Genomic DNA, 57,671 nt, shown 5'->3' with positions numbered 1-57,671 from the left:
CGGAGGCAACCCCATTCCCATGGCCGGTATCCCGTTTCATTCGTCTGAGGGATACATTGCACGGCTGGTTCGGGCAGGTCAATCCATCGCCATATGCGAGCAAATTGGCGACCCGGCCACCAGCAAAGGACCGGTGGACCGCCAGGTCGTGCGGATCGTCACCCCCGGCACACTGAGCGACGACGCCTACCTTGAGGACCGTCGCGACAACCTGTTGGTGGCCATCTACAGCCACCGCGAGCAGTTCGGTTTTGCCTCGCTGGACATTTCCAGTGGTCGCTTTGCCGTCTCAGAGCTGGACGATCTTGAAGGCCTTCAGGGGGAACTCCAGCGCCTGCGACCGGCGGAGATACTGATCAGCGAGGATTTCCCGTACGAAGACGTACTGGAAGGCTTCACCGGTATTCGACGCCAGGGCCCCTGGTTGTTTGAATCCGACACCGCGCGCCGGGTCATTACCCACCAGCTGCAGGTCCGGGACCTGACCGGTTTTGGCTGCGAAGATCTCACCCTGGCCATCTGCGCCGCGGGCTGCCTGCTGCAGTATGCCAAGGAAACCCAGCGCACCGCCCTGCCCCATATCCGCAAGCTGACGCGGGAGCGCCGGGACGAGGCGGTGATCATGGATGCGGCCAGCCGCCGCAATCTGGAAATCGACACCAATCTGATGGGCGGTCACCTGCACACCCTGGCCTGGGTAATGGACCGCACCGCCACCTCGATGGGTGGCCGAGAGCTCCGGCGCTGGCTGAACCGGCCACTGCGGGATGTCGACACCGTATCCCAGCGCCAGCAGGCAGTTTCCGCTTTGCTGGACGGTTTCCATTACGAGCCGGTGCACGATTTACTGAAAGCCGTCGGTGACATTGAACGAGTACTGGCGCGGGTTGCCCTGCGCTCGGCCCGCCCCCGGGACCTGGCCCGCCTGCGTGATGCCTTCCAGGCACTGCCGAAGCTGCAGGAGACGCTGAAACCGGTCAATTCACACCACATTGTGAAATTGGCAACTGTAATCAGCGAGTATCCGGAACTGGCCGACCTGCTCGAACGCGCCATCATCGACAATCCACCGGTGGTCATCCGCGAAGGCGGGGTGATTCGTGAGCACTTCGATGAAGAACTGGATGAACTCCGGAACATCAGTGAAAACGCCGGCCAATACTTGCTGGACGTGGAAACCCGGGAGCGCGAGCGCACCGGCATCAGCACCCTGAAAGTGGGCTACAACCGCGTGCACGGCTATTACATCGAAATCAGCCGGGCCCAATCGGATCAGGCTCCGGTCGATTACATCCGGCGCCAGACGTTGAAAAACGCCGAGCGGTTCATCACCCCGGAACTGAAGGAATTCGAAGATAAAGCACTGAGCGCCAAGAGCCGTGCCCTGGCCCGTGAGAAAGCCCTGTACGACGAAGTGCTGGAAACCGTGGCGGCGGAACTGGCTCCGCTTCAGGACGCCGCCCAGGCCCTGGCGGAAATGGACGTGCTAAGCAACTTTGCCGAACGGGCGACCAGCCTGCGATTTGCGGCGCCCGAGTTCAGTGATCAACCCGGATTCGATATCGAGGAAGGCCGGCACCCGGTGGTCGAACAGTTACTGGACGAACCTTTTGTGCCCAACGACTTGTTGATGGACACCGAGCGACGCATGCTGGTGATCACCGGCCCGAACATGGGCGGTAAGTCCACCTATATGCGCCAGGCCGCGCTGATTGCCCTGCTGGCCTACACCGGCAGTTTTGTACCCGCGAACCGGGCGGTACTGGGTCCGGTGGACCGGATCTTTACCCGCATGGGCTCTTCAGACGACATTGCCGGTGGCCGTTCTACCTTCATGGTGGAGATGACTGAAACCGCCAACATTCTCCACAACGCCACCGAATTCAGCCTGGTGCTGATGGACGAAGTGGGCCGTGGCACCAGCACCTTTGACGGCTTATCGCTGGCCTGGGCAACCGCCGAGCACCTGGCCAAGAACATTCGCTGCTACACCCTGTTTGCCACGCACTATTTCGAGCTCACCCAGCTGGCTGACGATCTCCAGCACGCGGTGAATGTGCACCTGACCGCCACCGAGCACGATGACAGCATTGTGTTCCTGCACAACGTTCACGATGGCCCTGCCAGCCAGAGCTACGGTTTGCAGGTAGCCAAGTTGGCGGGTGTGCCCCAGGACGTGATTCGCAATGCCAAGGGTCAGCTGGCGCATTTGGAAGGCAGTGCGACACCGACGGCTACCCGCTCACCAGTCTCTGCCAGCAGTGACGCAGAGTGCCCGGCGCAACCTGTCGCTCAAGCCAATGACCCGGTCATGCAGGGCGATATGTTTGCCAGCCTGGAACCCAGCGCGGTTGAACTGGCGCTCAAGACACTCGATCTGGACGACCTGACACCGAGGGAAGCCATGAACCGGCTGTACGAACTGAAGGCTCTGATGGCCAAATAGCAGGAAATTTCGAAATATTGAGGCGAGTAATAAGGATATAGCGGCCTAACGCTTGCGGGTCTGCGGGGCGCTCCCTACAATATCGCGCATTAAAACATAACCATGGAGCCTGACCACAAGCTCCGGATGAGATTGACCACTGGACCAGGGATCTGATTATGGCGTTTATCGTTACTGATAACTGCATCAAGTGCAAATACACAGACTGCGTGGAAGTTTGCCCGGTAGACTGCTTCTACGAAGGCCCGAACTTTCTGGTAATTGATCCCGACGAGTGCATCGACTGCGCCCTGTGTGAGCCTGAATGCCCGGCGGAAGCGATTTTCTCCGAAGACGAGCTGCCGGCCGACCAGGTCGAGTTTGTTGAGCTGAACGCGGACCTTGCTGGTAAATGGCCGAACATTACCGAGAAGAAGGATCCACTGCCGGACGCCGAAGAGTGGGATGGCAAGCCCAACAAGCTCCAATACCTGGAGAAATAAGGTCCAGCCTTCCGGCAGAATGCGACCGTAAAAAAGGGAAGCCCTCGGGCTTCCCTTTTTTATGCCTGGCATTCAATCAGCTGCTGGCCAGCTTGGCACCCATGGCGACGAAGAAACCACCGGTGGTGGCGTTAAGCGCCTGCCGTACCCGCCGGCTGGCCCCCAGCCCCTTGAACCGGACCACCACAAACGCCAACCCGCACTGCCAAAGCATGGCCAGGAAGAAGTGCACACTAGCCAGGAGAATCGACTGCTGAAAGGCATTGCCAGCGGGATCAACAAACTGGGGCAGCAACGCCATATAGAACAAAGCGGTCTTGGGATTGAGCACATTGGACAATACCCCTTCCCGGAAAGAAACTACCGAAGACACCCGGCGCTTGCGCACGGCTGGCGCTTCGGCGGCAGGCTCATGCTCTCGCACCATGGCCTGGCGCAGAGACACCAGTCCCAGCCACACCAGGTAGCAGGCCCCTGCCCATTTCAGTGCGGAAAAGGCCCAGGCAGTCTCCACCAGCAGGATGGAAATACCCAGCGCCGACAGAATCGCGTGCAGGAACAGGCCACTGCAAATGCCCACACTGGTCACGCAGCCATCGCGCAGGCCACCGCGACCGGTGTTACGCATCACCAGCAAGGTGTCGACCCCGGGGGTCACGGTCAGCAGGGTGATGGCCACCAGATAGGCCCAGAACAACTCGGTAAACACTGAAAGTCTCCGCTAATGCTTCGAAAGCCCTGCCCTTCAGGCCTTCGGCTCAAGAATCCTGCGCGCGGCGGCTGAATGGTAAAACCCACTTAACCGGCGGCGCATCAGGGCCTCAACATAGCCTTCCTCACGCAATACGTCCATAACCGGAATAGCGTACGCGTCTACCTCGGCCATGATCACCTCGCGTGTAACACCGATATCACCCAACAGTTCGGCAATCGGCTGGTCTCCGTACTTGGCGAACAGGTGGTTAACCACCGCCCGGGCGCAGCCTTCGAAATAGGCGGTTTGCCGGAACTGCAGCCAGAAATCGTAGCCCAGCACCACAAACTCCTGCAGCTCGACATCGCCCAACCCCTCGCGCAAGTCGGCGATGGTGCGATTCTCAAGGGATACCCAGGCGGCCATCACACTGTCGCGCACTTCGTCATCGGACAGCGCCTGATTAAGAAACTGCTCACTGCGGGCAATCAGCCCGGGCAGGCTATCGGACAGCCAGCTCTTTATCCGTCGCTCAAAGGTTTCATCGAGCCCGGGCACGGCCCTGTTCGCCATCTTTTTGCCGAACTTCATCATCGACCCGACCCCGGGTACGGATTTGGTGAGGAGGTTGTCCTCGTACAGGTAATTGACCAGGCCGGTGTAGACCAGGTTGGATGCCAGTTCCTGATACACCGGGTGCGCCATGATCTCGCTGATCACCCGCTCGCGCTGTTGGCGCAGTTCCAGCACCTCTTCAACAAAACCGGTGGCCTGCTCCCGGGTGATGACTTCGCCCAGGGTGGTCTTGGCTTGTACCGGTGCGTTCATCACCTCGGTCGCCATCTCAGCGGCAAGTTCTGGAATACCGGCGTCCAGTTCCATATTCACCACCACCCGCTGGATAACGCCCATCACCTGGTCCACGGAGCTGAGCCGGTTCAGGGTGATCGACTCGGCGTGGTTCAACAGCTCAGACACTTCCCGCTCCAGGAACTTGCGCAGCTTCGCTCCCTTTAAAGCCGCCATTTCGTGTTTCACGTGCTGTTTCAATAGCTGGCTGGCGAGATCCGCGCTGCTGTCGCTCATGGCTTTGACCGTCCTGTTTGTGGAAACATTTAAAAGAAGAACTGCGAGGCTAACACGTTGGCACATCAGAAGGGTTTGCCGAAGTTACCGGGATACCGCTGCGGCGGAGCAAATACCCGCCGCAGCGAACGCCTAATGATCAGGGCTATTTGACAGAAACTGGAAAGCTACTGGAAATCGCTGAAGTTGTGCGGGTCGGCCGCCAGCGCAAGACACAGGCTACCCGGCCCTATGTAGATGCTGCTGGTGATGCCCATTTGCGACAACAACAACTCAACACCGTTGCGTTCACAGGCTTCCCGCAACAGGTTCAGACCAGGCAATTCTTCAATTTCATCCCAGTGCAGGCCACAGGACAAACTGACATAAGGCGTACGTAGGCCTTCCTCCACACGGGCTGCCGCGTAGTTCATGACTTTTTCGACCGCCGAGTCAAAACTCCAGGTCTTGGCCACGGGCTGAGCCTCCGCGCCCTCGCCGAACAACACGGGCGTAATATTGAGCGCCTTACCCATAAAGGCCACCATTGCCGATACGCTCTTGTCGCCGCGGCGACGCGCCCGCTCCCGGATGTAATGCAAGTCTCTCGGAATAACGCAGGTAAAAATGCTCTTCGAGAAGGTTTCAACCTCATGGCGGAGCGCGTTCTTGGAAAGCTTATTCTCGATCAGTTTCAGGGTATGAGCCGCCAGCAGCCCCTGACCGGCAAAGATCTGATTGGTATCAATGACCCGCATGGAGAATTTGCCAGCGCGGCCAGCGGCCGAGCGCGCTGCGTCGTAATTGGCCATCACGCTGTTCATCGCCAACGTAGCATTGTCGAAAATCAGACTCCGACTACGCGCGACGGTTTCACAGAAGGCCACATCGAACTGCGTGACAATCTTTTTCATGAACAGGTTGTGAATCTGCTCCGGGGAATAGGCGCGGGTTTCGGCGTAGTGGCCTTTCTCCAGCAAGCCACTCCGATAGAATTCCTGGGTCCGGACTGGATCGTGTTCGTCTATATAGATCTTGCCATTAATCACGGCGGTAACAGGGAGGATAAACAGGTCGTGTTTGCGGCTGAACTCATGAGGTAAGTCGCACGCGGAATCAACGATCAAACCAACTCGCATGGTAACGTCTCCGGCGTTGGGCCATTCCGTGCATGGGGAGGCCCGTTCTTGTCATTATTTTTTTAGGCAAGCAGCGTCACTCCCTGTGTTTGATTTTTCATCAACAACGTTTGCCGTTGGAACTACACGGATTCCAACTCCCTAAGGTTCCGTTCCAGAAGCCGCCGGTTGTCCTGCTGCCACGGATGGAAGCCTTTACGGAAATAGACAAGAAAGCCGGGCAGGCACTTGCGAATAACCCCGGGTTTGCCCCATAGGAAATTCAGTCCTCCAAGCCATGTCCTCAGGCTCCAGAGTTTGCCGTCGGTTTTCAGCAGGCTGCAGGTATTGAGGAAGGTGTACTTGAAGAAATTCCAGGTTACGAACAGGAATACGATACGGCGCAGGCGCTCGTTACCCACACACTCACGGTAGACATCAAACGCCACCGACTTGTGCTCGGTTTCCTCAATCGCATGCCAGCGCCACAGGCGAGCCATGGCCGGCGTCGCGCCTTCCATCCACTCCGGGTGTTCGAGAATGGCATTAGCCAGCACCGCAGTGTAATGCTCGGCACCACAGGTGCCCGCCAACTGGCGGCTCGGCGGCAAATTGCCAACCCATTGCATGTGACGGGCGAAACGCTGGTCGATGGCATCGATGTCATAGCCCCGCGCCTTCAGCGCTTCGTTGTAGCTTCTGTGCTCCCGGCTGTGGAGGGCTTCCTGACCGATAAATCCCCGAATTTCCGACTGCAGCTTGGGATCGTCAATGCGATCTCGGTACAGTCGAACCGCGTTAATAAACTGCTGCTCTCCATCAGGAAACTGGAGTGACAAGGCATTGAAAAAGGCGGTTTTGAACGCGTTATTGCCGTGCCAGAAGGATTTGAGATCCTCGCTGACATCGAACCGGATGTGCCTGGGCTGAACAGACACCCCTTCAGGTGTGGAACTGATGGTCATGGCTGCCTCCTGTTGTTATTGCACTGGGGCGTGTTGTTATTGGTTGCGAACAGCGGTCAAAAAATCACCATCAGATTCAGTTTAAACCCGAACTTTAAAGCAGAGAAAGGCGTTGCGAGGCCAGCAGGACAATTTGTCACCAAATGACATCCTGTCTTAACAGGCGACAGGAACAAAAAAAGGAGGCTTTCGCCTCCTTACGGAATCACTCAAGCAGCGGTCTCCAGCGCTAAACCAGAGATCGCCACCGCAAAGTCAATCCAGATTTTTCGCCTGATCCCTCAAAACAAACTTCTGGATCTTGCCAGTCGAGGTCTTTGGCAGCTCTGAAAAAACAATAGTTTTCGGCACCTTAAAGCCGGCGAGATGCTGGCGACAGAAGCTAATGATATCCGCCTCGCTGACCTCCCCCGCATCCGGCTTCAGGGTTATGAAGGCACAGGGCGTCTCGCCCCACTTCTCATCGGGGCGGGCCACTACAGCCGCTTCCATGACTCCGGGATGACGGTAAAGCGTGTCCTCGACCTCAATGGTGGAAATATTCTCGCCGCCGGAAATGATGATGTCCTTCAGGCGATCCTTGATTTCCATGTAGCCATCCTCGTGCCACACCGCCAGATCTCCGGTGTGAAACCAGCCGCCCCGGAAGGCCTCTTCGGTCGCCTTTGGATTCTTCAGGTAGCCCTTCATCACAGTGTTGCCGCGCAGGAAGATTTCACCAATGGTTTCGCCATCTTTCGGTACCGGTTCCATGGTGTTTGGGTCACCCACCATGGTTCCACCGAGGGTCTGATAACGAACGCCCTGACGGGCCTTCTTACGGGCGCGGTCGTGCAGGGGCAGCTGGTCCCATTCCGACTTCCAGGCACATACGGTGACCGGGCCATAGACCTCGGTCAGTCCGTACACATGAGTCACCTGAATACCCATTTCCTCGATCGCGCCGATCACCTGGGCCGGCGGCGCCGCACCGGCGGTCATGGACTTCACTTCGTGATCAATGGATGCCCGGGCGGACTCAGGCACATTAAGCAGACCATTGAGGACAATCGGTGCGCCGCACATGTGGGTCACCTGGTGCTCCTGGATCAACTGCAGGATCTTCTCCGGATCTACCCGGCGCAGACAGACATGGGTGCCTGCCATGGCGGTAATGGTCCAGGGAAAACACCAGCCGTTGCAGTGGAACATCGGCAGGGTCCAGAGGTAGATGGGGTGCATCCCCATGGACCACACTGCCTGGTTACCCAGCGCATTCAGGTAGGCACCGCGATGGTGGTAAACCACGCCCTTGGGGTTGCCGGTGGTACCCGAGGTGTAATTCAGGGAAATGGCGTCCCATTCATCCGACGGAAAACTCCACTTGAAGTCGGGATCGCCTTCCTGCAGCAACGCTTCGTAGTCGAAGTCACTGACCTGAACGCCTTCACCGTATTCCGGGTCATCAACATCAATCACCAGGGGTTTGTTCTTGAGCCGGCTGACTGCGTCGTTGATCACCGCACCAAACTCGCGATCGGCGATGATGACTTTGGCTTCGCCGTGTTCAAGCATGAAGGCAATGGCCTCGGCATCCAGCCGCACATTCAGAGTATTCAGAACCGCGCCGATCATGGGCACCCCGAAGTGGCTCTCCACCATGGCCGGAATGTTCGGCAACATAACTGCCACGGTGTCACCACGACCAATGCCACGCTTCTTCAGCGCCGAGCCGAGGCGCACACTGCGCTCGTAGGTCTGGGCCCAGGTGTATCGAAGCTTGCCGTGGATAACCGCCGGAAACTCCGGGTAAACGCTGGCGGTGCGTTCAATAAAATCGACGGGGGATTGGACGGCGTAATTGGCGTCAACGGGCGCAAGGCCCTGATCGAAGATTGAGGTCATAAGGGATTCCTCTCTGGGCACTATTGTTTTTATAGAAAGCGATCTTATGGAAAATGTTCTTTTGGCGGATTCGGGACGCTCCCAGCGCTTCCTTATCCTTGCTCTTCAAAGCATAGTATTTGAACTGAGACAGTGGATATATCACACCAAAGGCGCATGACCTCAGCGCCCGATGGCACCCTAAGTGCTGCTCTCCCACTCCGCATGGGCCAGTGCGCCCAGCCGCGCCACCGCTTGCTCAATACGCTCGGTCCAGGGATTGGCACTGTTCAGACGAAGGCAGTTGTCGTACTTGTTGGTGGTCGAGAACATCAGGCCGGGCGACACGTTGATATTCTCGGCCCGGGCTCTCTGGAACACCCCGGTACCGGAAATGTTATCGGGCAACTGCACCCACAGCACAAAGCCACCCTGGGGCCGACTGACTGCAGTGCCTTCCGGAAACGAGCGAGTGATAGCCGCCCGCATCCGCTCACAGGATTCGCGGTAATGCTGTCGGGCTGAGCGCAGGTAGCGGTCGTAACTGCCCTGCTCCAGAAAATGCGCCACCGCCAGCTGAGAAATCGACGAAGTCGCCAGATTCGCGAAATACTTATGCTGACGGGCCGCCGCCATGTACCGGCCGGGCAGCATCCAGCCGAGGCGCAGCCCCGCCGAGATGGTCTTGGAGAAGGAGCTGCAGTAAATAACGTTGTCAGTCCGGTCAAACGCCTTGGCCGGCTTTGGCCGATCGCCGGTGTGGCACAGATCGCCGTAGATGTCGTCCTCAATCAGTGGCACCCCGGCGGCCGCCAGCATGGATACCAGCTGCTGTTTGCGCTCGTCTGGCATTCTCGCGCCCATGGGGTTGCTGTGGTTGGTCACCACCACGCAGGCTTTCAAGGGCCACTGATCCAGGGCCAGCTGCAATCCCTCCAGGCTCAGACCGTCAGAAGGATGGGTCGGAATCTCGATAACCTGAAGCCCCACCACTTCCAGGGCCTGCAAAATGCCCGGAAACGACGGTGTCTCCACCGCAACAATATCCCCCGGCTGGGTCACCGCCCGGAGCGCCAGAATAATCGCCTCCTGGGCACCGTTAGTAGCCAGAACATCATCCGGAGAAACCGGCACCCCCAGGGTGGCCATGCGCTGGGCGATCTGGCGCCGGAACGACTCCTTGCCGGGAAACGCGTAATCCAGGGTTTCCAGGCCACGCCGGGCCGCCCAAAGGGTGCTTTGCTGAATCTGACGCAGCGGCAGGTAATCCGGGTGCGGAATGGCGGTGGCCAGGGGCACCATCTGCTTTTGTTCGTCAGCACATAGATCCAGCGCCATCTCCCGCGCCGTCACCGGCACCGGCTTGGCCCGATGTTTCTGCATGACCGGCTCCGGGGCATCCAGGGCCGGCAGACGCACGAAGTAGCCGCTGCGCTCCCGGGCGTCCAGGTAGCCGCGCCCTTCCAGGGTCTGGTGCGCCTGCAGGACAGTAGAAATGCTCACTCCGAATTGCCGGCTGAGCACCCGCACGCCGGGCAGGCGGTCGCCGTCCCGATAGACACCCTGTTGAATCAGGGCCTGCATTTGATCCGCCACCTGGTTGTATAAAACGCCCATCTCGTCGCCCTCGTACTTAACGTGCCCTAAATTCTGACCGCCAGACTGCCATTGCAACAGATTTCCGGGCTGACCCATGAGCACAGCTTGCTGAAAATTTGACCAGCACAGTTGCTTATCAAAACAATCTGTACCGGTTCAAAGAAATATTAACTGAATCTGTTACGCGTGTCCGTGACGCTTCACACTGGGTCCTGACCAATCGGCGCAATAGCCCTATGCTGACACTACGTTTGAAGGAGAACCGATTATGACCTACCCCATTTACCAGGTAGACGCTTTTACCGACAGAGTTTTCGGCGGAAACCCTGCCGCTGTTATGCCGTTGGATGAGTGGCTGCCGGATGCCAGCATGCAGGCCCTGGCCGCTGAAAATAACCTGTCCGAAACCGCGTTCTTAGTACCTCTGCCCGAGCAAGACGATGCCGACTTTCACATCCGCTGGTTTACTCCGGGTACCGAAGTGCCGCTGTGCGGCCACGCCACGCTGGCCAGCGCCTGGGTTATTTTCAACAAGCTGGGCTGGCACAAAGACAACATCCGCTTTGTCTCCAAGAGCGGGCCGCTGGGTGTTCACCAGGACAGCAACGGCTGGCTGGTGCTCGACTTCCCCAACCTCAAGTTTGATAAGCAGGAAACCCCGGCGATCATTCGCCAGGCTCTCGAAACCGTGCCGGACACGGCCTACTTCGTGCCCAACGACACCAATTACATGATTGTTCTGGACAGCGAAGCGGCCGTGCGCGCCGCCCAGCCTGACCTGCGTAAACTCAAGGAGCTGGGCAACCAGGGCCTGATCGTGACGGCCAAAGGCGACCACTGCGATTTTGTCAGCCGCTACTTTGCCCCGGGTGCTGGTATCGAGGAAGACCCGGTAACCGGATCGATCCACAGCGTGCTAGTGCCCTACTGGGCCAACCAGCTCGGTAAAACGCAACTGGATGCCCGGCAGGTCTCGAAGCGCGGTGGCGTGCTGCGCTGTGAACTGCAGGGCGACCGGGTGGCCATTGCCGGTCAGGCCGCGTTCTATATGGAAGGTTCGATTCAGCTCTAAGCGGCGCTGGCCAGACGTCAGTTACATAATGGCAATGCCAGAGGGTGATAGATTCGGCGCTATCCGGAGTATATCTCTGTTCATCCCCGGAAAAGGAGACCAGATCATGACAGCAACCAAGGCCTATGCGGCACAGTCTTCAACCTCTGGCATGGCGCCACACGACATCAACCGGCGTTCGTTGCGAAACGACGACGTTGCCATTGAGATCGACTACTGCGGTGTCTGTCATACCGACATCCACTTTGCCCAGAACGATTGGGGTGTGACCCAGTACCCGGTCGTCCCCGGCCACGAAATCGTTGGCCGAGTCACTGCGGTGGGACCGGGTGTGAAAACCTATCAGGAGGGTGACGTTGTTGGCGTTGGCTGCATGGTGGACTCTTGCCGCACCTGCTCGGCATGCGAAGCCGGCCTGGAGCAGTACTGCAGCGAAGGCATGACCGGCACCTATAATGGACAAGACCGCCACGACCACTCCATTACGTTCGGCGGCTATTCCGAGCGCATCGTGGTCAGTGAACGGTTTGTGGTGCGCATACCCGAAAAACTGGATATCAAGAAGGCCGCGCCGCTACTTTGCGCCGGTATCACTACCTATTCGCCGCTGCGCCACTACGGCGTGAAACCCGGCCATAAAGTCGGCGTGATTGGCATGGGCGGTCTCGGACACATGGGCGTTAAATTCGCCAAGGCACTGGGCGCGGAAGTCACCATTTTCACCCGGTCCGAAAGCAAGGTTGGCGAAGCCAAAAAACAGGGTGCCGACCATGTGGTGATCTCCACCGACGAAGACCAAATGGCGGCGGCAGCGGAAACCTTCGATTTCATGCTCGACACCGTGCCGGTACAGCACGACATCAACCCCTACCTGAACTGCCTGACCTACGACGGCACCCACATCATGGTGGGACTGCTTGAGCCCATGGAGCCAGCGCTGGAAACAGGTGCATTGGTGTTCAAGCGCCGGGTACTGGCAGGCTCACTGATCGGCGGTATGCCAGAAACCCAGGAAGTGCTGGATTTCTGTGCCGAGCACGACATCAGCTGTGACGTGGAAATGCTCGATATCCACAACATCAACGACGCTTACGAGCGGATGAAAAAAGGCGATGTGAAATACCGCTTCGTCATTGATATGGCGACACTGAAAAACAGCTGATGCTGAATGGCCCGGCGTTGATTCGGTCATCGCCGGGCTTGTGATCCTACTGATTTCTATCTGCTACTACCGCCACGTATAATGCCTCGCACATTTTCCTCGTTGCGATCATTCATGGCTTCGGACTACGACGTAATTATCATTGGTGCCGGTGCCGCCGGTCTCATGTGTGCTGCAACCGCGGGCTACCGTGGGCGCAAGGTGCTGGTCGTCGATCACGCCAACAAGGCGGGCAAGAAAATCCTCATGTCCGGTGGTGGACGCTGCAACTTCACTAACCTGAACAGCACGCAGGCCAACTTCCTGTCCGAAAACCCGCACTACTGCATTTCCGCCCTGAAGCGCTATACCCCACAGGACTTCCTGGAACTGGTGGAACGCCACGGCGTTGAACATGAAGAGAAAGCCGCCGGGCAACTGTTTTGCCGGGACAGCGCCAAAGACATCGTGAACCTGCTGCTAACCGAGTGCGAATGGGCCGGTGCCGAAGTCCGCCTGAAGACGTCGATTTCCGATGTCCGTGCAACCGAGACCGGTTACCGGGTGAATATCAGCGCCGGCGCTCTCACCAGCACTATCACCAGCACTCTCACCTGTGAATCCCTGGTGGTCGCCTGTGGCGGACTATCGATTCCCACCATGGGGGCCACTGGCTTTGGCTACGACCTGGCCAAGCAGTTCGGCCTCTCGGTGTTGCCAACCCGCGCGGGCCTGGTGCCGTTCACGCTGCATCCGGAACTGAAAGAGCAGCTGTCGCCGTTGTCAGGGGTCAGCTGTCCGGTAGACGTTACCTGCCAAAACCAGCACTTCCGCGAACCTATGCTGGTTACCCATCGCGGCCTCAGCGGCCCCTCGATGCTGCAGATTTCCAGCTACTGGCAACCCGGGGATACGCTGTCGGTGAACCTGCTTCCGACCCAACGCATTCACGAGGACCTGCTGGCCTTGCGCCAACAAAAACCCCAGTCCACCGTGGCCCATTACCTGGCCCAGCACCTGCCCAAGCGCTTTGCCCAAGCCTACAACGAACTCCATGGCTGGACCGGCCCACTGCAGGGCTACAAGAACAGCGACCTGGAACAGGTGGCTGAAACGCTCGGCCAGTGGCAAATCAAACCCGCAGGCACCGAAGGCTATCGCACCGCAGAAGTGACCCTCGGCGGCGTGGATACCCGGCAGCTGTCGTCAAAGAATATGTCGGTGTTGGAGCGCCCAAACCTCTACTTCATCGGTGAAGTGGTGGATGTGACCGGCCACCTAGGCGGGCATAATTTCCAGTGGGCCTGGGCTTCTGGTGTGGCAGCGGGCAACGACGCCTAACGCCGAAAGGAATGGTTAAGGCTGATAACGAAGCGTTCTGATTGGCTCCTGCCCATCACTCAGCACTGTGCGCTGGCGTTCCAATTCACTGGCAAACTCCACACTGACTTCCTCGTCATCGTCCAGAGTAGCGCGGGCCTGGGCCAACGCCTGGTCAAGATTGCTCAGTGCCAGAGCCGGATCGTAGTCAGAGACTAGATTATCCAGCAGGGTCAGCCAGGCCGCCGATTTTCCGGGGCCGGCCTGTTCAATGCGGCTACGGTAGGCCGAGCGATTTGGCCCGGCGTTCAGAGCGTAGTCGTACAGCATCTCGGCCGCCGAGAACATCAGATCCGGTTCACAGGGACCGGAAAGATATCGATTCATGGCGTTCTCGAGGTGCCGACTCATCCCACCAACGCCGCGTCGACCATAGCCGTCTGCGATAACCTCAGGCATGGTGCACAGAAAATAATTGCCCGCAAAATAAGCGCTTGTCTCTCCATCCACGGCTCTGTAGGGCCGTTCGGGCAATTGGGAGCGTTCAAGAAACCGAGGATAAAGACGAGCTGCCTGCTCATAAAGCCGTTCTGCCTCGGCCAGGCTGGCATCACCGGCCACGACAACCTCTACGGTATCCGACAGCCGGTTGAAGTAATTCCCCCACAGACCGAACTCCGGCTCAGTGGCCGGCCCTGACTGAACCAACCTCAGAAAATCGTCGGAAACGGCGCCTAACTGCTGCGCCTGGCGGGCGTAGGCATCCTGATCGGCAGGCAAGCCAGCGGAGTTCAGGTCCGACAGCGCCCCCTCGATTCTCTCGAACCGATCGGCATACGCAGGGCTGACCGATACAGCGCCGGTTGCATCTGTTCCGACCGTTGGTGGAGGAAGCGACAGAGACTGGCAACCGGCGACGAACAACACCAGAGCGACAGAGAGGGCTTTCCATAGCCTTCTCTGCGGCCCGTGCTGTTCTCGCCGGTGCTGAGTGTAGGGCTGCCCGCCTGGGCCACAAGAGGCAGCACTTAGCCCATCAAAATTTCGGCTTGAACGGCTCAACATCAGTATCCTCTTCGTCGCCCTCAATTTCTTCGAGCGTCAGCTTATCAATGGATGGAGAGGATGTATTCTCGGTCCGTTTTTCCTCCACTGCGGGGGCGCTCTCCCCTTGAGCCAACTTGATACGCAGCCTCAGATTGTTCGGCGAGTCCGCATTGGCAATTGCATCCTCAAGCGTAACGCGACCGCTCTCATAGAGTTTGAACAGGGCACCATCGAAAGTCTGCATCCCCAGGTTTTCCGACTTCTCCATTATTTCCTTAATCTCGGGCAGCCGGTTCTTAAGGATCAATTCCTGTATCGTTTTGGTGCCCAGAAGCACTTCAACGGCCGCACAACGCTTGCCGTCGGCGGTGGGCACCAGGCGCTGGGAAACGAAGCCGCGAATGTTCTGCGCCAGGCTCATCAGCAATGCCGGCCGTTTCTCGTCTGGGAAAAGGTTGATAATCCGCTCAAGCGCCTGATTGGCGTTATTGGCGTGCAGTGTGGAGATGGCAAGGTGGCCGGTTTCGGCGAATTCCAAGGCATGCTCCATGGTCTCGCGATCACGGATCTCGCCTATCAGAATTACGTCCGGTGCCTGGCGCAGGGTATTCTTCAGAGCATTTTTAAAACTCCGGGTATCCACCCCAACCTCGCGCTGGTTAATGATGGATTTTTTGTGCTTGTGCACGAATTCAACCGGATCCTCAATGGTAATGATATGCCCGCCGACATTGCTGTTGCGGTAGTCGATCAGGGCCGCCAACGAGGTCGATTTGCCTGAACCAGTGCCCCCAACAAACAACACCAGCCCACGCTTATTCATTACCAATTCTTTCAGAACGGGGGGTAACCCCAAATCGTCAAATTTTGGGATATCAGTGTTGATGTTTCTGGCAACGATGGCGACTTCGTTACGCTGCTTGAAGATGTTGACCCGAAAGCGGCCGATGCCTGGCAGAGAAATCGCCAGGTTCATCTCCAACTCATTATTAAAAACTGCCCGCTGCTCATCATCCATGATGCTGTTGGCAATGGCCTCTACCTCTCCTGCCTTGAGCACTTCCCGTGATAGCGGCTTCAACGTCCCTTGGAACTTTGCGCAAGGGGGAGCTCCGGTGCTCAGGTACAAGTCAGAACCATCGTTTTTGGCCAGTACATTGAGGTATTTGTTAATCACTTCCGTCACGAGTCATTCTCCTTGTCGGGCCAGTGTGGACCGTTTCTAGAACCCTGACAGTGTACCCGCTCGGACTCGCCTATCTCTATGACTGTTTGCGTCACTCAGGCACGAGCTGAAGCAGCCTCATGCCCACCCTTACGCAATATCGCCGGAAAGCAAACGCCCCGCATTGGGCACGTAGGGTTTCAACTCCAATGCCTTCAGAATCTGGTAAGTGGTGCAGGTTGCTGCTGACACCACCGGCAAACCCAGGGCATCCTCGACGGGCTGAATGGCAGCCAGAGACGGCATCTGCACGCAGGCGGACAGGACTACCGCGTCAGTTTCGGCGGTATTCAGGCGCTGGACGATATCCTCCAGCAGCGCCGGATCCCGACGGCCGACCTCAAGGTTGTCGGGAATTTCCAGCGCAATGCTGTCTACCACCTCAAACCCCTCCGCTTCGATGTAGTCCACCACCAACTGGGTCAGCGGTTTCATGTAAGGCGTGATGATGGCGACCCGTTGGGCGCCCAGGAGTTTCAGCCCCTCGGTCAGCGCTCCGGCGCTGCTGACAATCGGTGTCGGATGGCCGTTGTCACGGGTGACTCCATGCAGACGAGCCTGGGACTCCCGGTGGTACCCCGCGCCCCGGCTCATGATGGCTACCAGACAGGCATAGCCCATGACATCCACAGCGGCATCCGATAGTTCCAAGGCGCAACGGTCTGATTCATCATCCATAGCCGCAAGCTCTTCCCTGGTCACCTTTTTCATGCGCATCCGACTGGAATGGAAGGTAAACCGTTCCGGCTCCACTGCTTCACGCGCTCTGAGCATAGCGGGTATCTCAGTTTCCATGGTGGTGTTGGAACTGGGCACAATCTGGCCGATTCGAAAACTTCTGGTCATGGCGTTTGCTCCTATGGTTACGCCATTTCAAGCGTCTGAGTAGATGTCTTTGTATTCATCCCGCAGCTGCTTCTTCTGCACTTTGCCCATGGTATTGCGGGGCAACGCATCTACGAAGAAGACCCGTTTGGGCTGCTTGTATTTCGCCAGGTGGCCGGATAAGGACTTGATAACGTCCGCCTCATTGAGTTGTTGCCCTGGCAACAACACCACGACAGCCGTCACACCCTCCCCGAAGTCCGGGTGCGGCACACCAATGACTGCCGACTCCGACACCTCCGGAAGTGCATCGATAATCTGCTCCACTTCTTTGGGATAAACGTTAAAACCACCGGATATCACCAAATCCTTGTCACGACCCACAATCTGGACGTATCCGCGTTCATCAATCAGCGCCAAATCACCGGTAACAAAGAACCCGTCTTCCAACAGCTCAGCTTTGGTTTTCTCCGGCATGCGCCAATAGCCCTTGAACACATTGGGACCGCGCACCTCAAGCATGCCAATCTCGCCTTGCGGCAGTGGTGCATGGGTGGCCGTCTCCGGATCAGTAATACGGATCTCTACACCGGGCAACGGCATACCAACCGTGCCGGCAATCCGGTCACCATCGTAGGGATTGGAGGTGTTCATGTTGGTTTCGGTCATGCCATAACGCTCAAGAATGGCGTGCCCGGTGCGCTGCTCAAATTGCTGGTGCGTTTCAGCGGTCAGCGGTGCCGAACCGGAGGTGAAGAGGCGCATGTTGGCGGTCAGTTCCGGCGTTAGGCGGTCGTCCTGTAACAATCGGGTATAGAAAGTCGGGACTCCCATCAGCGAGGTGCCATCGGGCATGGCGGCGATGATGGTGTCGACATCAAACTTGGACATGAAATACAGACTGGCACCGGCCGTCAGGATCACATTGCAGGCCACGAACAGGCCGTGGGTGTGGAAAATCGGCAGTGCATGAATCAGCCGATCTTTCTCGGTGAACCGCCAGGCCTCGGCCAGACTCTTACTGTTTGACCGCAGGTTGTTGTGGGTCAGCATGGCACCTTTACTGCGCCCGGTAGTGCCTGAGGTGTATAGAATGGCCGCCAGGTCATCCTCATCGCGCGGCTCAATGCCGGTGAACGCCTGTGCTGTGGCAACCGCACCCATTAACGAACCATCGTCCTTGGTACCCAGAGTTTCCACTCGCGGGCACTGGGTTTTGGCTGCAATCGCTCTAGCCGACTCCAGGGAGGCGGGCATGCACACGAATAAGGCTGGCTCCGCGTCACCCAGGAAATAGCCGATCTCATCCGCTGTGTAGCCGGTGTTCAGTGGCAAATAGACACCGCCAACGCGCAGAGTGGCCAGGTACAGCAGAATCGCCTCCGGGCTCTTATCAACCTGCACCGCTACCCGGTCTCCGGGATTAACCCCAAGGCCTTTCAAGGCACCGGCAATGCGCTCGGTCTTGGCCAGGGCATCAGCGTAGGAATACTCGGCCCCCTCGGGCGTGGTAATAAAGTTGGCCGTTCCACGGTCCTGCATTTTCGCGGCAAAAGTATCGAACAGGTTATGGTTCATTTCTCTAGTTCTCCTTGAAACAGTTTTCTACCGAGCTTGCTCAGTTCACGGACGCTTGGGGAACAGACGATTTCACCGTTTTCGGTGTACTTTTCATTGTTGCGTTCAATGTTCTCAAGCACATACAGATAGTTAACCATTAGGCCTGCAGACTGCTTCATACCATTGGTGGAGACATCCCCGAGCCAATTGATGCGGTGTAGTTCCGCGCCATTACCCAGGTGGAAGCGGGCAACAGGATTTATCGGCTGATTGTTACCGTTCCTCTCTTTCAGCAGGTATCGGGCCGCCAGGGGTCGAATCACTTCGTTCAGGCGATTGGCCAATTCCTCATTGCTGGCCCAATTCGGATTGTCCAGGTGTGCCAGTATCGACTGCGCCTCCGGCGTTAACAGACCCGAATCCGGGTGGTAGGTTTTCTCCAGCCAGCTCCGGAACATGGGGAGTGGTGACAGAGTCACGAAATTCTTTAGGTTCGGCAGTTCGTACTTCAGCTCCTGCACCACTTGCTTGATGAGGAAGTTGCCGAAAGAGATACCCCGGAGCCCGACCTGACAGTTGCTAATGCCAAAGAATGCAGCCGAGTCGGCCAACTGGGGAGCGTCAATGTCGTAATGGTCATGTGCCAGGATGGGCTGGATTCGGTCCGGAATACCCTTGGTCAGCGCCACCTCTACAAAGATCAGCGGTTCATCGCCGATCGCAGGGTGGAAGAAGCCGAAGCAACGCCGGTCCCGGTTGTCCAGACGGCGGCGCAGGTCATCCCAGCCCTGGATCTTGTGCACGGCCTCGTAGCGAATGATTTTCTCCAGAATGGAAGCCGGCGTAGTCCAGTCGATCCGCTTCAGGACCAGAAAGCCGCGGTTGAACCAGGACGCAAAAAGATGGACAAAGTCGGCATTGATCGACTCAAAGTCTTTATGCTCCTTCATCAGCGCCAGGAAATCCTGACGCATCCTCACCAACTCATAAGTTGCACCCTGGGCCAGATTGAGTCGACGCAGCACTTCCTGCCGAAGTGGCTCGGTGACCTCGAACAGGTCGGCCAGATGCTTGTTGGACCTATCGCTTTTGTAGACGCGGTACGCCCGATCGATCTTGTCTGGATCAGCCGAAAAGTTCTTGGCCAAGGCATCGAAAAAGGCCCGTTTGTCGTCATCGCCAAGGGACTGGTAGATATCCAATGCCCGACTGGCGAGCACAATACTGGCCGCCTCGCCATCACTGTGCAGCAGCTCATGGCAAGCCGCTTCCAGGTCCCTGTGATCGTAACTGCCCTTCTTATTCTTGTTGCCAAACTTACGCTGCAGGGCATCACGCTGGGTGATGCTGCTGAACAGCTCTTGCAAGAAACTCATATTCATAGCATTAACCTTAGAGTTGATCTCAGGTGCCCGCACCCATGATGAGGTTCGGCAGCCACAAGGCGATCTCAGGGAATACGCACAGCAGCACAATGCCTAGAATCATGCACAGAGCGTACGGCAAACTGCCAAGGAGGATGTCCCGGAGTGCTATGTCGGGCGCAATGCCCTTGATGATGAACAGGTTGAGGCCCACCGGCGGCGTGATCAGTCCGATTTCCAGGTTGATGGTCAGGATCACTGCGAACCAGTAGGGGTCGAAGTTCGCCGCAAGAATGATCGGCAACAGGATCGGTGCGGCCATCACAATGACGGCGACTGGCGGCAGGAAGAAACCGGCAACCAGCAGGAAGAGGTTGATGACCCCCATCAGGACCCACCGATTTACCTCCAGGTCGGCAATGGCTCCGGCCAGGGTCTGGGTAATGAACAGAGACGACAGGGCAAAGGCAAATATTTCAGCGGTCGCAATGATCAGCATGATCATTACGCTTTCGCGCAGCGCATCTCGCATGATGTTGGAGATGGGTTTAACCTGCCACATACGATAGACCATGATGGCCAACGCCAGACACAGGAAAGCACCAACACCCGCCGCTTCGGACGGCGTTGCGACGCCGCCATAAAGGGCGAATAGAATACCAAGCACCACCATCAGGAACGGAAGCACCCGCACCAGGGCCTTCATATTGCCTTCAACGTTTTCCTTGATTTGGGCTGCCGCCGCCGCTACCGGATTCGGGCTGTTGTAGCCGCCGGACAACTTGCAGGCAATCAGGGTCCAGACCATGAACAGGCCTGCCAGCATCAGCCCAGGTATTGCACCGGCAATGAACAGACGGCCGATAGAGGTCTCCGTAGAAATGCCGTACACGATCATGGTGACCGAGGGCGGGATCAGGATGCCGAGGGTACCACCAGCGGCAATACAGCCCGCTGCAACGCCATCCGGGTAACCGCGCTTGCGCATCTCAGGAATACCGAGTTTACCGATCGCAGCACTGGTTGCGGGCGATGACCCCGACAAGGCCGCAAAAATTGAGCAAGCCGCAATGTTGGAGATTGCCAAACCGCCTGGCAGCCTGCCCATCCAGATGTCGAGAGAACGATAGAGATCCCGGCCGGTAGGCGACGAGGCCACCGCAGCCCCCATCAGAATGAACATGGGGATGGCGACAAAGCCGAAGGAGGCAACGTGCCCAAAGAAGGTTTCGCCGAAATACACCAGCTCACCCATTCCCTGATCGAGGACCAGCGCCCCCAAGGCGACAGCGCCAAGTGCAAAGGCGATGGGGGTACCGATGGCCATCAATACCAGCAAGGCAATAACAACGAGAATACCGCTAGTGACAGGATCCATGATTACGCCTCTCCCCGCAGAATTTCAGCAACGTATTGAAGCGACAGTAACGACGCACCAACGGCCACGGGCAGAAGTGCGGGCCACAGAGGTGGATTCCAGACGGTCCCGGTGGTCCACTCAAAAGCGTAAGCTTCGTAGAAGTAGTACCAGCAGCCGTAGGCCAGGGCCAAACAGAACACCAGGCCCACCAAAGAAGCAGTCAGCTGCATCAGATGCTTAGGCAGACCACGCATGGCATCGGGCAGCACGGTGACTGCCACGTGACCACCGGTCTTGAGCACATAAGGCGTACCCAGCAGCATCGCTGCGCTGATCGCAAAGGTTGTGAATTCGGTTTGCCAGACTGTGCTTTCACCCATGGCGTAACGAACGAACACCATGTGAACGACGGCCAGCACACCCAGCGCAAGCAGCGCAGCGGCGAGAATGGCAGCGGCAACCGATACGGCATCCATGCAACGGATATATCCACCGAAGATGCCTCGCTCAGAGGCTCGTCTTGAACTGGAAGATTGGGACATAGCTCAAACCCGAAAAATGGTTGGCTCGCCACCCCGGCAGGTAGCCGGGAATGGCGAGGCTGAATCAGTAGATCAATGCTGAAGGACTTACTCGACAGCCAACGCTGCGTCGATCAGAGCCTGCCCGTTCGGAACATTCTCTGCGAAGGTCTTGTAGGAGCTCTTTTTGGCAATATCCAACCAGGCCTGGTAGTTCTCAGGTGTCATATTGACCACTTCAACGCCGTTCTCCGCGAAGACGTCGGCCATCTTTTGGTCAAGACCGGCAGCTTCTTTGGCGAAATAGTCTTCGGCTTTCTGACCGGCTGCTGTCAGTGCAGCCTGCTGCTCAGCGTTCAGGCTGTTCCAGCTGCGCTCGGAAATCAGCACCGGCTCATACATAAACCAGAGTGCATTTTCGCCCGGAGCGGTCAGGCAGGTGACTTGCTCGTAGATACGGTAGGACACGAAGGAACCTGAGGAGGTGTTAGCACCATCGAGAACCCCGGTTTGCATCGCGGTGTAGATTTCGGAGGACGGCATGGAGGCGATGGAGGCACCAGCGGTAGCGAGCATCTCGTCAAAGGCCGGGCCAGCGGCACGCAGCGTTTGCCCCTGAACAGTATCCGGTGAAGTAATGCACTGTTTGTTAGAGGCGAAGCCACCTGCCAGCCACGCATCGGCGAGGACTCGGGCACCGGCATCGTTGATCACTTTTTTGATCATGTCCATGAATTCGGAGTCGTTCAGGCGTTGGGCACGCTCGTGGCTGCGGACCAGACCCGGCATCAGAGTTGCGGAAAACTCGGGGTGACGGCCACTGGCGTAATCCAATGGCAGAGAGATCATGTCCACTCGGCCACGTACCAGAGCACCCCACTGCTCCTTGGCCTTAAACAGGGACTGTCCCGGATAAATCTGAAGTTCAAGACCGACATCCGCCGCTTTCACTTCGCGGGCCATCAATTGAACCATTTCATCCCGCACATCCCCCTTTCCTCCTGGAAATTGGTGCGACACACGAAGGGTTGTGTCGGCTGCGGCAACGCTGGGCAGAAAAACAGAAAGAGTGGCCGCTGCGGCCAGTTTTGCGAAGGGCATCTTCATCATTTTGTCTCCAGAATTGTTTTTGTAATATCTATCAGAGCACTCTGATGTATACATCAATAGACTTGTTGTATATTGTTGTCAATATTATTTGACTATTTTATAACCAGGTCGATTTTTTCAGACTGAGCAGAGAGACCAATAATGAAACGCTCGAATACACAAAAACTAAAAGACGCTCTGGAAGAGGACATCATTAACGGTCAGCTACTGCCTGGAGCCAAGCTTGATCATGACGCCCTGGCGGCGAAGTACGGCGTGTCCCGCACTCCTATACGGGAAGCCATTCAACAGTTGGTGGTCAGCGGCCTGGTAACCGTCAAGGCAAAAAAAGGCACGTTCGTCGCAAAGGTCGGTTTCGACCAGCTGATCGAAATGTTCGAGGTCATGGCGGAACTGGAAGGTATGTGCGGCCGACTAGCGGCCAGGAGGATACAACCAGCAGAGCTTGAAGCCCTGCGTGCGGCGCTGCACCGCTGCGAAGATTCCGACGTGATGTCGGATCCGGATGACTACTACTACGAAAATGAAGAATTCCATAACTGCATTTACACGGCCAGCCATAACAGCTTTCTGGCAACTGAAGCACGGCAGCTCAAACAGCGTCTGAAGCCATACCGGCGCCTGCAATTACAAACACGGAATCGGGTTTCCACCTCGGTGAACGAACACCGAAGGATTTTCGAGGCGATCGAAAAAGGCCAAGAGTACGAAGCCGAGCAGCAACTTAAGGAGCATGTACTGATCCAGGGCACTAGGTTCAGCGACTTTGTGTCCCAGGTGAAAACCTTTGGCAACTCCTCTCAAGAAACTTCCTAAGAGGAGCCGCAACGGCGAGATTAACGCAGGATAACGAGCGGCTTCTCAGCCGTTTTCAGCATCGTGGTGGTGGTGCTGCCCACCAGGAACTGACGAATGCGGGAATGGCCGTAGGCGCCCATAACCAGCAAATCAATATCATGCTCATCCTGATAGGCGTGCAACGTCGGCTCAACGTCACCGGCGCGGATCGCCAGGGTAATTTCGGATTCAAGACCTGCGAGCATCTTCTCAGCCTTCTTGAGCTGCTCCCAACGGTCATTGGTGTCGGCACCCACCATCACCAGGTGCAGCGGCATGCCCTTCAGCACCGGACTACCAGCCAGCAACTCAACACCTTTGAAGGCAGTGTCGCTGCCGTCAAAGGCCAGCATCGCACTCTGGGGCGCCTTGAACTCGTCCGGAACCAGAAGAATCGGGCGATGCATGCTGCGGATCACGGTCTCAAGCTGGCTGCCAATGTGGATATCACGATCGGAGCTGCTCTCACCGTGCAGGCCCATCACCAGCAGGCGGGTCTGGTTTTCAAGCGACAGCAGCGATTCAGTCAGATCACCGTGACGCTGGCGCTTGGCCACCTCGGCCACACCAGCATCTTTCAAACGGCGCTCAGCCTCATCCAGCATATGATGGCCATGCTCGAGTGCCAGCTTCGAACGCTTGCGGTCCAGTTCGGCCAACTCGTCCAGCAACTGCTCGCGGCTGCCCAATCCAATGCTGCCCGCCAGATCGGGCTCCGCCGGATAGCGCTCTTCATCCAGAACGTGAAGCAACGTCACCGGGTTCTGCATGTGCTTGCTTGCCCAGGCGGCGTAATCACACACCGCCGGTGCAGCGCGGGAACCATCGATACAGGCCACTACTCGTAACATCTCAACCTCGCCTTGCTGATCGTTGTGGTTGTTATTCTGACTGCCATCGCTACCGGATTCCGTGGTCTGGCTCATGTCAGTGCCCCATCAGCTGATCAACCGATTCCGGCTTATCATGCACGCCAAAACGGTCAACAATGGTGGCACTGGCTTCGTTCATGCCAATCACTTCGACATCGGCACCCTCACGGCGGAATTTAATCACGGCCTTGTCGAGGGCGCCCACGGCGGTGATGTCCCAGAAGTGAGCCCGGCTCAGATCAATCACCACATTATCGACTGCTTCCTTAAAATCAAAGGCCTGGATCAGTTTTTCTGAGGAGCTGAAGAACACCTGGCCCACCACGGTGTAGGTGCGGGTGTCGGTTTTCTCATCCAACGACGAGTCCACCATCATGTAGTGGCCAATCTTGTTGGCGAAGAACAGCGCCGCCAGGAGCACGCCAGCCAACACACCAAACGCCAGGTTGTGAGTGGCAACCACCACGATAACGGTGACCAACATCACGATGTTGGTGGACAACGGATGCTCCTTGAGATTCTTGATCGACTCCCAGGAGAAGGTACCGATCGACACCATGATCATGACCGCTACCAGCGCAGCCATCGGGATCTGCACCAGCACGCTGTCGAGCACCAGCACCATGATCAGCAGGAAGACACCAGCGGTGAGAGTCGACAGGCGGGTACGGCCGCCGGATTTCACGTTGATGATGGACTGGCCGATCATGGCACAACCGGCCATGCCGCCAACAAGGCCGGAGCCGATGTTGGCAATGCCCTGGCCCTTGCACTCGCGGTTGCGGTCACTCTCGGTGTCGGTCAGGTCGTCGACAATGGTCGCGGTCATCATGGATTCCAACAGACCCACCACCGCCAGCGGCAGCGAGTACGGCAGAATGATCATCAGAGTTTCGAGGTTCAGCGGCACGTCCGGCCACAGGAAAATAGGCAGAGTGTCAGGCAGCTCGCCCATGTCACCCACGGTGCGGATGTCCAGACCGAGGAATACCGCGACCGCCGTCAGCACAACGATACACACCAGCGGCGAAGGCAAAATCTTGCCCACCACCGGCAGCAACGGAAACAGGTAGATGATGCCAAGGCCAGCTGCGGTCATGGCGTATACGTGCCAGGTGACGTTGGTCAGCTCAGGCAACTGGGCCATGAAAATCAGGATGGCGAGCGCGTTCACGAACCCGGTCACCACCGAACGCGAGACAAACCGCATCAGGCTACCCAGTTTCAGGTAACCGGCCACCACCTGGATCACACCGGTTAACAACGTCGCCGCCAGCAAGTACTGGAGACCATGCTCTTTAACGAGCGTGACCATAAGCACCGCCATGGCCGCGGTTGCGGCCGAAATCATACCGGGCCGACCACCCACAAACGCGATGATGACCGCGATACAGAAGGACGCGTACAGCCCCACCTTCGGATCAACGCCGGCGATGATGGAGAAGGCGATGGCCTCCGGGATCAGGGCCAGCGCAACCACGACACCTGCGAGCAGGTCTCCGCGGATGTTGGATAACCATTGGTTTTTCAGGGTATTAACCATGTCGAGTTCCGTTATTGGTAAATCAGGTACAAAGTCACCGGGCCGTCACCAGGGGTAATCGAAAACACATTCCCGAAGGTGGATGAAGACAAAACAGGAACGGGCGTCAAGCTGGACTGGCAGTCACAGTAATCCGGCGAGCTTTGTTCAAAGAGGTTGCAAATAAAGGGCGCGAATCTTACCAGATTCGCCCTGTACAAGTAAGGTAAGGGTTACCCGCTGTACCTATGCTCAAGGATGCTCAAGGATGAAGGCTCGAGTTCACCGGGGGTCACCGCAAGACCAATTCACGGCCCGGATTGGCCGTTTCCTGGCTGCAGTAGGAAGCGGGCCTTAGTGAGAGTCAGCGGGCCCGACGAAACGTTAGGTTGTAGCGGCAGGCGCCGGTCAGCGGATGCTCGCCCGCCTTCAGCCGCATAACACCGTGGTAACGAAGACGAGAAGGCCCGCCCCAAACCACCACGTCGCCATGGGCCAGAGGCACATTCACCGGCCGTTCGTTGCGTTTCAGGCCACCGAACTGGAACACCTGAGACAATCCCAGAGACACCGACACGATCGGCTGCTCAAAATCCAGCTCGTCCTTGTCCTGGTGCAACCCCATCTTGGCACCAGGTTCGTATTGGTTGATCAGGCAGGCGTCGGGCTGAAAGTTTCCGAAACCGGCGGCCTCGGCAGCTTCTTTGGCCACCTGGACAAAGACCTCGGGCATGGCGGGCCAAGGCCGGCCGGAAAGCGGATCTGTTCCCTGATACCGGTATCCGGTGGCATCGGTTACCCAGCCCTGGTTGCCACAACAGCTCATGGCGGCCGACATGGTGTGCCCGCCCGGCGTCTGCATCTTGCGCAGTGGCGCCGAGTTGGTGACCCGCTGGATACCGCGCAGCAGCTCTTCAGCACGTTCAGTCACAAACCCTCGCAGCACCATGGCGCCATCTGTAATCGTCTCGGTGCGAGGCTCGTCGGGCAGGTCGGCAAACAGATCTTGAGTCATTGCGGGCTTCTCACTTTCGCAGGTACACACATCATTGTGGGTTACTTCCAAAGCCTGTTTCCAGGATGTTCTCTGAGGGCGCCGGATCGGATTTGCGAACTCCATGAAGGCCTGTTCATGAATCCGCCCAAGAAAACCCGTATATTCTATGGACTGTTCCAAACCGAATTAAGGATTGTTAGATGCTGTTGGCCGTTTTATTAGGGGGATTAATTGGTTACGCCTTTGGCAAGTTCGCTGGCTTTCTGGTCGGTGCAGCCATCGGTGCCTTCGTGTTCAACCGCCTCAAAAGCCGGTTGATCGGTAAGCTCCACTCCATCCAGTCCGGCTTCATTGAGTCAGTCTTCGCCGTCATGGGCGCCCTGTGCAAGGCTGATGGCGTGGTCTCCCGAGATGAAATCCAGATGGCGGAGGCTATGTTTGCCCGTTTCCGCCTGAACGAAAACCAGCGAGCCAAGGCCCGGGCCGCTTTCAATCGCGGCAAAGCTCCAGAATTCGATCTGGACGCAGAACTTCAGCACTTCCTGCGCATGAGCGGCAGCCAGCCGGCCTTCCTGCAGATGTTCCTGCAAGTCCAAGTATCCGCAGTTGCCGCCGATGGCGTTATCCATCCGGACGAGCACGCCATGCTGCTGCGTATTGCCCGGGGCCTGGGCCTGCCGGAAAGCCAGGTAGATCAGCTCGAGGCCATGCTGCGAGGCGCCCACAGCGGGCAAGCCGGTGCCGGCGCGAGCCAGCGTTCCTCAAGCCAGCAGATCGACGATGCCTACAAGGTTCTGGGGGTTTCATCCTCAGCCAGCGACGCTGAACTGAAGAGGGCGTACCGAAAGCTGATGAGCGAGAATCACCCGGACAAACTTGCCGGCAAAGGCATGCCAGAGAGTATGCGGGAAATGGCGGAGGAGCGGACGCGGGACATCAGCCACGCCTACGACGTGATCAAGGACGCCCGCAAAAAAGCCAGCTAATCGGGTCTGGCGCGGGAATGGCCTTATAACCAGCGAGGCACCCGCGCCCGGTAGTCGTCGTATTGGCTGCCGAAGTCACTGGCCAGGGCCTTTTCCTCCTCCCTGGCCTGCCGGGTGATGACCAGCACGCCGGCGATCAGGCAAACCAATGAGAAGACACTCGGGAGCGCCAGAAAGAACCCCAGTTGTCCGGCCATCACGCTGATGAACAGCGGGTTTCGGGATCGGGCAAACGGCCCCCCGGTGAGCAGATTGCGGCCCTCCTTTCTGGGATCGATTCCGGAGCGCCAATCTTCGTGCATGTATGCCTGCAGATAATTCACACTGGCAAACGACACCAACAGCAGCAACATCCCCACCAACAGTACTGGCCACTGATACAGCGACGGGAAGACTCCCAGCCAGGCATCAACGTCAACGAAAATCCGAATCACGCAGATACTGACGATCAAGGTTCGGAACACGTTGAAGATCTGCCGATGCCACCAGGGCGCTGTTCCTTTGCCACCATAGTTGATGTAGGAGAAGCTCATTCGGCGATACAGTCCCAGCGTTCGTCCGCCAAACTGCAGGCCGATCATCAGAAAAAAGATGCCCAGAAAATAGCGAATTAAAGGTTCTAGAGATTCCATCTGGCTCGCTTACTACTTTATCGTGCTGCAAGCTTATTATTTGAAAAGGCCTGTGAAAAGCAGATTTATGAACAGGGTGACGTTCAGCCTGATTAAAACTGCTCACACTCTCCTCATACGCCATGTTGAGAGTCTTGGGATTGGCCGACTGGAAGGCCCATCCCGGCGATCCCTGTCCGTCAGGCTGGAGAGACGCTTGATCCAACGGGCTGATTGTCCATATTCCAGGAAACCACCCGGTTACGGCCCTGGCCTTTGGCCTCGTACAGGGCTTCGTCTGCCCACTTGAAGATATCCTTGGTGGCATCGGCCTTGGCCGGCGACACGCTGCACACGCCAATACTGACGGTGAGGTGCACGACATCGCCGGAGACCGGGAAAGCGGTTTTTTCGATCTCCATCCGGATGCGTTCCGCAACCTGAAGCGCGCCACTCATCGGTGTCTCCGGCAGCAGCACCACGAATTCCTCTCCACCATACCGGGCGGCCAGGTCCTGAGGACGGGTAATAAACTTCTGAATGCACTGAGACACCATCTTCAGACAGTCGTCACCAACCAGGTGACCGTAGGTATCGTTGAATTTCTTGAAGTGATCGATGTCCAGTACCAAAAGCGACAGCATTTCATCGTACCGATAAGCCCGCACCACAGCAGACTGGAAGATCCGGTCAAAGTGGCCGCGGTTCTTTAGCCGGGTCAAGGCATCGGTGGCACTGAGCTCCAGCAACTGCTCGTTCAGGTGTTCCAGGTCCTTAGTGCGTTGCTGAACCCGTTCTTCAAGCTGGGTATTGGCCTCCCGTTGCACCTGCAAGGATTTTTCCTGGGCCATTCGCGCCTTGCGTTCTTCGCGAATCAGTCGCTGCTGGGTTTCGAAAACCCGCTTCTTTTCCCTTTCCAGACGGTCTGCCAGAGCAATAGACAGCAGAATCACACCCAGCGCGGAGCCAACCTGGGTGGCATTTTCCGTCAATAGGTTTCGCGGCAACACCGTGAACTTGCTTAGCGCCAGCACCATACCGCCGAACAGCATAAACACCCAGGCAAAGGTGTAGTAGCGGGCCGCCGGATCCTGTTGAACCCAGCGAACGATACTCAAGACCAACATCGTGGAACAAGTGATGAATGCCAGCAAAATGGTGGGCAGAATCAGGTACTTGTACGGAACCATCAAACCGGCGACAGCCAGCACCGCGGCGGCCACGACAACCCCGACAGTCCACCGGTGTAGAAACGGGTGATTGCTGGGTGAGACATTGATGAATCGAAGACTGAAGGTACCGCCGAACACCAGGGCCAGATTCAGGAACACGGTTATCGCCTGATCATTCCACCAAGTTGCCTGCGGCCACAGATACTGAAAGGCAACGCCATGAAGACTGGCCAGGAACAGGGGCATTGCCGTGATATAGCCAACATAATGCAGAAAACTCTGCTCCTTTACCGCCATAAACACGAACAGATTATAGAGCACCATGACAAGGATGATGCCGTAGTAGAGCCCCTCGAAAATGCTGCGGGCCTGCTCGGCGGCAAGGAAGTTATTCTGCTCCCACAGGATCAACGGTACCTGCATGGAACTGGTGGTTTCCACCCGCAGGTAAATCCAGGTTTGCTCGCCGGCCGCCAGGGTCAGGGGAACCACGAAGTTACGATGCTGAATGGGCCGAGCATCGAATGGCTGCTTGTCGCCGAGCACTATTGACTCAATAGGCTCAGCGCCGGAGCTTTCCGGATTGATGAAAATCTCGATCTGATCCAGGACCGGGTAGGCGATTTCCAACAGGGGCTTTGTGACCTCATCCGTTGGGTTTTCCACCGCTACCCGAAACCAGTAGGCGGATTTACCATAGCCCAGACTGAGGCTGTCACTCTGGTTCGGCGTCCAGCGTTGCGAATCAAGGTTCGTCAACACCTCAATGCCAGCTGGAAGCTCTGGTTCCGGCCAGTAATCAACGAAACGCGAGAGTTCAACGCGCTCGGATTGCAGATCCCAGATAGCCTGGCGATCCGCAGCCGCAGCAAAGAAAGAGGAAAAGCCAACCATCAAGCCGAAGACAATGGTCAGTACACGCAACATTGGCATCCGTAATCAGCCGCTCAGATTTTTATGTTTTCGGCCGCATTATGGCTTAGAAAGTCCGTACTCGGCGTCGATTACTACCATTTGAAGCAATTCAACATAAAAAACTACAAACTGCGCATTCACGGAAAGATCGATAGCACCTGCTGGAAACTGGATTCCGGCACCGCTTCAATCACCAAAGCTTTACCCGTGACTGGATGAGCGAATTCAATACCCGTGGCCGCGAGCATCAACCGACCCTGCCCGAACCGTTCCGCAAAATACCGGTTGTGGCGGCCGCGGCCGTGATTGGCATCGCCAATTATGGGATGGTTAATGTGCTTCATGTGCCGACGGAGTTGATGCTTGCGCCCCGTTTCCGGGTACAGCTCAACCAGTGCGTAGCGGCTGCTCGGGTAGCGCTCAATAGCCACGGGAATTTCGGTGGTTGCCAGGGTTCTGTACCGGCTCCGGGCATCCCGGACCGGCTGTTCAATGCCCTTCTGCCGCCGATCCTCTGGCTCCTCTCGCAACGGATGATCAATAAAGCCGGAGTCCGCAGGCCAACCGCGCACCATCGCCTGGTAGGTTTTGCGCACCTCGCCGGCCATCATGGCCAAGCCGAGTGTTCGCGCGGTTTCAGGGTCTTTCGCGAACACCAGTACGCCTGACGTCGGCCGATCCAGTCGGTGAACCGGGTACACATGCTCGCCTCCGTTCAGCGCCCGCGCGTACTGCAGCGCAAACTCCGTTTCATGCTTATCAATCGGGCTTCGGTGCACCAAAAGACCCGCCGGTTTGTGGACTGCCAGCAGGCGCTCGTCCTGGTATAAAACGCGTAAGGGATTCATCGACGACCGGACCATCAAAAAGGATAGTTAATTGCCTTAAGGGATTTAAGGAGGATTGAGAACGACCAATTATACGCTCAACACGCCAGTGCTTGAGCTATGTGCGGGCCAGACCGCACAGCTGCTGTGCCCACACGAAATAACTGACAAGAAACGGTTGCAACCGGTCAAAAGCTTGGGGTAGATTCTACCAACACGTATTGAACTAATTCAGAGCAGATTGTTCACCTTATGAATCTCAGCGCAGTGATTGTCCTAGTGAAGCTTGTCCTGGTGGTCGTGGTACCGTCCGGGGGCTTTTGCGTGGACAAGCGGGTGAGATAGCAACAACCTGACAAGACACCAAGAGCCCCCGGCACCGAAAGGTCCCGGGGGCTTTTTTTTGCCGCCACCAAAAGGAAAACATCGATCATGAACGGCGCACAGCACATTCTCGACGCGTTCCATCGCCACGGCATCTCCACCGTGTTCGGCTACCCGGGTGGCTGCATCATGCCGCTCTACGATGCTTTAGTAGACGATGTCGGAACTGAACATGTGCTGTGTCGCCACGAACAGGGATGCGCGCTGGCCGCCGACGGCTATGCCCGGGCCAGTGGCCAGTTGGGCGTCTGCATCGCCACCTCCGGGCCGGGTGCCACCAACCTGATCACCGGTGTTGCCAACGCCCACCGGGATTCCATCCCGATGCTCGTGATCACCGGGCAAGTGCCCTCCGGCCTGATCGGCACCGACGCCTTCCAGGAAACCGATGTTCTGGGCATGACCCTGGGCATTGTCAAACACAGCTACCTGGTGGACAGCGCCGACGATCTGGCCGAAATCATGGACGAAGCGATTGATCTTGCCCAAAGCGGACGCCCCGGCCCGGTATGGATCGACATTCCCAAGGATGTCTTGTTGGCCGAGGGCCGCTCTCGACCTATCGAGACGAACAGCGCCAACAGCCAACCGACGGCCCGCACCGATCTTACCGAGGCGCTGGCCATGTTGCGCACAGCCCAGAAGCCCCTGCTCTACAGCGGTGGCGGAGTCAGTTTGGCCCATGCGGAAGACAACTTCCGCGAATTTTCCGAAACCTCAGCCCTGCCCAGCGTTGTCACCCTGAAAGGTATCGGCAACAGCGGAAAGCACAGCGCCCACCACCTGGGCATGCTGGGTATGCACGGCTCCCGCGCCGCCAATCGCGCGGTCGACGAGTGCGACCTGCTGCTGGTCATCGGTGCCCGCCTGGACGACCGGGCCACCGGCAAACTGGACACCTTCGCCCCCAACGCCCGGACCATCCACATCGACGCCGATGCCGCCGAGATCAACAAACTGCGTTCGGTGGATTTGGCCCTGCGGGGTGATTTGAACGGCATTCTCAAGGCACTGACCACCGAGTTGGAATCTGCACCGCTGGCCATCAGCGACTGGCAGGCCCAATGCCGCACCTGGAACACCACCGGTGGCTTCAGCGCGGCGGACAACGAAGAACCCCTGGCGCCCATCACCGGCCCGGCGTTCGTTCGACAACTGTCCCGCATTGCACCCGCTGATACCGTCATCGCCTGCGACGTTGGCCAGCACCAGATGTGGGTAGCCCAGCATTACCAGTTCGACCACCCGCGCCACCACCTCTCCAGTGGCGGCCTGGGCACCATGGGCTTTGGTTTGCCCGCCGCCATTGGCGCCCAGTTTGCCGATCGCCGCAGCACGGTTATCAACGTCGCAGGCGACGGCTCCTTCATGATGAACGCTCAGGAGCTGGCCACCATTCGCCGCTACAACCTGCCCTTGAAAATGATCATTCTGGATAACCAATGCCTGGGCATGGTTCGCCAGCAGCAGGAGCTGTTCTACAACAACCGGGAAAGCCAGATCGACCTCAACGACAACCCAGACTTCGTGGCCATGGCCCGCGCGTTCGACATCCCTGCCCTGCACATCGAACGCACCGATCAAATCCGCCGCGGTATCGAAACCATCCTTGCCTACGATGGACCCATGCTGCTGCACGTTGCCATTGCCCGTGAAGAAAACGTCTGGCCCATCGTCAAACCCGGTGCCAGTAACCGCGAAATGATCGATGAAACCAAGCGCAACGCCAAACAGAACAGGGAGCAAGTTGCATGAACTCTGAAAACCAGCCCTCAACGCCGAGTTACACCATCACTTGTCGGATGTCGCAGGAAGCCGCCGCCCTTGAGCGGCTGTGTCAGGTGGTCCGCATTCGTGGTTTCAAGATTGCCCGCATGGCAGTCGAAAGTGCCGGAGAGCATCTGGATATCGCCCTCACCCTGGAAGGCACCCGACCCATTGCGATGCTTCAGGCACAGCTGGAAAAACTGCACACCGTACTCCGGGTGGACCTACAAACGCCTGTGTCTGCTGCAATCAGCAAAACGGCATAAAAAAAGCCCCGCGACAGCGGGGCTTGTGAGTTGGCATCGGACCTTACCAGGACTTGTAAGGCAGGAACTTTCCGTTCATGGTCACCACTACCCGATCACCTTTCGGATTTTCTTCCTTATCGACGTGCATGGTGAAATCAATGGCGCTCATGATGCCGTCACCAAATTTCTCGTGAATCAACTCCTTGAGCGTATCGCCATAAACACCCACCACCTCGTACAAACGGTAAATCAGGGGATCCTGGGGTACCGCGTCATCCCAGGATTTCTTCGGGCATAGCTGCAGCGCTTCAGCCACTGGTTTATCGAGGCCCAGGGTCTCGCACACCGCAAACGCTTTGTCCTCCGTTAGACTGTTCATACCAAGGCAAGCGGATGTGGTAAACACCGGCGACATGCCAATGGCCTCGGCCAGCGCTTCCCACGACACACCCTTGGTGGCTTTGGCTTCCAGAATTTTCGCGGTCATCAATTCTTTGTTCATCATGGTCGTTTCCTCGTGTGACAGTTTCATTTTCTTTCAGGCATTTACCGCACGTGCGGCAGATTCAACATCAGATGTTTCCGACGCCGGTTGTGAAGTCCCCATCCCTTGCGCTGGCTCAACCTCTCTCGGACTTCCGTCTTTTTCAGGCAGTGCGAAACCGCTGCGATTTACCAGGAAATCCACCAGGTAATCCCGGGTCTTGTGATAAGCGGGATTCTGGAAAATAGTGGAACGGGCCCGGGGATGCGGAATGTCCACTTTCACACTCTCGGCAATTCGGGCATTGGGGCCGTTGGACATAAGAAAAATGCGGTCAGACAGCAGAATCGCCTCATCCACGTCGTGGGTAATCATGAACACCGTCTGACGGGTCTCTTCCCAGATTTTCACCAGCTCATCCTGGATGACCCCTCGCGTGAGCGCATCCAAGGCCCCGAAAGGCTCATCCAGCAATAACAGCTCCGGCTGGGTGGCAAAGGCACGGGCGATACTTACCCGTTGCCGCATACCACCGGACAGCTGTGAAGGCTTGCGGTTGAGGGCATGATCCAGGCCCACCATTTTGAGATACCGTTCGCTGTGTTCTTTGACCTTTTGCTTTGGCCAGCTCGGCCAGCGAGCCTTGACGGCGAACACGATGTTGTTCAGCGTGGTCTTCCAAGGCAGCAGGCTGTAGTTCTGAAACACCACGCCTCGCTCCAGGCTGGGGCCTTTCACTTCCTTGCCATTCATCACCAGATTGCCAGAGCTGGCTTCGTCCAGCCCGGCCAGCACGTTCAAGATAGTGGACTTGCCACAGCCGGAGTGGCCGATGATGCAAACAAACTCACCCTTCTCCAGAGCGAAACGAATATCCTCGAAGACGGTTAATTCACCGCCCTGGCCGTCCGGATAAACTTTGGACAGGCCATCTACTTCCAGGAATGACTTACTCATAACAGGTCTCCATTCGGAGGGTTGAGGCCGGTGCCGGTTAGCCGGCACCGGACCGCTCATTCTTTGAATTCCACCATTTTCTGGGCTTTGCCCAGAGCCAGATCCAGCAACATGCCCACCACCCCGATCATCAGGATGGAAAAGATCACACTGGCAAGATCCAGGTTGTTCCATTCGTTCCACACGTAGTAACCAATGCCTGTACCACCGACGAGCATTTCTGCGGCCACGATCACCAACCAGGCTATTCCTATGGAAATGCGCATCCCGGTCAGGATGGTGGGAGCCGCCGCCGGCAGGATCACGGTCACGGCTGTTTTAACGGCACTCAGTTCGTGCGTGCGAGCGACATTCACCCAATCTTGCCGCACGTTCGCGACACCGAAAGCGGTGTTCAGCAACATGGGCCAAATCGAACAGATAAAGATCACAAAGATTGCCGATGCGTCGGAATCCTGGATGATAAACAGCGCCAGCGGCATCCAGGCCAGCGGCGAGATTGGCCTGAGCAACTGGATGTACGGGTTCAAGGCCTTGTACATCAGGGGCGACATGCCAATCAGGAAGCCGACGGGCAAAGCAATGGCCATGGCAGCAAGATAACCCATCAGAACCCGGTACACTGAGTAGGCCAACTGGATACCGATGCCCTTGTCGTTGGCTCCAGCGTCATAGAAGGGGTCGGACAGCTCGGCCCAGGCCAGCTTGATGACCGCCGAGGGAGGCGGCACCCGCGATTCCTGTTCGACGCCACCCATCAGCATTTCATACTCGGTCAAACCGGTCTGGGCCTCCGGGGGCTGGGTTGCCATTTCCCAGAGCCCCAGGGCCAGAATCAGGAACGACACCGACAGCAGCGCCGCCCGAACATTCAGGGAAGCCATGGTTACACCCTCCCGATCGCAAAGCTGCGGGCATATTCTTCGGGGCTGGCCGGATCAAAGGTTTTGCCCATGATGGTGTGGGTTTTGTAGGTCTTGTCCGGAGCCGCATAACCCATGTCTTCCATCAACTTTCCGGTTTCGCCTGCCAGATAAACCTGCTCGGCAATGCCCCTGTAATCGACGTCGCCGTCGATATAGCCCCAGCGCTTCATCTGGGTCAAAATCCAGACGCCCATGGAATGCCAGGGGAATGGGTCGAAGTCGATGCGGTCTGGCACGTTCTGGATTTCGCCAAGACCGTCGGCATAGTAGCCTGTCAGCACCTGCTGGATGACCGGGACTGGCTGGTTCAGGTAGTTCTTGGGTGCAATGGCCTCAGCGATTTCTTTCCGATTTTCATGGTTATTGGAGTACTGGGTCGCATCGATGATTGCCCGTAACAAAGCGCCATAGGTGTTGGGGTTTTCGGTCGCAAACCGCTGACTGCATGCAAACGCACAGCAGGGATGGCCTTCCCAGATATCCTTGGTAAGCATGTGGATGAAGCCCACTTTCTCCCAAACCGCACGCTGGTTGAACGGGTCGGGCGACAGGTAACCGTCGAGGTTGCCGGCGCGCAGGTTGGCGACCATTTCGGGTGGCGGAACCACCCGGATCTGCACATCCTTATCCGGGTCAATGCCGTTTTCAGCGAGGTAATAGCGCAACAGGAAGTTGTGCATGGAGTACTCGAACGGCACCCCAAACTTGAAGCCTTTCCACTGTTTGGGATCACGCTTGTCTTTATGATCCACGTGTAGAACGATGGCCTGGCCGTTGATGTTCTCAACCGCAGGCATGATAAAGGGCTCCGGGGTTGAGCCTGCCCCCATCGTCATGGCCAAGGGCATGGGAGTCAGCATGTGCGACGCATCGTATTCGCCGGCCAGGGACTTGTCCCGGGCGACGGCCCAGCCTGCGGTTTTGGTCACCGTGACGTCCAGGCCGTACCGCTCATAAAATCCCAGCGGATGCGCCATGATGATTGGCGTGGCGCAGGTGATCGGCACAAAGCCGACGTTCAACTTGGTCTTTTCGAGCTTGCCGAGCGACTCTTTCACCGCGGCCTTGGCCTTGTCCATCGGGAAAACACTGCCCAGCAGAGCAGCCGCAGTGCCGGCCCCCATCATCTTCATGAAGCTTCGCCGGCTGTGGTCGTTGTGGGCAAAAACCGAGCGCACCACCGCACTCTCGATAGCACGATCCATCATGGCTTCCGAATCGGCTGGAGAGTCTGCGTCCACACCGCCAGAGTTCCGTTCCATATTCAGAGACACCGAGGGTACATCCTGCCCCGGCTGACATTGCGGGCAGCCGCAAGTTTTCGCGTGAATCAGAGACTGGTCGCCATCAAACGGGTTTCCGAGACTTTTGGTCGTCATGGGGGCACTCTCCCTACTCTTAGCTATTCATGCACCTTTAAGGTGCGTACCTGGCGCAAAATCTGAAAATAGATTTGAGCCGCTTAGTCGTTCTAGCAGGGATATCGCAGACTTCGTGCCAACTATAGAAAAATAATAAGACCCTGTTTTAAAACACTTTTTATTAATTAATGTATATCTTGCTAACTACGATATTTCGCAAATTACAATTTTTCGTAGCGCTAACTGCGAATTCTCGTAGTTGGCACGGGGATTGTCTGTTATTTGACCAAACACCCAGAGGCAGCCCCATGAACATACCGGCAAACAAGACTCCTAATGAATGGATCCACCATCTTCCAGAGGCGGCATTACTGGTGGATGCCGGTGGCGATCTGATCATCGCCACCAACAGCGCCATGGGCAGGCTTATTGGCAGGGACCAACAATCCATTAAGGGAATGCCCTGCACCTTTCTATTCAGCGATCAGCGACCTCAACTCATCGCCTTTACTGAGGAGACTCTGTTTCGAAGTCATGGCTGGAGTCGGGACTTCGTCATCAAACATCGGGATGGTCACCCTGTGGAGCTGGAAATTTCCTCCTCCCGGGTTGGTGAAGCCGAATCACAGAACGTGTTGTTCCTGATCAGAGACCGGCGCCAATTACGCACACGCAGGGAGCGCCACGACGCCAACCACTACCACCGGGGAGGATTGCTGGAATGGCGTCGGGTCGAGGAGCTGTTCAAGGATATGGAACGGGAAAATCAACTTATCCTACATGCCGTTGGCGAGGGCATTTACGGTGTTAACGCCGAGGGCCGAACCACCTTTGCCAACCCCGCCGCAGAACGCATGCTTGGCTGGCGCATTGATGAACTCATGGGTCGGGTCATCCACAGGGTTGTTCATCATTCCCACGAGGATGGCAGCTTGTTTCCCCTCAAGGAGTGCCCGATCTACCAGGCCTTCCGTGATGCCTCTTCAAAACGGATAGGCGAGGACTGGTTCTGGCGCAAAGATGGCACCGGCTTCCCGGTGGAGTACACCAGCACGCCCATCATAGACAACGGTCACCCAATCGGAGCCGTTGTGGTGTTCAAGGATATTTCCGCACGCCGGGAAGCCGAGCGCGAACTGCAAAGGGCCTTGGCGGAAGTGGAAAACCTCAAGCATCGACTGGAAATGGAGAACGCCTACCTGCAAGAGGAGCTTAGAGCTGAGTACCACTTTCACGAACTAGTAGGTCAGAGCGAGGCCATCAAGGGCATCGCCCGCCGGATTGGGCTGGTTGCTCCGACGGATGCCAACGTTCTGATCACCGGTGAGTCCGGCACCGGCAAAGAGCTCATTGCCCGGGCCATCCATCAAGCCAGTGACCGCAGAGACCGGCCAATGATTCGGGTCAATTGCGCGGCGATCCCCAAGGATCTGTTCGAAAGCGAGTTTTTCGGCCATATAAAGGGCGCCTTTACCGGCGCCATGAGCGACCGCACTGGGCGTTTTGAACTGGCGGACGGCGGCACTCTGTTTCTCGACGAAGTCGGTGAGATACCACTGGAATTACAGGGCAAACTGCTACGCGTACTTCAGGACCAACAATTTGAGCGTGTGGGGGAAAACCGCACCCGAGGCGTGAATGTCAGGGTCATTGCCGCCACCAACCGGGAACTGAAAGCAGAAGTACGCAACAAGGAATTCCGCGAAGATCTCTACTTCCGGCTGAACGTGTTCCCGATCGAATCTGTTCCCCTGCGCCAGCGCACTGAAGACATTCCGCTACTCGCCCAGGAATTCCTGAACCGCACGTGTCGGAAGTTCAACCGTCCGCCACTGCAGCTTCGCAATCGAGATGTGGAAGCATTGACCGCTTATTCCTGGCCAGGCAACGTCCGAGAGCTGGAGAACCTGATTGAACGCCAGGTAATTACAGCCGATCAACAGCTCGACTTCGACTTATTGGGCCACGATGGCGACACCGCCCTCGAGACCGAAACCACCATCACCCCCGTGCGCCACTATTCGACCGAACTCCTGACCGACGAGCAATTGCGAAAGCTCGAGCGAGAGAATCTGATACGGGCACTGAAAATGACCGAGGGACGAGTGTTCGGCGATGACGGCGCTGCTGACCTGCTGGGATTGAAACCCACTACCCTAACCTCGCGCCTGAAAAAGCTAAAAATTGATGCACGAGCCTTCCGCGGCGGCGACCACTCATTATGATTGGAGCACACGCAAAGCCGAGGACTGTTTCCGAACCGTGCAAGCCGATCTCGGCGATCGTTCTTTGAGCATGCCGTGATAAATCGCAAAAAAACCGAACCACAATTGTGCATGCACTTTTTTCGTTTTTAGCACGCTACTGCATTCACTTTTTAAAAAGCAAAATAAATTCAATGCGTTACGAAAATTCCAACAAAATAAGAAAATAGTGGCCCAACTGTTGCGATGTGAAATGCATCCTCGAAACGAATGGAGCATGCAGCATGAACCGTCGCAATTTCCTTAAGAGCGCCACCACTCTCTCTGTTGGCGCCAGCCTTTTACCCCTCGCCCAATTGCTACCCCAGGCTGCGCAAGCAGCCTCCAATGAAACCGCCGTGGTGGTTTTTGGTGGCACCATCAACAGCCTGGATATTCACCGCTCCGGCACCAACCGCGCCAGTTACCAGGTTGCGATCAACTGTTACGACCGCCTGGTTAGCTTCGGCACCAAGCAGACTGCCGATGGCTCGCTCAGTTATGACTTCAACAACGTTCAGCCGGAGCTGGCTGAGTCTTGGGAAATCAGCGACGACGGCACCGTGATGACGTTCAAGATCCGCAAAGGCGCTACCTTCTGGGATGGCAAGCCGGTGACCGCCCACGACGTCAAATGGTCACTGGACCGTGCAGTCTCCCTCGGCGGCTTCCCAACGGTCCAGATGAAAGCCGGCCGACTTGAGTCTCCGGATCAGTTCAAGGCCATTGATGATGAGACCTTTCAGATCACGCTGCCGTTTCCTTCAAAGCTGGCGCTGCCCGATCTCGCGACACCGATCCCAATTATCATCAACTCCGAAGTGGCCAAAGCCAACGCCACGCCAGATGACCCATGGGCAACCGAGTATCTGCATCGCAGCCCGGCCGGCTCCGGCGCTTTCAAGGTAATGCGCTGGAACGCCGGCGAGCAGCTGGTTTACGAGCGCAATGACAACTGGGCCTGTGGTCCGCTCCCCGGCTATCAACGTGTCATGCTAAGAGAAGTGCCGGCTCAGTCGACCCGACGGGCATTGATCGAGCGTGGCAGTGTCAGCGCATCCCAGAACATTCCCAACAAAGACGCCAAGGAGCTCGCTGAAAAGGCAGGGGTAAAGGTTGTAAGCACGCCGATCGAGAACTGCATCTATTCACTTTGCACCAACCTCGACTTTGAGCCATTCAAGGACAAGCGGGTTCGCCAGGCCGTGGCCTGGTCCATTCCCTATGAAAAGATTTTTGAACAAGCCGCCTATGGCCAGGGTGTTCCCATGTGGGGCGGAGCAGATCAGGTCACCAGCATTGCCTGGCCACAGAAATCACCCTATGAGCAAAACCTGGAGAAAGCGCGCGCGTTAATGGCACAAACAGCCTATAAGGACGGCTTCGAAGTACCGCTGTCATTCAACCTGTCGGTCGCCGACTGGGCCGAACCGACCGCCCTGCTGATCCAGCAAGGTCTGGCGGAAATTGGCATAAAAGCCAGCATTGAAAAGATTCCGGGTGCCAACTGGCGCACCATCGCCCTGGTTGAGAAAAAACTGCCCCTGCACCTGGAGAACTTCGGGGGCTGGCTGAACACTCCGGACTATTATTTCTTCTGGGCCTACATCAAGGGCAACCTGTTCAACTCCTACAATTACGACAACCCCGAAATGGCCAAACTGATCGACGATACGCTCGACATGGCCGTATCCCACCCGGATTACACCCCGAACGTCACCCGAATGATCGAAATCGCCTTCGATGATATTCCCCGCATTCCGCTCTGGCAGCCAACCCTCAACGTGGCCTTCAAAGAGGGCGTGGAAGGTTACGAATATTGGTTCCACCGTCAGATGGATATCCGTCCTCTGAAGCCAGCCTGATTCATTAAACGAGGAGTTCACCGTGTCTCTGGGCGTCAAATCCAAGCGGGTCCTTACCCGCCTGCTACAGGCCATACCTACGGTCTTCGGTATTTTGGTCGTGTGCTTCATCCTGACCCGGGCGCTGCCCGGGGATCCGGCCGCCTATTTCGCCGGGGATATGGCCGATGAGGCATCGATCGAGCAGGTTCGAGAAAACCTGGGCCTCGATCAGCCTATGCCGATGCAGTTCGTCACCTACGTTGGTGATTTGCTGCAAGGCGACCTCGGAGTCGCCATTTCCACCGGCCAGACGGTCACACAAGAGCTGGCGAAGCGGCTTCCGGCCTCTCTGGAGTTGACCCTGGGCGCGCTGCTCCTTGCCCTCACCATAGCCGTCCCCCTGGGCGTTCTGGCCGCAACACGGCCAAACTCCTGGGTGGACCATCTCTGTCGCTTTCTGGTAACCGCAGGGGTCTCCCTGCCAACCTTCTTTACCGGGCTGGCATTGCTGTACGTTTTTTACTACTTGCTAGGCTGGGCGCCACCACCCATGGGCCGGCTGGACATGATGTTTCTGCCGCCAGAGTCCATCACCGGGTTCTACACCATCGATTCACTGATTGCCGGTGACTGGGCACTATTCAAGGCATCACTGGCGCAAATGGCGCTGCCCCTAATTACCCTGGCGCTATTCACCCTGGCACCCATCGCTCGCATGACCCGAGCGGCCATGCTCCAAACCTTGGCCAGCGATTACGTCCGCACCGCCCGGGCTGCCGGTCTGAGCCGTCGCCGGGTGCTGGTCACTTACGCGTTCCGAAATGCGCTGCTACCGGTGATCACGACTCTAGGCATGGTGTTCTCGTTCGTACTTGGCGCCAACGTGCTGGTTGAGAAAGTGTTCGCCTGGCCTGGCATCGGTTCGTTCGCGGTTGAGGCTCTGGTGGTTTCAGATTACGCCGCCGTTCAGGGCTTCGTGCTTTCTATGGCTCTGCTGTTCGTGGCGCTCAATCTGCTTATCGACGTGACCTACACACTGATCGACCCACGCGTTGGCGAGGACAGCTAATATGAGCAATCTGGCAATCAACCCGACCACCGATCAGCGCGTTCAATCCCGCGAAGGCTACTGGCACCACCTGCGCTACATCATGGCTGAGAACCCGCTGACCGGGATCTCCTTCGGCCTGTTTTTTGGCCTCATTGCGGTCGCGATATTCGGCCCCTACCTGGTGCCTTTCGATCCAGTTGCCACCGGGGTTGGACCCGCTCTTCAGCCCCCCGGCGTCAACCACTGGTTTGGCACCGACCACCTGGGTCGGGATGTGTTTTCACGGGTAGTGGTGGCAACCCGGCTGGATCTTCTGATATCCGTCTCCGCCGTGGCGCTGTCCTTCGTTTTCGGTTCAATCATCGGCTGTTTCGCCGGCTATTTCGGTGGCTGGACTGACCGGATCTCCGGCCGGCTGATGGACACCATCATGGCCTTTCCCTTATTCGTTCTGGCCATGGGGATTGTCGCTGCAGCCGGCAACTCCATTGAAAACATTGTCTACGCAACCGCCATCATCAACCTGCCCTTTTACGCCCGCATGGCGCGAGCCGAAGTGAGCATTCGCAGGAATGCAGGCTTTGTCCAGGCCGCGCGGCTGTCGGGCAACTCCGAACTGCGAGTTCTATTCGGCCACATTTTCCCGAATACCCTGCCACCCATGATGGTGCAGATCTCCCTCAATATGGGCTGGGCCATTCTGAATGCGGCAGGGCTGTCGTTCATCGGCTTGGGGGTTCAGCCACCCATGCCGGAATGGGGCATTCTGGTGGCAGAGGGCGCCAACTTCATTATTTCTGGCGAATGGTGGCTCGTGGTCTTCCCGGGACTGGCGCTGATGTTGGCGGTATTCACCTTCAACCTGATCGGCGATGGCCTACGAGACTTGGTCGATCCGCAGCGTCGGACTTAAGGCAAACCTTCAGGACAATGTTAAGGAACCATCATGACTCCCCCTTTACTTGATATCCAGCGCCTGAGCGTCGATTTTGCCACCCGCCGAGGCACCGTTCGGGCCATCGATTCCATATCCCTGTCGGTTGCCAAAGGTGAGACGCTCGGAATTGTCGGCGAATCCGGATCCGGCAAATCGGTAACCTCATATGCGGTGATGAACATTCTGGATCGCGCCGGCAAAATCGCGGGCGGAAAGATCTCCTATGGCGGCATGTCCATGCACAAGATCTCGGAACGAGACATGCGGGACATTCGCGGCCGGGAAATCTCGATGATTTTCCAGAATCCGCGGGCGGCGTTGAACCCGATCCGCAAAGTCGGCCAGCAAATCGCGGACGTACTGGTGCAACACAACCAGGCGACCCGGGCCACTGCTCGCGCCAAAGCTATCGAGATGCTCCTTGCGGTGAAAATCAAGGATGCCGAAAAACGCTACGAAGCCTATCCGTTTGAGCTGTCCGGCGGCATGTGCCAGCGTGTTGTGATCGCCATGGCCCTGGCCTGCAAACCCCAGTTGCTGATTGCCGACGAGCCCACCACGGGACTGGATGTCACCACCCAGAAAGCGGTCATGGACCTGATTACCGAGCTGACCGCCCAGTTCAACATGTCCACGATTCTGATCACTCATGACCTGGGGCTGGCTGCCGCCTATTGCGACCGGCTGTTGGTGATGGAAAAAGGACATGTGGTTGAACAGAATACATCGACGGCCCTGTTCAATGCGCCGAAAAAGGCGTACACAAAGCAGCTTCTTAATGCGACCCCGCATCGCGACTCCTACGTCCGGGATCTGCTGACCCCGGACCAGCGAGCGAAAGCCCTGACATTGCCGGCGTCTACCGAACCCGGGGCCGCCCTGCTCTCGGTGAAGTCGTTGAAGAAAGAATTCGGCAAGCCTGGCAGCGGCAATCATCACATCGCGGTGCGAGATCTGTCCTTCGACATTCGTAAAGGCGAGAGCCTGGGATTGGTGGGCGAAAGTGGCTGTGGCAAGTCCACGACATCGTCCATGATCATGCGCCTGCTGGACACAACGGAGGGCTCGATCGAGTTCCTTGGCCAGGACATCGCCGCCATTCCAGCCAAACAGTTTGCCCGCCATACCCTGCGCGGAAAATTGCAGATGGTGTTCCAGGACCCCACCGACAGCCTGAACCCGCGCTGGAGTGCCGAGCGTTCCATTGCCGATCCGCTGCTCCGCCTTTCGCCAGACATGCCCAACGCTGATCGACAGGCCCGGGTGCTTGAACTGGCGACGCTGGTGGGGCTACCGGTTGAATTGCTGAATCGTTTCCCACATCAGCTGTCAGGTGGACAAAAAGCCCGGGTGGGTATTGCCAGAGCCGTCGCTATGGAGCCGGAACTGCTGATTCTGGACGAGCCGACGGCAGCACTCGACGTCTCGGTGCAGGCCGTCGTCCTGAACTTGCTGGAAGATCTCAAACACCGGCTTGGCATGAGCTACCTGTTCATCAGTCATGATCTCAATGTGGTCCGGCTTCTGTGCGATCGAATCATTGTCATGCAGCACGGCGAAATCGTTGAGCAGGGGCATGCCCATCAAATCATGGACGCGCCGCAAACCGACTACACACGCAGCCTACTGGCCGCCATTCCGCACCCGCCGGCGTCCGATGCCTCGGTGGCAGAAACAGCTGCACTGATTCAGGACGGAGCCTCATGAAAGACAGCGAAACCGTGAGTCCGCGCAAAGGCACGGTGGTCGATTCCATCGTTCAAAACCTGGCCGACGACATCGTCAGTGGCCAGCTCGCGCCTGGCACCAAGTTGGATGCCCAGACCATGGCCGAACGCTTCGGGGTTTCGAGGACCCCCATCCGCGAGACGTTCGGGCATCTCGCGGCCATGGGACTGGTCACCCATCGACCCAACCGGGGCGTGGTCGTTGCGACCCTGTCACCGGAGGCTTTAAGCGATTTGTACGAGGCTATGGCCGAGCTTGAGGCGTCGCTGGCCAGACTCGCGGCGCTGCGAATGAACAGCCACCAACGTGAAACTCTGGAGCGCCTGCACAACGAATCCATTCACTTGGTGCGGGATGGCACGTCCGACGAATACGATCAGTTCAATCGAACCTTCCACGCCCTGATCTTTGAAGCCGCACGCAGCCCTCAGCTACAGCAGCTGGCCGAAACCACCCGCACCCGTCTGGCCCCGTTCCGGCGAGCTCAGTTCCGACTCAATAACCGATTGAGCAAATCCTGGGAGGAGCACGATGCCATCGTGCGCGCAATTCTCACGGGTGACGCAGAAGGTGTTGCCAGATTGATGCGCGCTCATGTCCAGACCGTCAGCGCCATGTCGGCCGAGTTTATCGCCGAACACCAGCCGCGCCCCGTGGCGGCCAGTAGCCCTGACCTTGCTTATCAGGGAGCGGATGGATGAAGGCGAGCTCCCGCAACGGCGTCATCTGCACACCCCACGCTTCGGCAACGGATACCGGTTTCGAGATTCTTCGGGACGGCGGCACCGCCATTGATGCTGTGCTGGCCGCCAGCGCAACCCTGGCCGTTAGCTACCCACACATGACGGGTATCGGCGGCGATGCCTTGCTTATGATCAACGACGGCCACGAACTCAAGGTGATCATGGGGCTGGGCCAGGCCGGTCAGGTCCTACCCGATGGCGGAAAAATTTGCGAACGAGGACCGACCTCAGCCGCAATTACGGCCGGCGCACTGCGCGCATGGCAGCGGGCGAAATCTATCAGTGACAGCCAATGGGGCTCCAGGCTGGATTGGCCCACCTTGCTGGCTTCCGCCATCGAGCAGGCACGCAAGGGCACGCCGGTGTCGCAGTCCCAGGCATTCTGGCAGCACCAGCGAGGGGCGCTGATCGCAAAGCTACCCGATCTCCAGCGGCTGTGCTGTGGCGCTAATGGCCACCTAAGCGCTGAGGGGAGCACACTGCATCAACAAGAACTGGGCAATACCCTCGAGCAACTCTCACGCGCCGGACTCGACGATTTTTATCAGGGCGAGGTTGCGGAGGAACTTGCCCAGGGCTTCAAGGAGATGGGCAACGGCCTGACTAGCCAGGATCTGGCCAACACCCAGGCCTTCGTTGGTGAGCCACTGCGGGTCCGATACCGGAATGGCTTTCTCTACAACTTCCCACCGCCGACCCAAGGCATCTACACGCTCAGCGCACTCGCGGCACTGAACCAGATGCCACTTTCAAAAGTTGAAAACGGCAGTGCCGACTACTACCACTGTCTGGTCGAGGCCATCAAAAACCAGCTGGCCATTCGCAACCGGGAGCTTGCTGACCCCCGCTACTTCCCTCTCCCGCTGCAGGATCGTTTATCCGACGCCGCCGCCCGGCAGGCCTTTAAGCACATTGAGTTTGGACGGGCAGAGCCCTGGCAGGAGCAGGGGCAGCCAGCAGACACCATCTGGATGGCCGCCTCGGATCGCCAAGGACGCACCGCCTGTATAATGCAAAGCCTGTTTCACGACTTTGGCTCTGGCTGCATGGTGGGGAATTCCGGTGTCCTGTGGTCGAACCGTGCGGCCAGCTTTCGAGCCGATGACCGGCATCCCAATTGCTGGGCGCCGGGCAAAATCCCGGCGCACACGCTCAACCCTTCGTGCTACCTCGCGGACGATGGCAACCAATGGTATTTCGGCAGCCAGGGCGGCGACGGCCAGCCTCAAACGCAAATGGTTCTCGCCACTCAACTTATCGACTACCATCGCTCAATCGATAAGGCGCTTCTGGCGCCACGGTTTCTACAGGGCCGAAGTTTTTTTGGCAGCAGCGAGAATCTCAAGGTTGAACAATCGGTGCCCGAAGACGTGAGAAAGGAGCTTTCAGCACGGGGCCATCAGGTCGAACCAATCCCGGAGTTGAGCCCGTTAACGGGCCAAGCCGGGGCGCTTCTGGTCTCAGCGGATGGGTTCAAAGAGGCGATGCACGACCCGCGGGGCCAAGGCACCGCCAGAGGGCTGGATTAACCGGCCGACAAGACACAACCACACAATAAATTTCTTCAGGACTCGTTTATGGACATTATTATCGCCTGTTCGGCACTCGGCATTATTGCTGGCATTCTTGCCGGCATGCTTGGTATTGGCGGCGGGGTGGTTATCGTTCCGGCCCTGATCATCATCCTCGGCTTTCAGGATTTCCCGGCAGAGTCCATTGTCATAACAGCCGTCGCAACTTCGCTCTGCACCATCATCTTCACCTCCATATCCGCCGCTAGATCGCAAATCAAACGGCAAGCCGTGGACTGGGATATTTTCAAGCGCTGGTCTGTCACGGTGGTGCTCGGCAGTTTTCTGTCTGGTTTCATTGCCGCGCGCCTCCCCACCCTGGTACTGGAAATCGGCATCGCCTGCTTCCTGCTGGTGGTTTCACTCATCATGCTAAGTCGCTGGGTTCCCGATCCCTCCAGAACCATGCCCGGTAAGACCGGCACGGCCGGGTTGGGGCTCTTCAGCGGAACGCTGTCCGGCCTTGCCGGCATTGGCGGTGGCAATGTGATGGTACCTTTGATGGTGTTCTTCAATGTGCCCATGCAGCGTGCCGTGGCCACCTCCAGCACCCTCGGATTTCCGCTGGCGCTGGTCGGCACCATTGGCTATGCCATCTCAGGCTGGGGTGCCAATATCACCGACTGGTCATTTGGCTATGTCTACCTGCCTGCAGCGGCCTGCATTGCGGTGTTTACTGTCATTACCGCGCCGTTGGGTGTCGCCCTCAGTCATCGCATTCCGGCTGCCACGCTGAAGCGTGGCTTCGGCGCGTTTTTGCTGATCATTGCCGGACGGATGCTGTTTAACGCGTTCTAGGCTGAACAAGGAAGAAATTAAGAAAAAGAGAACGGAAGGAATGGGGTCCGCCAACGCGCTCTGCGCGACGGACCTCAAAGAGTATTCAGGTGGGACTGGGTCAGATCAGTTCAATCGCCACCGCAGTACCCTCACCGCCACCGATGCACAGCGAGGCAACGCCACGCTTCAGGCCACGCTGTTTCAGCGCGTTGATCAGGGTGATCAGGATGCGTGAGCCTGACGAACCGATGGGATGACCAAGCGCACAGGCTCCGCCGTGTACGTTCACCTTCTCTGGGGCCAGACCCAGCTCGTTGATGGCAGCCAGGGTCACCACGGCGAAGGCTTCGTTGATCTCGAACAGATCAACATCGTCTTTGCTCCAACCCGCTTTCGCCAGCACCTTCTCAATGGCACCAATAGGCGCCAGGGTGAACTCGGACGGCAGGCGCGCGTGAGTTGCGTGGGCAATGATGCGGGCCTGCGGGGTCAGGCCGCGGGCGTCGGCTTCGGCCGCCGAGGCCAGCACCAGGGCGGAGGCGCCGTCACTGATGGAGCTGGAATTCGCCGCAGTGACCGAACCGTCTTTGGCAAACGCCGGCTTCAGGTGCGGGATCTTTTCCGGCTTGGCGTTGCCCGGTTGCTCGTCAGTATCCACCACGGTGTCGCCGCCTCGCCCGGGCACACTGACCGGTACGATCTCGTCTTTGAACCAGCCGTTCTCGATGGCCGCCAAAGACTTCTGCAAGGAACCGATGGCGAACTCATCCATGGCCTGGCGGCTGATGTCGTATTTGTCGGCGGTGCGTTGGGCAAACACGCCCATCAGACCACCTTCGTAGGCATCTTCCAGGCCGTCCAGGAACATGCTGTCCATCACCTGGCCATGCCCCATGCGCATGCCTGCACGGGCCTTGGGCAGCAGGTACGGGGCCTGGCTCATGTTCTCCATGCCGCCTGCGATCATGATGTTGTTGGTGCCGGCCTTGATCTGGTCGTGGGCCATGATCACCGACTGCATGCCGGAGCCGCACATCTTGTTGATAGTGGTGCAGCCGGAGCTGTCCGGAACGCCTGCCGCACGCGAGGCCTGACGCGCTGGCGCCTGGCCAAGACCGCCGGGCAACACGCAGCCCATGATCACTTCCTGAACATCCGCAGGCTGGAGCCCGGCCCGCTCGATGGCTGCCTTGATGGATTCAGCACCCAGCTGCGGGGAACGTACCGAGCTCAGTGAGCCCATCAAGCCGCCCATAGGGGTCCGGGCGGAGCCTGCAATTACGACGCTGTTGTCACTCATAACCTTTCCTCACTAAAACCTGTTGGCTTTTCAGCCCCTACCCAAGACGGAGCGGGCAATGATTTCTTTCATGACTTCCGAGGTGCCGCCATAGATCCGCTGAACACGCGCATCCATGAACGCCCGGGAAATCGGGTATTCGGTGGTGTAGCCATAGCCGCCAAACAGCTGCAGACAGCCATCGGCTACCCGGCACTGCATCTCGGTGGCACTGTACTTGGCCATGGAGGCAGTCGCCGCATCCAGTTCGCCACGCTCGTACGAATCAACGCACTCGTTCACAAAGGCTCGATTGACCCGGTAGTCGGTCTCCATGCGGGCAATCTCGAAACGAGTATTTTGCAGCTGAGCCAGTTTCTGACCGAACAGCTCACGCTCCTGGGCGTAGGCTATGGTCAGATCCAACGCACCACGAGCGGCCGCGACGCCCAAGGCACCGATGACCAGACGCTCCCGCGGCAGCTCATTCATCAGGTACATGAAGCCCTGCCCCTCTTCGCCCAGCAGCGCGGACGAAGGAATTCGCAGGTCAGAGAAGAACAGCTCGGAGGTGTCGCCGGAGTGCTGACCGATCTTGTCCAGGTTCCGGCCTTTGCTGTACCCGGGCAGAGAAGTGTCCACCAGGAACAGGCTGATGCCACGTGCACCGGCCTTAGGATCAGTTTTGGCGGCCACAATCACCATGTCGGCGTGCTGGCCGTTGGTGATGAAGGTTTTGGAACCGTTGAGAATGTAGTCGTCACCGTCTTTCACAGCGCTGGTGCGAATCGCCTGCAGGTCACTGCCGGCGCCGGGTTCGGTCATGGCGATGGCGCCAACCGCTTCGCCGGAGACCAGCTTTGGAAGCCACTGCTGCCGCTGCTCTTCATTGCCCATGTGACTCAGATAGGGAGCAACAATGTCTGAATGCACCATCACGTTGGTGGACAGCGCGCCGAATCCCATGCGGGCGAGTTCTTCACCCACCACCACGGAGAACTGAAAGGGTGCACCGATGCCGCCCCACTCTTCCGGCACATCCACGCAGAGCATGCCGGCGTCGCCCAGAGTATTCCAGAGCTCGCGCGGCACCAGCCCGGACTTCTCCCACGCTTCGTAGTGCGGCGTCACTTCTTTTTCCAGGACTTTTATGACGGAATCCCGGAACATCGCCAGTTCTTCTTTATCAACAGACACGGTCATGACTGTCTCCTGTCAATGAATGCTTTACTTCGGCGCCATGCGAAGCGCGCAGTCCAGGCGAATCACTTCACCATTGAGAATCGGGTTGCGAACCATCTGGTCCACCATCATGCCAAACTCTTCCGGCTTGCCCAGACGCTTCGGGAACGGCAGGGTCGCCGCCAGGCTCTCTTGAACTTCCGCCGGCATACCGGCCAGCATCGGCGTCATGAACAGACCCGGAGCAATGGTATTCACCCGGATGCCCTCACGGGCCAGCTCACGCGCTGACTGCAGAGTCAGAGACACCACGCCGCCCTTCGATGCACTGTAGGCCGCTTGACCAATCTGGCCTTCATAGGCCGCCACGGAGGCGGTGTTGATGATCACACCACGCTCGCCGTCGGCGTTGGGCTCACGGGTCGCCATATCGGCAGCCGCCAGCCTCAGGATGTTAAAGGTACCGATCAGGTTGACCTGGATAACCTTGCTGAAGCTCTCCAGCGGCATAACGCCCTCGCGACCCAGAATCTTCGAGGCTGGAGCAATACCCGCACAGCTCACCGCCACACCGCAGGGGCCATGGGCTTCACGCGCTGCGGTGATCGCCGCTTCTGCGCTGTCTGGCGAGGTAACGTCGCAATGCAGAAAGAGGCCGCCGATATCTGCAGCCACTTTCTCACCCTGCTCCTGATTAACATCCAGAATGGCGACCTTGCACCCAGCCGCAGCCAGTGCCCGGGCAGCGCCCTCACCAAGACCGGAGGCCCCACCTGTTACAATCGCCGCAACGTTTTTGAATTCCATTGTTTGCTCCTTTCTCGCGAATCCTGATGGATCTTTTTGTTTAAATGTCGACCACAAATACTTTACGTTTACGTAAACTTTATCTAACCTAGCTCTAAAAAGGAAATAGCTATGGTCAAAAAAGAAACATACAGCATCAGCGAGCTCGCCAAAGAGTTCGATGTGACCACCCGAAGCATCCGGTTTTATGAAGATCAGGAGCTGCTCAAGCCCACGCGCCGGGGGCAGACACGCATCTTCAGCTCCAAGGACCGTGTAAGGCTGAAACTTATTCTCAGGGGTAAGCGCATGGGCTTCTCCCTGTCAGAAACCAAAGAACTGTTCGACTTGTGGGACGAGACCCTCAGCGGCAACGAAAAGCAGTTGCTGCTGATGCTGGACACCCTGAGCCGTAAGCGTGCCCAACTCGAACAACAGAAGAACGACATCGCGATGGCCGAAATGGAAATGGACACCGCTGAAGCACGGTGCCGCGAAGCATTGGCTGATCTGGAAAAGAGAAAGAAAGAACAGAAAATGCCGGCCAACGAAGAAGAATCAACGGCGGCCGAACAGCGATAGTCGGCAAGACACCCGATAAACGCGTGCCCTGCTCCCCAGCTGTCCGGTCCTGAAACATTTGCCAGTAGAGATCCTATAAAAGGTAACTAACATGAAATCACAATACTCAGAGCTCAACTTTGGCCTTGGTGAAACCCTGGACATGCTGCGCGAGCAGATCAACGGCTTCGCGGCAGCCGAAATTGCGCCCCGCGCCGAACAAATCGACCGCAAGAACGAGTTTCCCATGGACCTCTGGCGCAAAATGGGCGACATGGGCCTGCTGGGTATTACCGTTTCCGAGGAATACGGCGGTTCTGACATGGGTTACCTGGCGCACGTTATCGCCATGGAAGAAATCAGCCGCGCTTCTGCCTCTGTTGGTCTGTCTTACGGTGCCCACTCCAACCTGTGTGTGAACCAGATTCACCGCAACGGTACCGAAGAACAAAAGAAGAAATACCTGCCCAAGCTGGTTAGCGGCGAACACGTAGGTGCCCTGGCCATGTCCGAGCCCAACGCCGGCTCCGACGTCATCTCCATGAAACTGTCCGCCCGGGACGAAGGCGACCACTTCGTGCTGAACGGCAACAAGATGTGGATCACCAACGGCCCCGATGCCCACACCTTCGTGATCTACGCCAAGACTGATACCTCTGCCGGCTCACGCGGCGTTACCGCATTCATCGTTGAGCACGACTCACCGGGCTTCAGCCGCCACCAGAAACTCGACAAGCTCGGCATGCGCGGCTCCAACACCTGTGAACTGGTGTTCCAGGACTGCAAAGTACCCCGGGAAAACATCCTGGGTGGCGAAGGCAACGGCGCCAAGGTACTAATGAGCGGCCTCGACTACGAGCGCCTGGTACTGTCCGGTGGCCCGCTGGGCATCATGCAGGCAGCCCTGGACGTAACTGTGCCCTACATCCGCGAGCGCAAACAGTTCGGCCAGGCCATCGGCGAGTTCGAACTGGTTCAGGGCAAAGTGGCCGACATGTACACCTGGATGAACACCGCCAAGTCCTACGTCTACATGGTTGCCATGTCCGCCGACCGCGGCGAAACCACCCGTAAAGACGCTGCCGGCGCCATCCTCTACTCGGCAGAAATGGCCACTAAACTGGCGCTGGACGCCATCCAGCTGCTGGGCGGTAACGGTTACATCAACGAATACCCGACAGGCCGCCTGCTGCGCGACGCCAAGCTGTACGAAATCGGCGCGGGCACCTCGGAAATCCGCCGGATGCTGATCGGTCGAGAGTTGTTTCTGAACAAGTAACTGTTCCGGAAACCACTGCCCACGTTTGACAGGGTTTGTGGGTGGGGCTTTCCGGGAATGTCGTAGGCCAAGGATGGCCGAAGACAAGCGCACATGGATGTGCTCGTAGCGGTTCCCGGAAAGCGCCACCCGCAAACCCGACTGCCCACGGATGAAGAAGCTATGACCATACTCCAGAGCAAAATAAATCCAAGATCTGAAGAGTTCCTGGCCAACCAGGAAGCCATGGCGAAAGCTGTCGCCGACTTGCGAGACAAAGTAACCACCATCCAACAAGGCGGCGGCCCCTCCTACCAGGAACGGCACATCGCCCGCGGCAAACTGCTCCCCCGGGAGCGCATCAACCGCCTGCTGGACGACGGCTCCCCCTTCCTCGAAATCGGCCAGTTTGCCGCCTACAACGTCTACGGTGAAGAAGTCCCGGCGGCCGGTGTCATTGCTGGCGTAGGCCGGGTGTCCGGCACCGAGTGCATGATCATTGCCAACGATGCCACAGTGAAAGGCGGCAGCTACTACCCGCTAAGTGTGAAAAAGCACCTGCGGGCCCAGGAAATTGCCCTGGAAAACCGCCTGCCCTGCATCTACCTGGTGGACTCCGGCGGTGCCAACCTGCCCCGCCAGGATGAAGTCTTCCCGGATCGCGACCACTTCGGCCGCATCTTCTACAACCAGGCCCGCATGTCTGCCGACGACATTCCGCAGATTGCCGTGGTCATGGGCCTGTGTACCGCCGGTGGCGCCTACGTGCCGGCCATGGCCGACGAATCCATCATCGTCCGTAATCAGGGCACCATCTTCCTGGCGGGTCCGCCGCTGGTAAAAGCAGCCACCGGTGAAGTGGTCACCGCCGAAGAACTGGGCGGCGCCGACGTGCACTGCAAGACCTCCGGTGTTGCCGACCATTACGCCGAGAACGACGCTCACGCCCTGGAAATTGCCCGGCGCAGCATCTCCAACCTGAACCGCCGCAAGCCGGCCGAGGTGGAGATCCGCAAGCCCAAGGCACCGCTGTACGACGCCGAGGAAATCTACGGCATCGTGGGCACCGACCTGCGCAAGCAGTTCGACGTGCGCGACGTCATTGCCCGCATCGTCGACGGCTCCGAGTTCGACGAATTCAAACGTTATTACGGCCAGACCCTGGTCACCGGCTTTGCCCACATCCACGGCTACCCGGTGGGCATCATCGCCAACAACGGCATCCTGTTCAGTGAAGCCGCCCAGAAAGGCGCCCACTTCATCGAACTGTGCTGCCAGCGCAACATCCCGCTGCTGTTCCTGCAGAACATCACCGGCTTCATGGTCGGCCAGAAATACGAGGCCGAAGGCATCGCCAAGCACGGGGCCAAGATGGTGATGGCCGTGGCTTGCGCCAACGTTCCGAAAATCACCGTACTGATTGGCGGCAGCTTTGGCGCCGGCAACTACGGTATGTGTGGCCGAGCCTACAGCCCGGACTTCCTGTGGATGTGGCCGAATGCCCGCATCTCGGTGATGGGTGGCGAACAGGCCGCCGGTGTACTGGCGCAGGTTAAGCGCGAAGGCATGGAGCGCAAAGGCCAGGAATGGAGCACCGAAGAAGAGGCCGAGTTCAAGCAACCGGTCATCGACAAGTACGAAGAGCAGGGGCACCCCTACTACGCCAGCGCCCGCCTGTGGGACGACGGTGTAATCGACCCGGCCCAAACCCGGGAAGTGGTTGCCCTCAGCCTGTCCGCCACGCTTAACCGACCCGCGAAGCCGACACGCTTTGGCGTGTTCCGCATGTAATCGGGAGATCAGTCATGACAGAACAAGAAAATGCGGTTCTGATCAAACGCCGCGCACAGGGCGTCACCGATGTGGTGCTGAACCGCCCGGACAAACGCAACGCCTTTGACGACGTCATCATCCAGCAGCTGATCAACGCGCTGGACGAGGTCAACCAGGATCCAGACACCAAGGTTGTGGTGCTTCGCTCCGAAGGCAAGCACTTCTCCGCCGGTGCGGATCTTGGCTGGATGCGTCGCATGGCCGACAACACCCGTCAGGAAAACCTGGACGATTCCCGGGAACTGGCGCGGCTGATGAACGTGCTCAACCACCTGTCTAAGCCGGTTATCGGTCTGGTTCAGGGTGCAGCCTTTGGCGGTGCCGTGGGCCTGGCCGCCTGCTGCGACATCGTCATCGCCACCGAAAAAGCCAGCTTCTGCCTGAGCGAAGTGAAGCTGGGGCTGATACCTGCCGTGATCAGTCCTTATGTGGTGCGTGCCATCGGCGAACGCCAGGCCCGCCGGTACTTCATTTCAGCCGAAGTGTTCACCGCCCGAAAGGCAAAAGATTACGGCCTGGTGCACATCGTTTGTGACGACGTGGAAGCCATGGAAAGCCAATGCGACGCCATGGTTCAGCAACTGGCCCAGAACGGCCCGGAAGCCATGACGGCGGCCAAGGACCTGGTGTTCGCAGTCAGCAACAAACCGATCGACGACGATGTGATTGACGATACCGCCCATCGCATTGCCGATATCCGCGTGGGAGAAGAGGGACAGGAAGGGCTGAGTGCCTTCCTGAACAAGCGTCGCGCCAACTGGATTCCGGAGAACAATTGATATGTTCAGCAAAATTCTGATCGCCAACCGGGGCGAAATCGCCTGCCGGATCATACAGACGGCCCACGACATGGGAATCCGCTGCGTCGCGGTCTATTCCGACGCAGACGCCAACGCCCGCCACGTGGCCATGGCCGACGAAGCCTTCCACATTGGCCCGGCACCCAGCTCAGAGAGCTACCTGCGGTCTGAGAAGATCATTGAGATCGCCAAGGAAAGCGGCGCCCAGGCTATCCACCCGGGCTACGGCTTCCTGTCGGAAAACACCGGCTTTGCCGAAGCCTGTGAAGCCAACAATCTGGTCTTCATCGGCCCGCCCTCTTCCGCCATCGCGGCCATGGGTTCCAAGTCGGCCGCCAAGGCCATCATGGAAAAAGCCGGCGTACCGCTGGTACCGGGTTATCACGGCGACGACCAGTCCCCGGAAACCCTGCGCACCGAAGCAGAAAAGTGCGGCTTCCCACTGCTGCTGAAAGCCGTCGCCGGTGGCGGCGGTAAAGGCATGCGGGTAGTAGAACGCATGGAAGAGTTTGACGATGCCCTGGCCGCCGCCAAGCGTGAAGCCAAGAACGCCTTCGGCAACCCGGACATGCTGATCGAGCGCTACCTGACCCAGCCACGTCACGTGGAAATTCAGGTGTTCTGCGACCAGGACGGCAAAGGCGTGTACCTGGCCGAACGTGACTGTTCCGTGCAGCGTCGCCACCAGAAAGTTCTGGAAGAAGCCCCGGCCCCGGGCCTCAGCGAGGATACCCGCAAGGCCATGGGTGAAGCCGCCGTGCGCGCAGCCCAGGCCATCAATTACGTGGGCGCCGGTACCGTCGAGTTCCTGTACGACGTGGACGGCTCGTTCTTCTTCATGGAAATGAATACCCGCCTGCAGGTGGAGCATCCGGTTACCGAAATGGTCACCGGCCAGGATCTGGTGGAATGGCAGCTGAAAATCGCCTGGGGCGAGCCGCTGCCACTTCAGCAGTCCGAGGTGAAAACCCGCGGCCACGCGCTGGAGGCCCGAATCTACGCCGAAGACCCGGATCACGACTTCCTGCCCGCCACCGGTCACCTGCGTTACCTGAGCACCCCGGATGAAAACGCTCACGTGCGCGTCGACACCGGTGTCACCGAAGGCGACGACATCAGCATTCATTACGACCCCATGATCGCCAAACTGATCGTGTGGGACGAAACCCGGGACCAGGCCATCAACCGCATGGTCCAGGCGCTGGAGAATTACCGCATCGCCGGCGTGAAAACCAACATCCGGTTCCTGCACGCCCTGGCCGACGCCCAGCCGTTCCGGGAACAGGATCTGACCACCGGCTTTATTGATACCCATCGGGAGCTGCTGTTCCCGAAATCGAAGCTCGACACTCACAAAGCCCTGGTGCTGGCCGCCGGGTTTGTCCTGGAAGCGCGCAAGTCCAGCGAGCCGGCCTCCACCGACCCCTGG

Annotated in this window: 49 protein-coding genes (2 of these 49 only partly in view); 22 read left to right on the top strand and 27 right to left on the bottom strand. The window is 57.8% G+C overall.

Annotated features, from left to right (window positions below; genetic code table 11):
* Positions 1-2,446: the 3' portion of a DNA mismatch repair protein MutS gene (mutS, locus tag FGO67_RS15355; protein WP_203301552.1), read on the top strand. Its footprint begins 185 nt before the window's first position; 2,446 of the gene's 2,631 nt are visible here — the last part of the coding sequence; the start codon falls outside the window, past its left edge; it ends in the stop codon at positions 2,444-2,446.
* A gap of 158 nt (positions 2,447-2,604) precedes the next feature.
* Positions 2,605-2,928: a ferredoxin FdxA gene (fdxA, locus tag FGO67_RS15350; RefSeq protein ID WP_041342382.1), complete on the top strand. Its 324-nt coding sequence runs from the start codon at positions 2,605-2,607 to the stop codon at positions 2,926-2,928.
* A 76-nt stretch (positions 2,929-3,004) separates the two neighbouring features.
* On the opposite strand, the gene FGO67_RS15345 is transcribed toward fdxA, so the two are convergent.
* From FGO67_RS15345 to FGO67_RS15320, 6 genes are all read right to left on the bottom strand, one after another.
* Positions 3,005-3,637, bottom strand: a complete 633-nt coding sequence (locus FGO67_RS15345) for a LysE family translocator (protein WP_338039581.1) — start codon at positions 3,635-3,637, stop codon at positions 3,005-3,007.
* A 36-nt stretch (positions 3,638-3,673) separates the two neighbouring features.
* A complete protein-coding gene (locus FGO67_RS15340; protein ID WP_203301551.1) occupies positions 3,674-4,708 on the bottom strand; it encodes a hypothetical protein in 1,035 nt (344 codons plus the stop codon).
* A gap of 167 nt (positions 4,709-4,875) precedes the next feature.
* Complete coding sequence (locus FGO67_RS15335) at positions 4,876-5,826, bottom strand: DegV family protein (protein WP_203301550.1); 951 nt, start codon at positions 5,824-5,826, stop codon at positions 4,876-4,878.
* A 122-nt stretch (positions 5,827-5,948) separates the two neighbouring features.
* Positions 5,949-6,770, bottom strand: coding sequence for a metal-dependent hydrolase (locus tag FGO67_RS15330; RefSeq protein ID WP_203301549.1), 822 nt, complete (start codon positions 6,768-6,770; stop codon positions 5,949-5,951).
* A gap of 255 nt (positions 6,771-7,025) precedes the next feature.
* Positions 7,026-8,654 (bottom strand): acyl-CoA synthetase, encoded by a 1,629-nt coding sequence (locus FGO67_RS15325; protein ID WP_203301548.1) that lies wholly within the window; start codon positions 8,652-8,654, stop codon positions 7,026-7,028.
* Positions 8,655-8,834: 180 nt separating this feature from the next.
* Entirely contained in the window at positions 8,835-10,307 is a 1,473-nt protein-coding gene (locus FGO67_RS15320; RefSeq protein ID WP_238942473.1) for an aminotransferase-like domain-containing protein, read from the bottom strand.
* A gap of 193 nt (positions 10,308-10,500) precedes the next feature.
* Here FGO67_RS15320 and FGO67_RS15315 point away from each other — a divergent pair, with 193 nt between their 5' ends.
* The 3 genes from FGO67_RS15315 to FGO67_RS15305 all read left to right on the top strand — a co-directional run bounded on the left by FGO67_RS15315 (position 10,501) and on the right by FGO67_RS15305 (position 13,786).
* On the top strand, positions 10,501-11,304 hold the full coding sequence (locus FGO67_RS15315; RefSeq protein WP_203301547.1) for a PhzF family phenazine biosynthesis protein: 804 nt from the start codon (positions 10,501-10,503) through the stop codon (positions 11,302-11,304).
* Between the two features lie 106 nt (positions 11,305-11,410).
* Positions 11,411-12,466 carry an NAD(P)-dependent alcohol dehydrogenase gene (locus FGO67_RS15310; protein WP_203301546.1) on the top strand — a complete coding sequence of 352 codons (1,056 nt, stop codon included), beginning with the start codon at positions 11,411-11,413 and terminating at the stop codon, positions 12,464-12,466.
* 114 nt (positions 12,467-12,580) lie between these two features.
* On the top strand, positions 12,581-13,786 hold the full coding sequence (locus FGO67_RS15305; protein ID WP_203301545.1) for a BaiN/RdsA family NAD(P)/FAD-dependent oxidoreductase: 1,206 nt from the start codon (positions 12,581-12,583) through the stop codon (positions 13,784-13,786).
* Positions 13,787-13,801: 15 nt separating this feature from the next.
* On the opposite strand, the gene FGO67_RS15300 is transcribed toward FGO67_RS15305, so the two are convergent.
* From FGO67_RS15300 to FGO67_RS15265, 8 genes are all read right to left on the bottom strand, one after another.
* Positions 13,802-14,692 carry a hypothetical protein gene (locus FGO67_RS15300; protein WP_203301544.1) on the bottom strand — a complete coding sequence of 297 codons (891 nt, stop codon included), beginning with the start codon at positions 14,690-14,692 and terminating at the stop codon, positions 13,802-13,804.
* Positions 14,693-14,801: 109 nt separating this feature from the next.
* The gene (locus tag FGO67_RS15295; RefSeq protein WP_338039580.1) at positions 14,802-15,998 is read right to left on the bottom strand and encodes a PilT/PilU family type 4a pilus ATPase; all 1,197 of its coding nucleotides are present in this window, start codon (positions 15,996-15,998) and stop codon (positions 14,802-14,804) included.
* Positions 15,999-16,127: 129 nt separating this feature from the next.
* Entirely contained in the window at positions 16,128-16,883 is a 756-nt protein-coding gene (locus tag FGO67_RS15290; RefSeq protein WP_275297956.1) for a maleate cis-trans isomerase family protein, read from the bottom strand.
* A gap of 27 nt (positions 16,884-16,910) precedes the next feature.
* Complete coding sequence (locus FGO67_RS15285; protein ID WP_203301543.1) at positions 16,911-18,440, bottom strand: malonate--CoA ligase; 1,530 nt, start codon at positions 18,438-18,440, stop codon at positions 16,911-16,913.
* A complete protein-coding gene (locus FGO67_RS15280; protein WP_203301542.1) occupies positions 18,437-19,804 on the bottom strand; it encodes a malonyl-CoA decarboxylase in 1,368 nt (455 codons plus the stop codon). The genes FGO67_RS15285 and FGO67_RS15280 overlap by 4 nt, the downstream gene beginning before the upstream one ends.
* A gap of 22 nt (positions 19,805-19,826) precedes the next feature.
* Positions 19,827-21,164, bottom strand: coding sequence for a TRAP transporter large permease (locus FGO67_RS15275; RefSeq protein WP_203301541.1), 1,338 nt, complete (start codon positions 21,162-21,164; stop codon positions 19,827-19,829).
* Between the two features lie 2 nt (positions 21,165-21,166).
* Positions 21,167-21,622 (bottom strand): TRAP transporter small permease subunit, encoded by a 456-nt coding sequence (locus tag FGO67_RS15270; RefSeq protein ID WP_094191197.1) that lies wholly within the window; start codon positions 21,620-21,622, stop codon positions 21,167-21,169.
* Positions 21,623-21,775: 153 nt separating this feature from the next.
* Positions 21,776-22,777: a TRAP transporter substrate-binding protein gene (locus FGO67_RS15265; RefSeq protein ID WP_238942472.1), complete on the bottom strand. Its 1,002-nt coding sequence runs from the start codon at positions 22,775-22,777 to the stop codon at positions 21,776-21,778.
* A gap of 141 nt (positions 22,778-22,918) precedes the next feature.
* Between FGO67_RS15265 and FGO67_RS15260 the strand changes: the two genes are divergently transcribed.
* A complete protein-coding gene (locus FGO67_RS15260; protein ID WP_203301540.1) occupies positions 22,919-23,593 on the top strand; it encodes a GntR family transcriptional regulator in 675 nt (224 codons plus the stop codon).
* A 20-nt stretch (positions 23,594-23,613) separates the two neighbouring features.
* Here FGO67_RS15260 and FGO67_RS15255 read toward each other — a convergent pair whose 3' ends face one another.
* The 3 genes from FGO67_RS15255 to alkB form a co-directional block, all read right to left on the bottom strand.
* Entirely contained in the window at positions 23,614-24,540 is a 927-nt protein-coding gene (locus FGO67_RS15255; RefSeq protein ID WP_203301539.1) for a universal stress protein, read from the bottom strand.
* A 1-nt stretch (position 24,541) separates the two neighbouring features.
* Entirely contained in the window at positions 24,542-26,029 is a 1,488-nt protein-coding gene (locus FGO67_RS15250; protein WP_203301538.1) for a SulP family inorganic anion transporter, read from the bottom strand.
* A gap of 343 nt (positions 26,030-26,372) precedes the next feature.
* A complete protein-coding gene (gene alkB, locus FGO67_RS15245) occupies positions 26,373-27,023 on the bottom strand; it encodes a DNA oxidative demethylase AlkB (protein ID WP_203301537.1) in 651 nt (216 codons plus the stop codon).
* Between the two features lie 182 nt (positions 27,024-27,205).
* Here alkB and djlA point away from each other — a divergent pair, with 182 nt between their 5' ends.
* Positions 27,206-27,991 (top strand): co-chaperone DjlA, encoded by a 786-nt coding sequence (gene djlA, locus FGO67_RS15240; protein ID WP_203301536.1) that lies wholly within the window; start codon positions 27,206-27,208, stop codon positions 27,989-27,991.
* A 23-nt stretch (positions 27,992-28,014) separates the two neighbouring features.
* Here djlA and FGO67_RS15235 read toward each other — a convergent pair whose 3' ends face one another.
* The 3 genes from FGO67_RS15235 to FGO67_RS15225 form a co-directional block, all read right to left on the bottom strand.
* On the bottom strand, positions 28,015-28,623 hold the full coding sequence (locus tag FGO67_RS15235; RefSeq protein WP_203301535.1) for a methyltransferase family protein: 609 nt from the start codon (positions 28,621-28,623) through the stop codon (positions 28,015-28,017).
* Between the two features lie 179 nt (positions 28,624-28,802).
* On the bottom strand, positions 28,803-30,701 hold the full coding sequence (locus tag FGO67_RS15230; protein WP_203301534.1) for a sensor domain-containing diguanylate cyclase: 1,899 nt from the start codon (positions 30,699-30,701) through the stop codon (positions 28,803-28,805).
* Positions 30,702-30,826: 125 nt separating this feature from the next.
* Positions 30,827-31,537 (bottom strand): pseudouridine synthase, encoded by a 711-nt coding sequence (locus tag FGO67_RS15225; RefSeq protein ID WP_203301533.1) that lies wholly within the window; start codon positions 31,535-31,537, stop codon positions 30,827-30,829.
* A 411-nt stretch (positions 31,538-31,948) separates the two neighbouring features.
* Between FGO67_RS15225 and ilvG the strand changes: the two genes are divergently transcribed.
* On the top strand, positions 31,949-33,655 hold the full coding sequence (ilvG, locus tag FGO67_RS15220; RefSeq protein ID WP_203301532.1) for an acetolactate synthase 2 catalytic subunit: 1,707 nt from the start codon (positions 31,949-31,951) through the stop codon (positions 33,653-33,655).
* Positions 33,652-33,933, top strand: a complete 282-nt coding sequence (locus FGO67_RS15215) for an ACT domain-containing protein (RefSeq protein WP_203301531.1) — start codon at positions 33,652-33,654, stop codon at positions 33,931-33,933. The genes ilvG and FGO67_RS15215 overlap by 4 nt, the downstream gene beginning before the upstream one ends.
* A gap of 43 nt (positions 33,934-33,976) precedes the next feature.
* On the opposite strand, the gene cynS is transcribed toward FGO67_RS15215, so the two are convergent.
* Genes cynS through FGO67_RS15195 form a run of 4 tightly spaced genes read right to left on the bottom strand, consistent with a single transcriptional unit; the run spans position 33,977 to position 37,661 of the window.
* On the bottom strand, positions 33,977-34,420 hold the full coding sequence (gene cynS / locus FGO67_RS15210) for a cyanase (protein WP_203301530.1): 444 nt from the start codon (positions 34,418-34,420) through the stop codon (positions 33,977-33,979).
* Positions 34,421-34,453: 33 nt separating this feature from the next.
* A complete protein-coding gene (locus FGO67_RS15205; RefSeq protein ID WP_203301529.1) occupies positions 34,454-35,356 on the bottom strand; it encodes an ABC transporter ATP-binding protein in 903 nt (300 codons plus the stop codon).
* A 56-nt stretch (positions 35,357-35,412) separates the two neighbouring features.
* Positions 35,413-36,240: a nitrate ABC transporter permease gene (gene ntrB, locus FGO67_RS15200; RefSeq protein ID WP_203301528.1), complete on the bottom strand. Its 828-nt coding sequence runs from the start codon at positions 36,238-36,240 to the stop codon at positions 35,413-35,415.
* 2 nt (positions 36,241-36,242) lie between these two features.
* The gene (locus FGO67_RS15195; protein ID WP_203301527.1) at positions 36,243-37,661 is read right to left on the bottom strand and encodes an ABC transporter substrate-binding protein; all 1,419 of its coding nucleotides are present in this window, start codon (positions 37,659-37,661) and stop codon (positions 36,243-36,245) included.
* A gap of 290 nt (positions 37,662-37,951) precedes the next feature.
* Between FGO67_RS15195 and FGO67_RS15190 the strand changes: the two genes are divergently transcribed.
* The 8 genes from FGO67_RS15190 (at position 37,952) to FGO67_RS15155 (ending at position 48,561) form a co-directional block, all read left to right on the top strand.
* On the top strand, positions 37,952-39,868 hold the full coding sequence (locus FGO67_RS15190; protein WP_203301526.1) for a sigma 54-interacting transcriptional regulator: 1,917 nt from the start codon (positions 37,952-37,954) through the stop codon (positions 39,866-39,868).
* Between the two features lie 263 nt (positions 39,869-40,131).
* A complete protein-coding gene (locus tag FGO67_RS15185) occupies positions 40,132-41,751 on the top strand; it encodes an ABC transporter substrate-binding protein (RefSeq protein ID WP_203301525.1) in 1,620 nt (539 codons plus the stop codon).
* 22 nt (positions 41,752-41,773) lie between these two features.
* Positions 41,774-42,802: an ABC transporter permease subunit gene (locus FGO67_RS15180; protein WP_203301524.1), complete on the top strand. Its 1,029-nt coding sequence runs from the start codon at positions 41,774-41,776 to the stop codon at positions 42,800-42,802.
* A gap of 1 nt (position 42,803) precedes the next feature.
* A complete protein-coding gene (locus FGO67_RS15175; protein ID WP_203301523.1) occupies positions 42,804-43,697 on the top strand; it encodes an ABC transporter permease in 894 nt (297 codons plus the stop codon).
* Positions 43,698-43,730: 33 nt separating this feature from the next.
* Positions 43,731-45,428 (top strand): dipeptide ABC transporter ATP-binding protein, encoded by a 1,698-nt coding sequence (locus tag FGO67_RS15170; protein ID WP_203301522.1) that lies wholly within the window; start codon positions 43,731-43,733, stop codon positions 45,426-45,428.
* Positions 45,425-46,150, top strand: a complete 726-nt coding sequence (locus FGO67_RS15165) for a GntR family transcriptional regulator (protein ID WP_203301521.1) — start codon at positions 45,425-45,427, stop codon at positions 46,148-46,150. The genes FGO67_RS15170 and FGO67_RS15165 overlap by 4 nt, the downstream gene beginning before the upstream one ends.
* Positions 46,147-47,721 (top strand): gamma-glutamyltransferase family protein, encoded by a 1,575-nt coding sequence (locus tag FGO67_RS15160; protein ID WP_203301520.1) that lies wholly within the window; start codon positions 46,147-46,149, stop codon positions 47,719-47,721. The genes FGO67_RS15165 and FGO67_RS15160 overlap by 4 nt, the downstream gene beginning before the upstream one ends.
* Before the next feature lie 48 nt (positions 47,722-47,769).
* Positions 47,770-48,561 (top strand): sulfite exporter TauE/SafE family protein, encoded by a 792-nt coding sequence (locus tag FGO67_RS15155; protein WP_203301519.1) that lies wholly within the window; start codon positions 47,770-47,772, stop codon positions 48,559-48,561.
* Positions 48,562-48,661: 100 nt separating this feature from the next.
* Here the strand turns inward: FGO67_RS15155 and FGO67_RS15150 are convergent, their stop codons facing one another.
* The 3 genes from FGO67_RS15150 to FGO67_RS15140 are packed head-to-tail and all read right to left on the bottom strand — an operon-like array spanning position 48,662 to position 51,811.
* A complete protein-coding gene (locus FGO67_RS15150; protein ID WP_203301518.1) occupies positions 48,662-49,843 on the bottom strand; it encodes a thiolase family protein in 1,182 nt (393 codons plus the stop codon).
* 30 nt (positions 49,844-49,873) lie between these two features.
* Positions 49,874-51,025, bottom strand: coding sequence for an acyl-CoA dehydrogenase family protein (locus FGO67_RS15145; RefSeq protein WP_203301517.1), 1,152 nt, complete (start codon positions 51,023-51,025; stop codon positions 49,874-49,876).
* A gap of 24 nt (positions 51,026-51,049) precedes the next feature.
* The gene (locus FGO67_RS15140) at positions 51,050-51,811 is read right to left on the bottom strand and encodes an SDR family NAD(P)-dependent oxidoreductase (RefSeq protein ID WP_203301516.1); all 762 of its coding nucleotides are present in this window, start codon (positions 51,809-51,811) and stop codon (positions 51,050-51,052) included.
* Positions 51,812-51,922: 111 nt separating this feature from the next.
* Here FGO67_RS15140 and FGO67_RS15135 point away from each other — a divergent pair, with 111 nt between their 5' ends.
* From FGO67_RS15135 to FGO67_RS15115, 5 genes are all read left to right on the top strand, one after another.
* Positions 51,923-52,372, top strand: coding sequence for a MerR family transcriptional regulator (locus FGO67_RS15135; protein ID WP_203301515.1), 450 nt, complete (start codon positions 51,923-51,925; stop codon positions 52,370-52,372).
* A 91-nt stretch (positions 52,373-52,463) separates the two neighbouring features.
* A complete protein-coding gene (locus tag FGO67_RS15130; protein ID WP_203301514.1) occupies positions 52,464-53,630 on the top strand; it encodes an isovaleryl-CoA dehydrogenase in 1,167 nt (388 codons plus the stop codon).
* Between the two features lie 162 nt (positions 53,631-53,792).
* The gene (locus FGO67_RS15125) at positions 53,793-55,400 is read left to right on the top strand and encodes a carboxyl transferase domain-containing protein (RefSeq protein ID WP_203301584.1); all 1,608 of its coding nucleotides are present in this window, start codon (positions 53,793-53,795) and stop codon (positions 55,398-55,400) included.
* A 14-nt stretch (positions 55,401-55,414) separates the two neighbouring features.
* The gene (locus FGO67_RS15120; RefSeq protein WP_203301513.1) at positions 55,415-56,221 is read left to right on the top strand and encodes an enoyl-CoA hydratase-related protein; all 807 of its coding nucleotides are present in this window, start codon (positions 55,415-55,417) and stop codon (positions 56,219-56,221) included.
* Position 56,222: 1 nt separating this feature from the next.
* Positions 56,223-57,671 carry the 5' portion of an acetyl/propionyl/methylcrotonyl-CoA carboxylase subunit alpha gene (locus tag FGO67_RS15115; RefSeq protein WP_203301512.1) on the top strand. Its footprint extends 546 nt past the window's final position, so the window shows 1,449 of its 1,995 coding nt (coding positions 1-1,449); its start codon is at positions 56,223-56,225; the stop codon falls past the right edge of the window.

The sequence above is a fragment of the Marinobacter sediminum genome, assembly GCF_016820575.1.
In the GTDB taxonomy this organism is placed as follows: Bacteria; Pseudomonadota; Gammaproteobacteria; order Pseudomonadales; family Oleiphilaceae; genus Marinobacter; species Marinobacter sediminum.
This window is presented reverse-complemented; position numbering and strand designations above follow the sequence as displayed.

Excerpts from the sequence above, each read along its gene's own strand:
- fdxA (WP_041342382.1), top strand. The coding sequence starts at position 2,605 with ATGGCGTTTATCGTTACTGATAACTGCATCAAGTGCAAATACACAGAC.
- FGO67_RS15340 (WP_203301551.1), bottom strand. The coding sequence starts at position 4,708 with ATGAGCGACAGCAGCGCGGATCTCGCCAGCCAGCTATTGAAACAGCAC.
- FGO67_RS15335 (WP_203301550.1), bottom strand. The coding sequence starts at position 5,826 with ATGCGAGTTGGTTTGATCGTTGATTCCGCGTGCGACTTACCTCATGAG.
- FGO67_RS15330 (WP_203301549.1), bottom strand. The coding sequence starts at position 6,770 with ATGACCATCAGTTCCACACCTGAAGGGGTGTCTGTTCAGCCCAGGCAC.
- FGO67_RS15325 (WP_203301548.1), bottom strand. The coding sequence starts at position 8,654 with ATGACCTCAATCTTCGATCAGGGCCTTGCGCCCGTTGACGCCAATTAC.
- FGO67_RS15315 (WP_203301547.1), top strand. The coding sequence starts at position 10,501 with ATGACCTACCCCATTTACCAGGTAGACGCTTTTACCGACAGAGTTTTC.
- FGO67_RS15310 (WP_203301546.1), top strand. The coding sequence starts at position 11,411 with ATGACAGCAACCAAGGCCTATGCGGCACAGTCTTCAACCTCTGGCATG.
- FGO67_RS15305 (WP_203301545.1), top strand. The coding sequence starts at position 12,581 with ATGGCTTCGGACTACGACGTAATTATCATTGGTGCCGGTGCCGCCGGT.
- FGO67_RS15290 (WP_275297956.1), bottom strand. The coding sequence starts at position 16,883 with ATGACCAGAAGTTTTCGAATCGGCCAGATTGTGCCCAGTTCCAACACC.
- FGO67_RS15285 (WP_203301543.1), bottom strand. The coding sequence starts at position 18,440 with ATGAACCATAACCTGTTCGATACTTTTGCCGCGAAAATGCAGGACCGT.
- FGO67_RS15280 (WP_203301542.1), bottom strand. The coding sequence starts at position 19,804 with ATGAATATGAGTTTCTTGCAAGAGCTGTTCAGCAGCATCACCCAGCGT.
- FGO67_RS15275 (WP_203301541.1), bottom strand. The coding sequence starts at position 21,164 with ATGGATCCTGTCACTAGCGGTATTCTCGTTGTTATTGCCTTGCTGGTA.
- FGO67_RS15270 (WP_094191197.1), bottom strand. The coding sequence starts at position 21,622 with ATGGATGCCGTATCGGTTGCCGCTGCCATTCTCGCCGCTGCGCTGCTT.
- FGO67_RS15265 (WP_238942472.1), bottom strand. The coding sequence starts at position 22,777 with ATGATGAAGATGCCCTTCGCAAAACTGGCCGCAGCGGCCACTCTTTCT.
- FGO67_RS15260 (WP_203301540.1), top strand. The coding sequence starts at position 22,919 with ATGAAACGCTCGAATACACAAAAACTAAAAGACGCTCTGGAAGAGGAC.
- FGO67_RS15255 (WP_203301539.1), bottom strand. The coding sequence starts at position 24,540 with ATGAGCCAGACCACGGAATCCGGTAGCGATGGCAGTCAGAATAACAAC.
- FGO67_RS15250 (WP_203301538.1), bottom strand. The coding sequence starts at position 26,029 with ATGGTTAATACCCTGAAAAACCAATGGTTATCCAACATCCGCGGAGAC.
- alkB (WP_203301537.1), bottom strand. The coding sequence starts at position 27,023 with ATGACTCAAGATCTGTTTGCCGACCTGCCCGACGAGCCTCGCACCGAG.
- djlA (WP_203301536.1), top strand. The coding sequence starts at position 27,206 with ATGCTGTTGGCCGTTTTATTAGGGGGATTAATTGGTTACGCCTTTGGC.
- FGO67_RS15235 (WP_203301535.1), bottom strand. The coding sequence starts at position 28,623 with ATGGAATCTCTAGAACCTTTAATTCGCTATTTTCTGGGCATCTTTTTT.
- FGO67_RS15230 (WP_203301534.1), bottom strand. The coding sequence starts at position 30,701 with ATGTTGCGTGTACTGACCATTGTCTTCGGCTTGATGGTTGGCTTTTCC.
- FGO67_RS15225 (WP_203301533.1), bottom strand. The coding sequence starts at position 31,537 with ATGAATCCCTTACGCGTTTTATACCAGGACGAGCGCCTGCTGGCAGTC.
- ilvG (WP_203301532.1), top strand. The coding sequence starts at position 31,949 with ATGAACGGCGCACAGCACATTCTCGACGCGTTCCATCGCCACGGCATC.
- FGO67_RS15215 (WP_203301531.1), top strand. The coding sequence starts at position 33,652 with ATGAACTCTGAAAACCAGCCCTCAACGCCGAGTTACACCATCACTTGT.
- cynS (WP_203301530.1), bottom strand. The coding sequence starts at position 34,420 with ATGATGAACAAAGAATTGATGACCGCGAAAATTCTGGAAGCCAAAGCC.
- FGO67_RS15205 (WP_203301529.1), bottom strand. The coding sequence starts at position 35,356 with ATGAGTAAGTCATTCCTGGAAGTAGATGGCCTGTCCAAAGTTTATCCG.
- ntrB (WP_203301528.1), bottom strand. The coding sequence starts at position 36,240 with ATGGCTTCCCTGAATGTTCGGGCGGCGCTGCTGTCGGTGTCGTTCCTG.
- FGO67_RS15195 (WP_203301527.1), bottom strand. The coding sequence starts at position 37,661 with ATGACGACCAAAAGTCTCGGAAACCCGTTTGATGGCGACCAGTCTCTG.
- FGO67_RS15190 (WP_203301526.1), top strand. The coding sequence starts at position 37,952 with ATGAACATACCGGCAAACAAGACTCCTAATGAATGGATCCACCATCTT.
- FGO67_RS15185 (WP_203301525.1), top strand. The coding sequence starts at position 40,132 with ATGAACCGTCGCAATTTCCTTAAGAGCGCCACCACTCTCTCTGTTGGC.
- FGO67_RS15175 (WP_203301523.1), top strand. The coding sequence starts at position 42,804 with ATGAGCAATCTGGCAATCAACCCGACCACCGATCAGCGCGTTCAATCC.
- FGO67_RS15170 (WP_203301522.1), top strand. The coding sequence starts at position 43,731 with ATGACTCCCCCTTTACTTGATATCCAGCGCCTGAGCGTCGATTTTGCC.
- FGO67_RS15165 (WP_203301521.1), top strand. The coding sequence starts at position 45,425 with ATGAAAGACAGCGAAACCGTGAGTCCGCGCAAAGGCACGGTGGTCGAT.
- FGO67_RS15160 (WP_203301520.1), top strand. The coding sequence starts at position 46,147 with ATGAAGGCGAGCTCCCGCAACGGCGTCATCTGCACACCCCACGCTTCG.
- FGO67_RS15155 (WP_203301519.1), top strand. The coding sequence starts at position 47,770 with ATGGACATTATTATCGCCTGTTCGGCACTCGGCATTATTGCTGGCATT.
- FGO67_RS15150 (WP_203301518.1), bottom strand. The coding sequence starts at position 49,843 with ATGAGTGACAACAGCGTCGTAATTGCAGGCTCCGCCCGGACCCCTATG.
- FGO67_RS15145 (WP_203301517.1), bottom strand. The coding sequence starts at position 51,025 with ATGACCGTGTCTGTTGATAAAGAAGAACTGGCGATGTTCCGGGATTCC.
- FGO67_RS15140 (WP_203301516.1), bottom strand. The coding sequence starts at position 51,811 with ATGGAATTCAAAAACGTTGCGGCGATTGTAACAGGTGGGGCCTCCGGT.
- FGO67_RS15135 (WP_203301515.1), top strand. The coding sequence starts at position 51,923 with ATGGTCAAAAAAGAAACATACAGCATCAGCGAGCTCGCCAAAGAGTTC.
- FGO67_RS15130 (WP_203301514.1), top strand. The coding sequence starts at position 52,464 with ATGAAATCACAATACTCAGAGCTCAACTTTGGCCTTGGTGAAACCCTG.
- FGO67_RS15125 (WP_203301584.1), top strand. The coding sequence starts at position 53,793 with ATGACCATACTCCAGAGCAAAATAAATCCAAGATCTGAAGAGTTCCTG.
- FGO67_RS15120 (WP_203301513.1), top strand. The coding sequence starts at position 55,415 with ATGACAGAACAAGAAAATGCGGTTCTGATCAAACGCCGCGCACAGGGC.